Below are 56654 nucleotides of genomic sequence, written 5' to 3' on the forward strand. Positions count from 1 at the left end.
CTCGGTGGCCTCGGCGTCGCGATCCTGTCCACCTCCTCGGGTCTCTTGACAGACCGTCAGGCGAGCAAGAAGGGCGTGGGTGGGGAAGTCCTCGCCTACGTGTGGTAACCGACAATGTCACGTATCGGACGTCTTCCCATCGACATCCCTGCCGGCGTCACCGTCACCATCGACGGCCAGCAGGTTGCAGTCAAGGGCCCCAAGGGTGAGCTCGCGCTCGCCATCAAGGCCCCCATCGCGGCCACGGTCGAGGAGAACCAGGTTCTCGTCACCCGTCCCGACGACGAGCGCGAGTCGCGTTCGCTCCACGGCCTCACCCGTACCCTGATCGCGAACCAGATCATCGGCGTCACCACCGGCTACTCCAAGAGCCTCGAGGTCGTCGGAACCGGTTACCGTGTCGCTGCCAAGGGCAGCGGCGTGGAGTTCGCCCTCGGGTACTCGCACCCCATCTCGGTCGAGCCGCCCGCGGGCATCTCGTTCACCGTGGAGGGCAACAACAAGCTCACGGTCAACGGCATCGACAAGCAGGCCGTCGGTGAGGTTGCCGCCAACATTCGCAAGCTGCGCAAGCCCGAGCCCTACAAGGGCAAGGGTGTGCGGTACGCCGGCGAGGTCGTTCGCCGCAAGGCCGGAAAGAGTGGTAAGTAGACCATGGCTACTGGAATCAGAGGAAAGTCGAAGTCCGCAGCCCGCGATCGCCGGCACCTGCGCCTTCGCAAGAAGGTCGAGGGCACCGAAGCGCGTCCTCGCCTCGTCGTCACCCGTTCGGCACGTCACGTGTTCGTCCAGGTCGTCGACGACAGCAAGGGTCACACCCTCGCGTCGGCATCGACGCTCGAGTCCGACCTGCGCACCTTCGACGGTGACAAGACCGCGAAGGCCAAGAAGGTCGGTGAGCTGGTCGCCGAGCGCGCCAAGCTCGCCGGTGTCGAGGCCGTCGTGTTCGACCGTGGAGGTAACCGCTACGCCGGTCGCGTCGCCGCGATCGCCGATGGAGCACGAGAGGGAGGTCTGGACCTGTGAGCACCGAAACCAACAAGGAGCCGGACGTGGCAGCAATCGCTGAGGCACCGGTCGAGACGGCCGCGTCGAGCGGTCAGAACGCGACCGAGCCCCGCGAGGCCCGCCGGGGTGGGCGCGAGCGCAACCCCAACCGCGGTGACCGCGGCAGCCGCGACTCCGACAAGAGCAACTTCCTCGAGCGCGTCGTCACCATCAACCGCGTCTCCAAGGTCGTCAAGGGTGGTCGTCGCTTCAGCTTCACCGCTCTGGTGGTCGTCGGTGACGGCAACGGTCTGGTGGGCGTCGGCTACGGCAAGGCCCGCGAGGTCCCGACCGCCATCTCCAAGGGCGTCGAGGAGGCGAAGAAGAACTTCTTCCGCGTCCCCCGCGTCGGCAACACCATCCCCCACCCCGTCCAGGGTGAGGCCGCAGCCGGTGTGGTGCTCCTGCGCCCGGCCGCTGCCGGTACCGGTGTCATCGCCGGTGGTCCGGTTCGCGCCGTGCTCGAGTGCGCCGGCATCCACGACATCCTGTCGAAGTCGCTCGGCTCGTCGAACACGATCAACATCGTGCACGCGACCGTCGAGGCGCTTCAGCAGCTCGAGGAGCCCCGTGCCGTGGCCGCTCGTCGTGGCCTCCCCTTCGACGACGTCGCTCCGGCCCGCCTCGTGCGCGCCGAGCAGGACGCTCTAGCTGCGAAGGCAGGTGCATGATGGCGACGAGCCTGAAGGTGACCCAGATCAAGTCCAAGATCAGCGAGAAGCAGAACCAGCGGGACACGCTGCGCAGCCTCGGACTGAAGCGCATCGGCGATGTCGTCGTGCGCGAAGACAACGCCCAGAACCGGGGTTACGTGCGCACCGTCGCACACCTGGTGAAGGTCGAGGAGATTGACTAATGGCTGAAGAAGAAGCCAAGGAGACCGCGAAGGCGGCTCCGAAGAAGGCTGCGGCCCCCAAGGCCGCTCCCAAGGAGAAGGCTGCTCCCAAGGCCGCCGCTGCCGACAAGGCCGAGAAGGCGCCGGCCAAGGCCGCCGCCCCCAAGAAGGCGGCAGCCCCGAAGGCTGCTGCCGCCAAGGCCGACGCCGCCGACGCGAAGGCTCCGGCCGCCGCGAAGGCGCCCGCCGCTGCCAAGGCGTCTGCGGCCAAGTCCGCTCCGAAGGCCGACGAGACCGCTGCTCCCCGCGAGCACGTGCTCAAGGTGCACCACCTCCGTCCGGCTCCGGGCTCCAAGAAGGAGCGCACCCGCGTCGGTCGTGGTGAGGGCTCGAAGGGCAAGACCGCCGGTCGTGGCACCAAGGGCACCAAGGCCCGCTACACCGTGCGCATCGGCTTCGAGGGTGGCCAGATGCCGCTGCACATGCGCACCCCGAAGCTGCGCGGGTTCAAGAACCCGTTCCGCGTCGAGTACCAGGTCGTGAACCTGGAGAAGCTCGCGGAGCTCTACCCGGCCGGGGGAGACGTCACCGTCTCCGACCTGGTCGCCAAGGGCGCGGTTCGCAAGAACGAGAAGGTCAAGGTTCTCGGCGATGGCGACATCGCTGTGAAGCTGACCGTCGCGGTCGACAAGGTCTCCGGCTCGGCCGAGCAGAAGATCGTCGCCGCGGGTGGTTCCGTCAAGTAGCTGAACCCCTGACCGGTGACCCGATTCCCGGCCCTCACACAGATGCCTCCTCAGAATGAGGTAGCCTGTCGAGGCCACGAATCGGGTCACCGGCATTCTTGGCACTGAGCCACACGAACGCAGGAGGCCCTTTTTGTTCAAAGCCGTCGCGAGGATCTTCCGTACGCCGGATCTCCGCAGAAAGATTGGCTTCACGCTCGGCATCGTCGCGCTGTTCCGTCTGGGATCGTTCATCCCCGCGCCGTTCGTCGACTTCGGCAACGTGCAGACGTGTCTCGCGGCCAACCAGGGCACCTCGGGCCTCTACGAGCTCGTCAACCTGTTCTCGGGTGGCGCGCTCCTCCAGCTCTCCATCTTCGCGCTGGGCATCATGCCGTACATCACGGCATCGATCATCGTCCAGCTGCTGCGCGTGGTCATCCCGCACTTCGAGACCCTCCACAAAGAGGGCGCCTCGGGCCAGAGCCGTCTGACGCAGTACACCCGCTACCTCACCATCGCGCTCGGTGTGCTCCAGTCCACGACGCTGATCACCGTGGCCCGCTCCGGCGCCCTGTTCGGCACCTCGACGGTCGCCGAGTGCGGCCAGCTGATCACCAACGACGCCTGGTACGCCATCCTCCTCATGGTCATCACCATGACCGCCGGCACCGGCGTCATCATGTGGATGGGTGAGCTCGTCACCGAGCGCGGCGTCGGCAACGGCATGTCGCTGCTGATCTTCACCTCCATCGCCTCGACCTTCCCGTCGTCGCTGTGGCTGATCGCCCAGACCCAGGGCTTCGAGACCTTCCTCGCCGTGCTGGCGGTCGGTGTCGCGGTGGTCTTCGGTGTGGTCTTCGTCGAGCTCTCGCAGCGCCGCATCCCGGTGCAGTACGCCAAGCGCGTGGTGGGCCGGCGCACCTACGGCGGCAACAACACCTACATCCCGATCAAGGTCAACATGGCGGGCGTGGTGCCGGTCATCTTCGCCTCGTCGCTGCTCTACCTGCCGGCCCTGATCGCCCAGTTCAACCAGCCCGCCGCCGGCCAGGCCCCGGCCGGCTGGGTCACCTGGATCAACAACTACCTGGTGCGCGGCGACCACCCGCTGTACATGCTGATGTACTTCCTGCTCATCGTCGGCTTCACCTACTTCTACGTCGCGATCACCTTCAACCCCGAAGAGGTCGCCGACAACATGAAGAAGTTCGGTGGGTTCATCCCCGGCATCCGTGCGGGCCGCCCGACGGCCGAGTACCTCGACTACGTGCTCACCCGCATCACGCTGCCCGGCTCGATCTACCTGGGTGTGATCGCGCTCCTGCCGCTGATCGCCCTGGTCGCGGTCGGCGCGAACCAGAACTTCCCGTTCGGTGGCGCGTCGATCCTGATCATCGTCGGTGTCGGCCTCGAGACCGTCAAGCAGATCGACTCGCAGCTGCAGCAGCGTCACTACGAGGGGCTGCTCCGATGACCGACGCAGGAGCGAGTCCGGCGTCGCCCGCACTCCGCCTGCTGCTCATCGGTCCGCCCGGCGCGGGCAAAGGCACCCAGGCCGCCCGCCTGTCGGCGGCCTACGACATCCCCGCGGTGTCGACCGGTGACATCTTCCGCGAGAACGTCAAGAACGGCACCGAGCTCGGAGTGAAGGCCAAGACCTTCATGGACGCCGGTCAGTACGTTCCGGATGCACTGACCAACGACCTGGTGCGCGACCGCCTCCAGCAGCCCGACGCGGCCGACGGCTTCCTGCTCGACGGCTACCCGCGCACTCTGCAGCAGGTCGAGGAGCTCGACGACATCCTCGGCGTCTCCGGCACCGAGCTCGACGCGGTCATCGTGCTCGAGGCCGACACCGACGAGGTCGTGCGCCGGCTGCTCAAGCGCTCGGAAGAGCAGGGCCGCAGCGACGACACCGAAGAGGTCATCCGCAAGCGCCTCGACGTCTACGCCGAGCAGACCGCTCCGCTGGTCGAGGTCTACGAGAGCCGCGGGCTCGTGGTGACCGTCGACGGCCTCGGCGAGATCGACGAGGTCACCGGCCGCATCATCGCCGCACTCGCCGCTCGCTGACCATGGCCTTCGGCAAGAACAAGGGCATCTACAAGACCCCGGCCGAGCTGCGCCTGATGGTGCGGCCGGGTCTCGTGACCGCCGCCTCGCTGGCCGCGGTGCGTGAGGCGATCCGTCCCGGCATCACGACCCTCGAGCTCGACGCGATCGCCGAGAGCACCATCCGCTCCCTCGGCGGCGTCTCGAACTTCCAGATGGTGCCCGGCTACCGGCACACCGTCTGCACCTCGGTGAACGACGACATCGTGCACGGCATCCCGGGTGGGCGGATGCTCGTGCCCGGCGACATCGTCTCCGTCGACTCGGGTGCCGAGGTCGGCGGCTGGAACGGCGACTCGGCCATCACGGTCGTGCTCGACGACCCCGCCCGCCCCGAGGAGGTCGCCGCGCGGCGCCTGCTCTCGGAGGTGACCGAGCAGTCGATGTGGCACGGGATCGCCCGCCTCGCATCCGCTCGTCATCTGAACGAGGTGGGGGAGGCGATCGAGGAGTTCGTCGAGGAGCACCCGTCGACCCGTCAGGGCGCGGTCTACGGCATCCTCACCGACTACGTCGGCCACGGCATCGGCCGCTCCATGCACGAGGCGCCGCCGGTGTTCAACTACCGGGTGCGCCAGCGCGGGCCCGAGGTGAAGCCCGGCCTCGTCGTCGCGATCGAGCCGATGATCACGGCCGGCACCACCGAGACCTACACCCGCGACGACGAGTGGACCGTGGCCTCGGCCGACGGCAGCATGGCCTCGCACTGGGAGCACTCGGTCGCCGTCCACGCCGACGGCATCTGGGTGCTCACGTCCCCCGACGGCGGCGCCGCCGCCCTGGCCCCCCTCGGCGTCACCCCCGTCCCCATCCCGTAGCTCGACGCGAGAGACGTATCTGAGTATTGTTCAGATATGCGAGTTGTGCGAACGATGGTTACGCTGCTGACCGGAGCTGCGCTGTCACTGGGTCTGACAGGTGCGCTGCCGCTCTCCGTGGGTTCTTCCACTGCGGCAGACGACTTCTACGAGACCCCCGCCAATCAGGAGCTGAAGGTCCGCGGCCCTGGCCTTCTCGCGAACGATACGGCGTCCCCGACCTCGATCGTCACCTTCGGTGGCGACGGTCCCCACCATGGCGGTCTGAGCTGGCACGTGGGGATGCGAGAGGGGGAGTTCGACTACACGCCGTTGCCGGGCTACGTAGGATTCGACACCTTCACTTACTGTCTCGTGAGCAGACAACCCAGCCCGTGTGAGTCCGCCGTCGCCACCGTGATCATCAGGGTCGGCGACCCTGTCGTGTCCCGATTGGCGGGTGCGGACCGATTCGAAGGGGCAGCCGCCGTTGCTCGAAGCACGAACCCCGTTCGCTCTGGATTCGTGTTCATAGCTTCTGGGGAGAATTTTCCGGATGCACTGGGTGCCGCTCCAGCCGCGGGGAAGTTCGGGTTCGCGTTGTTGCTGGTGACCAAAGCCGGGGTGCCTGATGCGACGAGGGCGGAACTCGAACGATTGAAGCCGGGCGAAGCCATCGTCGTCGGCGGCCCGGCCGCGGTTTCCGAGTCAGTTCTCGGCGAGCTTCGCGACATCCTGCCGTCGGGTGCCAGTGTCTCGAGGATCGGCGGTCGTGATCGGTACGAAGTCAGCCGGGTGCTGGCTGAGCAACTCTACGGAGAAGCCCCTCATTCGTTCACCGTGACCGGTGCGAACTTCGCCGATGCCTTGTCGGCGGGGTCAGCAGCGGGAGCGGCTCACGAGCCGGTCGTGCTGCTCGACGGTCGAGCCGATGTCGCCGATGGTGAGACCCAGGCCGCGTTCTTGAACCTGAGCACTTCGTCGATCACGATCGTCGGTGGCACGGAGGCGGTGTCGTCTGGCGTCGAGTCGACCCTGCAGACGATTGCAACAGTCGACCGTCTCGCAGGATCAGACCGGTACGAGGCTGCGGTTGGTGTGGCGCGGAAGAACGTCATGACCTCGGCCACCGCTGTCATAGCAACCGGCACGAATTATCCCGATGCGCTGGTCGGAGCGAACCTGGCGGCACAACGCGGCGCGCCGCTCTACCTGTCGCCGGGCTCTTGTGTTCCCACCGCGGTGCTGGCCGATTTGGCGCGGGTGGGGGCGAGCGAAATCGTGCTGCTCGGCGGGGAGCGGGCGCTCAGCCCGGAGGTCGCGGCGCTGAAGCACTGCTGACGCGCGGAGGGCGGCGGGTCAGGTGTCCATGACGTGGACGAGTTCGTCGATGAAGGACGCGAAGTCGGTGGCGCGACGCACGATGCGCTGCACGTCGTCGCGGTCGGAGAAGACCTCGACGAGCTGGTCGAAGACCGTCTGGAAGGCGCGCCGGCCCGAGGAGCTGAAGGCGATCAGCGCGATGACGTTGACGCGGTTCTCGCCCCAGGTCATCGGCGTCTCGTTCACCACGATCGCGATCGCGGTGCGCGACGCGCTCATCGCCATCGCGTGCGGCACCGCGATGGTGTCGGTGAAGGCCGTCGACGACATGCGCTCGCGCTCGATGGCGCCCTCGACGTAGCTCTCGTCGATGATGCCGAGCGCCACCATCGAGTCGCCGAGCGTGCGGATCATGGCCGACTCGTCGCCCGCGTGCAGGTTGCGCCGGAACAGCCGCTCGTCGAAGTACTGCAGCAGCTCGTCCTTGAGCAGCATGCGGCGGCGGTGCCGGCGCACCGTGGTGATCGCGCGGCGCACCGCCTCGATGTCGCCCTTGGTGAGGAAGGGCTGGATGACCACGACGTTGTCGCGCGCGGCCGGCACCGAGATGGTGGTCACGACGATGTCGGAGGACAGCGCCGCCCAGTCGACGTCGGCGCGGGTGATCACGACGTCGACCTGCAGCTCGGAGCCGAGCTCCGCCTCGAGGCGCTGGCGCAGGATGACGTGCATGTCGTAGTAGTTCGGGCAGACGATGGCGCAGGTGACGCGCTCCTCACGGAGGTTCTGCCGCTCCAGGTGCGAGCCGACGTGCAGCGCGATGTAGGCGATCTCGTCGTCGTTGATGACGATTCCCTCGCGCCGCTGGATCTGGCTGGCGATGAACACGGCCAACTCGTAGATCATCGGGAAGGTGCTCTTGATCGAGCGGGTCATCGGGTTGCGGGAGAACGACTTCTCCTGCGCCCGGGCGACCAGGTTCCGGATGTGCAGGCTCAGCCGCACGATGAAGTCCTCGTCGTCGAGGTCGACCAGGTACTCCTCGCTCGCCAGCCGCACGATCCGGCGCATCGCGGCGAGGTCGTCGGGCTCGAGGTAGGAGTCGGCCACCGCCTCGGCCGGCTGGTCGTGGCCCGGGGTCAGCACCCGCGTGGTCAGCAGCACCGAGAGGTAGTCGAGCTCGCGGGGGCTCAGCCCGGCGTCGAAGTGCGCCCGCACGAGCCCGTCGAGCTGCGCCGCGACGTCGCGCACCGTGGCGGAGGCGGGACGTGCATCCTCGTCACCCGGCCCGATGGACTGCTTCTTCGCCACCCGGTCGACCGCGATGGCGATGTGCAGCAGCACGTTGTCGATCGAGTACTCGTTCACGAAGTAGCCGTTGCCGTCGAGCATCTCGATCAGCGCCGACTTGAACGCCGTGAGGTCGCCCGAGAGGAACTCCCGCTGGATGTTCTGCAGGTCGAGGAAGCCCTGGGCGCTCTCGTCGCGGAAGAGGCGGCTGAGCAGCCGCCGCCGGTTCAGCTCGCTGCCCGTGAGCGCGACGACGCTGCCTCGACGGGTGAGGCCGAGGCCGGCGTCCTCGACGAGGAGCTTGGCCTTCCGCAGGTCGGCCTCGACGGTCGACTCGCTGACGTACATGGTCGCCGCGAGGTCGTAGACGTCGAGCCCGTCGGGGGCGTCGCCGAGACCGCGGATGATCGCGTGCACCCGGTCGCGCGGACTGCCGGGCTCCGCATCCCGCACCCGCAGCCCGGCGAGGAAGCTCGCGTACGCCTCGCGGTTCAGTCGGTAGCCGCTGGTCGAGGACGCGATCACCTCGAGGGGCTTCGCGGCCGTCTTGACGCTGGTGACGTAGCTGCGGACGCTCCGGGTGGTGACGCCGAGCCGGTCCGCCAGTTCGCCGGCCGTGACCCAGTCGGTGGTCTCGGCCAGATACTCCAGCAGGCGCTCGTACTTCGCAGTCATCACTGTCACCCTAAGCGCTCCGGCGGAGCAGGGCTTCCTAGGGGCCGGAAGCAAGCCTGCTGGATACGTCTGCATGAGTTGGCGATGATCGTAGGAGATCGGATCAGGACGCGAGGAGGCGTGCGTGGACAGAGTGCTCATCGTCTGCGGTGCAGGAGCATCGAGCACCTTCCTCGCCGTGAGACTGCGCCGGATCATCCGGGACCGCGATCTCGACCTGGTCGTGGACGCGGGAACGCTGGCCGATCTCGACGACAGGCTCGCGGCGACGCGCATCCTGCTGGTGGGGCCCCATCTCGCCGATCGCTACGCCGGTCTGGCCGAACGGGCCGTGCGGGCCGGGGCGGTGGCGGAGCTCCTCCCCGAGAACGTCTTCGGGCGGGACGGCGCCGAGATCGCGGCCGGCCGGATCGAAGAACTCGCCGGGCTGCGGGCGCCGGCAGACCTGAACGCGGAAACACCAACGAACCGAGGAGACCTCCATGGCTGAACGAACCGTCGAACTGGCATCCAAGCACGGGCTGCACGCCCGCCCGGCCACGCTCTTCACGCAGACCGTCGCGAAGTCGGGACTGCCTGTGCAGATCTCGAAGGACGGCAAGGCCGTCAACGCCGCCAGCATCCTCGGCGTCATCTCGCTCGGCATCGAGTACGGCGACACCGTGACCCTCGTCTCCGACGCCCCCGAGGCCGACGCGCTGCTCGACGAGCTCGCGACGCTCCTGGCCACCGACCTGGACGCCGAGTGATGGCTGACGTCCTCACCGGCACCGGCATCGGCCGCGGCATCGCCGTCGGCGGGGTGCTCCGGATGCCCGACCCCCTGCCCGAGCCCACGGACACGCCCTCGGCGCTCACCCCCGACGCCGAGAAGGAGCGCGCCCGCGCCTCCCTGGCGGCCACCGCCGCGATCATCCGGCACCGGGGCGAGCGCGCCGGCGGCTCGGCCAAGGACGTTCTCGAGGCGCAGGCCTTCATGGCCGAGGACCCGACGCTCATCGACGACATCGGCACCCGCCTCGACTCCGGCAAGACCGCCGAGCGCGCGGTCTTCGAGGCGTTCGCCTCCTTCCGCGACCTGCTCGTGAGCATGGGCGGCTACATGGGGGAGCGCGCCACCGACCTCGACGACGTCTCGCAGCGCGTCGTGGCGCACCTGAGCGGCGTGCCCGCTCCGGGAGTGCCCGACCCCGAGCATCCGTTCGTGCTCGTCGCCCGCGACCTCGCGCCGGCCGACACCGCCCTGCTCGACCTGTCGAAGGTGCTCGCGCTCGTCACGAGCGACGGCGGCCCCACCTCGCACACCGCGATCCTCGCCCGCGAGAAGTCGATCGTCGCCATCGTCGGGGTGACGGATGCGCTCGCCCTCGCCGACGGCACCGAGATCGTCGTCGACGCGGCGACCGGCACCGTGACCGTCGCCCCGAGCGCCGAGGAGCGCGCCGCCGCCGAGGCGAAGGCCGCCGGGATCAAGGCGGCCCGCAGCTCTGCGACGGGCCCCGGAGCCCTGGCCGACGGCACCCTCGTGCCGCTGCTGGCGAACCTCGGCTCGGCCGACGGCGCCGCCGACGCGCTGGAGAAGGGCGCGGAGGGCGTGGGCCTCTTCCGCACCGAGTTCCTCTTCCTCGACTCCTCGAGCGCCCCGACCGTCGAGGAGCAGAAGGCGCAGTACAAGCGCCTGCTCGAGGCCTTCGCCGGCAAGAAGGTGGTCGTGCGCGCCCTCGACGCCGGTGCGGACAAGCCGCTCAGCTTCCTCAACGACGCCCCCGAGGAGAACCCGGCCCTGGGCCTCCGCGGCCTCCGTGCCCTGCGGGCGAACGAGCCGATCCTGCGCGACCAGCTCGCCGCGCTCGCCGCCGCCGAGGCCGAGACCGACGCGGACGTCTGGGTGATGGCCCCGATGGTCTCGACCGTCGAGGAGACCCGCTACTTCACCGCCCTCGCCCGCGAGGTCGGTCTGAAGACCGCCGGAGTCATGGTGGAGGTGCCCTCGTCGGCCCTGCTGGCCGACCGCATCCTCGCCGACGCCGACTTCGCGTCGATCGGCACCAACGACCTGACGCAGTACACGCTCGCGGCCGACCGGCTGCTCGGCTCGGTCGCCTCGTTCCAGGACCCCTGGCACCCGGCCGTGCTGAAGCTCGTCGGGGAGGTCGGCAAGGCCGGCCGTGCGACCGGCAAGCCCGTCGGGATCTGCGGCGAAGCCGCCGCCGACCCCCTTCTCGCCGTGGTGCTCGTGGGCCTCGGCGCGACCACGCTCTCCATGTCGCCGTCGGCTCTCGCCGACGTGCGCGCGGAGCTCTCCCGATTCACGCTCGACGAAGCCCAGCACTTCGCCGAACTGGCCCTCTCGGCGAACAGCGCCGTCGAGGCCCGTGGAGCGGTCACCACCGCAGCAGCATCCAAGTAATCCCAACCCGACAACCACACGAATTGGAGCAGTCGTCATGACAACGACGTCAGAAACCAAGACCGGAGGCGGGGCGCGCGTGCGCGTCCAGCGCTTCGGCACCTTCCTCTCGGGCATGGTCATGCCCAACATCCCGGCGTTCATCGCCTGGGGCCTGATCACCTCGCTGTTCATCGCCACCGGCTGGCTGCCGAACGGCATCCTCGGCGGCTTCGGCAACGCCGACGCGATCGGCTGGTCGGGCGCGGCGACCGCCCTGGCCCAGGCCGACGACGGCACCACCTTCCCGCAGTACCTGGGTCTCGTCGGCCCGATGATCACCTACCTCCTGCCGCTCCTGATCGCGAACACCGGTGGCCGGATGGTCTACGGCGCCCGCGGCGGCGTGATCGGCACCATCGCCACGATGGGTGTGATCGTCGGTGCGAACATCCCGATGTTCATCGGCGCGATGATCATGGGCCCGCTCGCGGCGTACCTGCTGAAGCAGCTCGACAAGCTCTGGGCCGGCAAGGTCAAGCCCGGCTTCGAGATGCTGATCGACAACTTCTCCTCGGGCATCCTGGGCGCGCTGCTCGCGATCGCCGGCTTCTTCGGCATCGCCCCGGTGATCCAGGGCCTGTCCAAGGCGCTGGAGACCGGCGTCGACTGGCTGATCTCGGTCGGCCTGCTGCCGCTCGCCTCGATCCTCGTCGAGCCCGGCAAGGTGCTGTTCCTGAACAACGCCATCAACCACGGCGTCTTCACCCCGCTGGGCGTGCAGCAGGTCGCCGACCAGGGCAAGTCGATCCTGTTCCTGATCGAGGCGAACCCCGGCCCCGGCCTCGGCATCCTGCTCGCCTTCGCGATCTTCGGTGTGGGCCTGGCGAAGGCGAGCGCTCCCGGCGCCGTCATCATCCAGTTCTTCGGCGGCATCCACGAGATCTACTTCCCGTACGTGCTGTCGAAGCCGATGACGATCCTCGCCGCCATCGCCGGTGGCGCGACCGGTGTCGCCGTGAACGTGCTGTTCAACTCCGGCCTGCGCGCCCCGGCCTCGCCCGGCAGCATCATCGCGGTGCTCCTGCAGACCGCGCCCGACAGCTACGTGGGCGTCATCCTCTCGGTGATCGCCGCCGCCGCGGTGTCGTTCCTCGTCACCGCCGTCATCCTCCGGGCGAGCCGCAAGCGCGACCTGGAGAACGAGAACGCGGGCGACCTGTCGGCTGCCATCGCGAAGACGCAGGCCAACAAGGGCAAGGAGTCCAGCGTGCTGGGCACCCTGAGCGCCGAGGGCGTCCCCGCGCGTGACGCCGAGGCCGTCGCCGAGCAGACCTCCCTGCTGACCGACGAGCGTCCGATCGCGAACATCGTGTTCGCCTGCGACGCCGGAATGGGCTCCAGCGCCATGGGCGCGTCGGTGCTCCGCAATAAGATCAAGAAGGCCGGCATCGAGGGTGTGACCGTCGTCAACAAGGCGATCGCGAACCTCGATGACGACGTCGATCTCGTGATCACGCAGCGCGAGCTCACGCCGCGGGCGCAGGAGCGCACCCCGAGCGCCGAGCACGTGTCGGTCGACAACTTCATGAACAGCCCCCGTTACGACGAGGTCGTCGAGAAGCTGAAGAACCAGCACGCCGCCAGCTAGGCGACGCGCACAGACGAAGGAGGAGCCCATGTCCGTCATCGAAGCCTCGCAGATCCGGTTGAGCGGTACCGCGCGCACCAAGGAGGAGGCGATCCGAGAGGCCGCCGACATCCTGGTGGCCGCCGGAGCCGTCGAGTCCGGGTACCTGGACTACATGCTCCAGCGCGAGGCGACGGTCTCGACGTACATGGGCAACCTCCTCGCCATCCCGCACGGCACGAACGAGGGCAAGGACACGATCCTCGACTCCGCGCTCTCGTTCGTGCGGTACGACGAGCCCCTCGACTGGGGCGGCGAGGAGGTGCGCTTCGTCGTCGGCATCGCCGGCAAGGACGGCGGGCACATGGAGATCCTCACCAAGATCGCCATCGTGTTCAGCGATGAGGACGAGGTCGCGAAGCTGCTCGCGGCCGAGAGCTCCGAGGAGATCCTGCAGATCCTCGGCGACGTGAACGACTGACAACCAAGGAGCACCAGATGAAGGCCGTCCACTTCGGCGCAGGCAATATCGGCCGCGGATTCGTGGGGCTGATCCTCCACGACGCGGGCTACGAGCTCGTCTTCGCCGACGTGAACGCCGAGCTCATCGACGCGCTGGCCGCGTCGACGAGCTACGACGTGCATGCGGTGGGCGAGAACTCCTCCTCCCGCACGGTGACGAACTATCGCGCGCTGAACAGCGGCACCGACGAGGATGTGGTGGTCGCCGAGATCGCGACGGCCGACATCGTGACGACGGCGGTGGGCCCGAACATCCTGAAGTTCGTGGCCCCCGTGATCGCCCGGGCGCTTCAGGCGCGCGACGCCTCGCTGCCCCCGCTGACGGTCATGGCCTGCGAGAACGCGATCAACGCCACCGACGTGCTGAAGGGCGAGATCGAGGGCCGGCTCGGCGACGACTCCGCCGGAGCCCTCGGTCGCGCCGTCTTCGCCAACACGGCGGTCGACCGCATCGTGCCGAACCAGGAGCCGGGCCACGGGCTCGACGTCACGGTCGAGGACTTCTTCGAGTGGGCGATCGAGGAGACCCCCTTCGAGGGCGCTCCGCCGGTCATCCCCGCCGCCCACTTCGTGCCCGACCTCGCGCCGTACATCGAGCGCAAGCTCTTCACGGTGAACACCGGCCATGCGACCGTGGCCTACCACGGCTGGGTCGAGGGGGCGACGACGCTCGCCGACGCCCTGTCGGTGCCGAGCGTCTTCGCCGAGGTGAAGGCGGTGCTCGAGGAGACCAAGGCGCTCCTCGTCGCCAAGCACGAGTTCGATCCGGCCACGCAGGAGGCCTACCTCGAGAAGAACCTCGTGCGCTTCGCCAACCCCTACCTCACCGACACCCCCGAGCGCGTCGGGCGCCAGCCGCTGCGCAAGATCTCCCGGCACGAGCGCTTCATCGGCCCGGCGGCCGAGCTCGCCGAACGCGGTCTGCCGACGGATGCGCTGCTGCGCGCCGTGGCGGCAGCCCTCCGTTTCGACGCCCCCGCCGACCCGCAGTCGGCCGAGCTCGCCGGCCTCCTCGACACCCTCACCCCCGAGGAGTTCACCGTGCAGGTGACCGGCATCGAGCCGGGCCACCCGCTGCACGACCGGCTGCTGGCGACCGTGCGCGCCGCGGTTGCATTTCGCACGCCCGAGGAGTAATGGGCTCCTTGCAGAAAGGGCCCTCGTAGCGTAAGCTCGATCCTTGGTGTTTTCGGCCCGTTTTCGTGGGCCGATTTCGCACGACCAGCAGAATCTATTTTTAGCGACAGTGAGGCTATGGCCAAAAAAGACGGTGTTATAGAGATCGAGGGCGCAGTCGTCGAAGCCCTCCCGAACGCGATGTTCCGGGTGGAATTGACGAACGGCCACAAGGTTCTCGCCCACATCTCGGGCAAGATGCGCCAGCACTACATCCGCATCCTCCCTGAGGACCGCGTGATCGTGGAGCTGAGCCCCTACGACCTCACCCGTGGCCGGATCGTCTACCGCTACAAGTAGGCCCCTCCTCGTGAGGAGCGCTGGAAAGTAACGGCCCGACGGCATTCCGACGGGTACGAGGACAGCGAAGAGAGAAATCACAATGAAGGTCAACCCCAGCGTCAAGCCCATCTGCGAGCACTGCCGCATCATCCGCCGCAACGGCCGAGTGATGAACATCTGCAAGAGCAACCCGCGCCACAAGCAGCGCCAGGGCTAAGTAGTACCACCCCTTAATGGCAGTGTCAGAAGCCGCCCGGTGAGAGCCGGGCGGCGGACACCTTCGGTCGGAGGCCGGAGCACATTCACTGTCACAGACCTCCACACATCACCAGGAGATAGCCACAATGGCACGTCTAGCAGGAGTTGACATCCCCCGCGACAAGCGCGTGGAAGTTGCCCTCACGTACATCTACGGGGTCGGCCGCACGCGTGCGCTGAAGACCCTCGCCGACACCGAGATCTCGGGCGACATCCGCGTCAAAGACCTTACCGACGACCAGCTCGTCGCTCTCCGCGACTACATCGAGGGCAACTACAAGGTAGAGGGTGACCTCCGCCGCGAGGTCGCCGCCGACATCCGCCGCAAGGTCGAGATCGGCTCCTACGAGGGTGTCCGTCACCGCAAGGGTCTGCCCGTCCGCGGTCAGCGCACCAAGACCAACGCTCGTACCCGCAAGGGCCCGAAGCGCACCGTCGCCGGCAAGAAGAAGGCCGGCCGCTAAGCGCGCCGACTGACAGGACCAGGAGAGAATTATGGCAACCCCCAAGTCGGCTGCTCGCAAGCCGCGCAAGAAAGAGAAGAAGAACGTCGCCGTGGGCCAGGCCCACATCAAGTCGACCTTCAACAACACCATCGTGTCGATCACCGACACGACCGGTGCCGTCATCAGCTGGGCCTCCTCGGGTGGCGTCGGCTTCAAGGGCTCGCGCAAGTCGACCCCGTTCGCCGCACAGCTCGCCGCCGAGTCGGCCGCCCGCCAGGCGCAGGAGCACGGCATGAAGAAGGTCGACGTCTTCGTCAAGGGCCCCGGCTCCGGCCGCGAGACCGCGATCCGCTCGCTCCAGGCCGCCGGCCTCGAGGTGGGCTCGATCAACGACGTGACCCCCCAGGCGCACAACGGCTGCCGGCCGCCCAAGCGCCGCCGCGTGTAGCCCTTTCGCACTGAATCGCCGGCGGGGCGCCTTCTGGGCGCCCCGTCGGTGAGGTGGTTCTTCACAACTCAATACCTCTGCACATGAGCGTCATATAGCGGACGCTCAGCCGAAAGGAATAACAGTGCTCATTGCACAGCGCCCCACTCTCACCGAAGAGAACATCTCGGAGTTCCGTTCGCGGTTCATCATCGAGCCGCTCGAGCCCGGCTTCGGTTACACCCTCGGCAACTCGCTCCGCCGCACGCTGCTCTCCTCGATCCCCGGCGCTGCCGTGACGAGCATCCGCCTCGACGGCGTGCTGCACGAATTCAGCACGATCCCCGGTGTGAAGGAAGACGTCACCGAGATCATCCTGAACGTGAAGGGCCTCGTCGTCTCGAGCGAGCACGACGAGCCGATCACCGCCTACCTGCGCAAGCACGCGTCGGGCGAGGTCACCGCGGCCGACATCCAGGCCCCGGCCGGTGTCGAGATCCACAACCCCGACCTCGTCATCGCCACCCTGAACGACAAGGCGAAGTTCGAGCTCGAGCTGATCATCGAGCGCGGCCGCGGCTACGTCTCGGCGACCCAGAACCGCAGCGAGTTCTCCGAGGCCGGTCAGATCCCGATCGACTCGATCTACTCGCCCGTGCTCAAGGTCACCTACCGCGTCGAGGCCACCCGTGCCGGTGAGCGCACCGACTTCGACCGCCTCGTGGTCGACGTCGAGACCAAGCCGGCGATCACCCCGCGTGACGCCATCGCCTCGGCCGGCCGCACGCTGACCGAGCTGTTCGGTCTCGCCCGCGAACTGAACACCGCGGCCGAGGGCATCGAGATCGGCCCCGCGCCGGTCGACGCCGTGCTCTCGTCCGAGCTGTCGGTGCCGATCGAGGACCTCGACCTCTCCGTGCGCTCGTACAACTGCCTCAAGCGCGAGGGCATCAACACCGTCTCGGAGCTGGTCGCCCTCTCCGAGACGCAGCTGATGAACATCCGCAACTTCGGACAGAAGTCGGTCGATGAGGTGAAGGACAAGCTCGTCGAGCTCGGTCTCTCGCTGAAGGACACCGTCCCCGGATTCGACGGCGCCCACTTCTACGGCGGCTACGACGACGAGAACGTCTGAGACGCTCGTCCGCCCGCTCCGACTCACCTGAACACCTGACTCACCTCTGGAGATAAGAAATGCCCAAGCCAACCAAGGGACCCCGTCTCGGCGGCGGACCGGCGCACGAGCGCCTGCTCCTCGCCAACCTGGCTGCCGCCCTGTTCACGCACAAGAGCATCAAGACGACCGAGACGAAGGCCAAGCGCCTCCGCCCCGTCGCTGAGCGCCTGATCACCTTCGCGAAGCGTGGAGACCTCCACGCCCGACGTCGCGTTCTCGGCGTCATCGGCGACAAGTCGGTCGTGCACGAGCTCTTCACCGAGATCGCTCCGCTCGTCGCCGAGCGCGACGGCGGCTACACCCGCATCACCAAGCTCGGCTTCCGCAAGGGCGACAACGCCTCGATGGTGCAGATCGAGCTCGTGCTCGAGCCCGTCACCCCGAAGCGCTCGAACAAGCCGGCTGCTGCCGCCGCTCCGGCCGCCGCCGAGCCCGAGGCCGAGGTCGTCGAGGAGGCTCCCGCCGAGGAGACCACCGACGCCGCCGCTGCCGACGAGACCACCGAGGCTCCGGCCGAGGAGTCGACCGAGGCCGCTGCCGACGAGGCACCCGCCGCCGAGGAGAAGGACGCCAGGTAAGGCTTCCACCCCCTCTCGAAGGCCCCGCACCCGCAAGGGTGGCGGGGCCTTCGTCGTAGACTGGCTGCCGTGGATGCGACGGCGGGGGAGTGGCGGCTCCGCCTCGACATCGCCTACGACGGCACCGACTTCTCGGGCTGGGCGCGTCAGCCGGGCCTCCGCACCGTGCAGGGCGTGCTCGAAGAGGTCCTCGCCACCCTGTTCCGGCGCTACCCGCCCTCTCCGCACCTCTGGGTCGCCGGGCGAACGGATGCGGGGGTGCACGCCACCGGGCAGGTGGCGCACCTCGACCTGAACGACGCGCAGCTGCGCAGCCTCCGCCGCCGCGGCGACGACGCCCGCAGCATGGAGCCCTCGGCCCTCGCCGCCCTCCTCGGGCAGCGGATGAACGGCATCCTCGGCGCCGACAGCGACGTGGTGGTGCTGGGGTCGACGGTCGCCCCGTCCGGCTTCGACGCGCGGTTCTCGGCGGTGTGGCGACGGTACGAGTACCGCGTCAGCGATGTGGACGGCCGCCGCGACCCGTTGCTGCGGAGGACGACGGTGCGGCATCCGGTCGCCCTCGACCTCGACGCGATGGACGCTGCTGCGCGGGCGCTGCTGGGCCTCCACGACTACGCGACCTTCTGCAAGCCGCGGGCGGGCTCGACGACGATCCGCACCCTGCAGTCGTTCACCTGGCGGCGCGACCCCGACGGCGTGCTGGTCGCCTCCCTGCAGGCCGATGCGTTCTGCCACAGCATGGTGCGCTCCCTGGTCGGGGGCACGGTGTCGGTCGGCGACGGCTCGCTGACGGGTGAGGAACTGGTCCGGCTGCGCGACGAGCGGATGCGCACCGGCGCGTTCCTCGTGATGCCGGCCAAGGGGCTGGTGCTCACCGAGGTGGGCTATCCGGAGGCCGCCGAGCTGGCCGGGCGGGCCGAACGGACGAGGGCGCGTCGCGAGCTCATTTGACCGGGTGGGTGGTATCGCCTATTCTTGATCTTTGGTGTCTGCGCCTCGTGCCGTTCACCCGAAGTTGAGCCCTCCATCGGCTGCCTTGCGACTGATCCAGTTCGCAAGACCCACCGGAGCGGGATTCACGAACTCCTCACTCGAACAAGAAAGCAGCACTACTGTGACGCGCACTTACACCCCCAAGGCCAGCGAGGTCCAGCGCAGCTGGGTCGTCATCGACGCCACCGACGTCGTGCTCGGCCGTCTGGCCACCCACGCGGCCACCATCCTCCGTGGCAAGAACAAGGCCACCTTCACCCCGCACATGGACATGGGTGACTTCGTCATCATCGTGAACGCCGACAAGGTCGCGCTCACCGGTTCCAAGCTGGCCCAGAAGAAGGCCTACCGCCACTCCGGCTACCCGGGCGGCCTCCGCGCCGTCGGCTACGCCGAGCTGCTCGAGAAGAACCCCGAGCGCGCCGTCGAGAAGGCGATCCGCGGCATGCTGCCGAAGAGCTCGCTCGGTCGCGACCAGTTCCGCAAGCTCAAGGTCTACGCAGGCCCCGAGCACCCCCACGCGGCGCAGCAGCCGACCCCCTTCATCCTCGACCAGGTCGCCCAGTAGCGTCCCGCGTTCGTTCAGCAGACTCAGACAACAAAGGACTCATCAGTACCGTGGCGAAGATCGCAGATCAGATTGACGTGGCTCCCGAGAGCTACTCCACCGAAACCCCGGCCGACGAGGCGCCCCGCGCCCCCCGTGCCGTCCTCAACGTCTCCGGCGCAGCCGTGGGACGTCGCAAGCAGGCCATCGCCCGCGTGCGCCTCGTTCCCGGTGCCGGCACCCTCGTGGTGAACGGCCGCGAGTTCGCGGACTACTTCCCGAACAAGCTGCACCAGCAGCTGATCACCGACCCCTTCAAGGTGCTCGACCTGATCGGCTCCTACGACGTCGTCGCGAAGATCACCGGCGGTGGCCCCTCCGGCCAGGCCGGCGCGCTCCGCCTCGCCATCGCGCGTGCGCTGAACGAGATCGACCGCGAGAACAACCGCGCTCAGCTCAAGAAGTCGGGCTTCCTCACTCGTGACGCCCGCGTCATCGAGCGCAAGAAGGCCGGTCTCAAGAAGGCCCGCAAGGCGTCGCAGTTCTCGAAGCGCTGATCGCTCTTCGGCTCTACGCTTAGCCTATGGCTCGCCTTTTCGGCACCGATGGGGTGCGTGGGCTCGCGAACCAAGACGTCACGGCCGACCTCGCCCTGCGCATCGCGCAGGCAGGCGCCCGTGTCCTTGGTGCCGCGGCCCGAGACGCCGGTCGACGACCGGTCGCCGTGGTCGCCCGCGACCCCCGTCAGTCCGGTGACTTCATCGCGGCCGCCGTCTCGGCGGGGTTCGCGAGCTCCGGCGTCGACGTCCTCGACGCCGGAGTGCTGCCGACCCCGGCCGCCGCGTTCCTGATCGCCGACATCGGCGCCGACTTCGGCGTCGTCATCTCGGCCTCCCACAACCCGGCGCCCGACAACGGCATCAAGTTCTTCGCCGCCGGGGGCAAGAAGCTGGCGGATGACATCGAGATCGCCATCGAGGCGGCGCTCGGGCATCCGCAGCTCACCCCGCTCGGCGGCGACATCGGCCGCATCAGGCGCTTCGCCGATGCGGAGGACCGCTACGTGGTGCACCTGCTGACCACGCTGCCGCACCGGCTCGACGGCCTGCACGTCGTGCTCGACTGCGCCCACGGTGCGGCCGCCGGCGTCTCGCCCGAGGCCTTCAACCAGGCCGGGGCGCGCATCACGGTGATCGGCAACGATCCCGACGGCATGAACATCAACGACGGCGTCGGCTCGACGCACCTCGGCCAGCTCGCCGAGGCGGTCGTGGCCGCGGGGGCCGACGTCGGCATCGCGCACGACGGCGACGCCGACCGCTGCCTCGCGGTCGACGCCGACGGCAACGTCATCGACGGCGACCAGATCATGGCCATCCTCGCGCTGGCGCAGTCCGATCGTGGCCAGCTGCGGGAGAACACGCTCGTGGCGACCGTCATGTCGAACCTCGGCCTCAAGGTCGCCATGGCGCATCACGGCATCACGATGCTCGAGACGCGGGTGGGCGACCGCTACGTGCTCGAGGCCATCAACGAGCGGGGCCTCAGCCTCGGCGGCGAGCAGTCGGGGCACATCATCTTCGCCGACCACGCCACGACCGGCGACGGCATCCTCACCGGCCTGCAGCTAGTCAGCCGGATGGCCGCGACCGGCAAGAGCCTGGCCGAGCTGGCGGCCGTCATGAAGGTCTACCCGCAGACCCTCGTGAACGTGCGCGGCGTCGACCGCGACGGGGTGTCGAACGACGCCGTGCTCGCGAACGCCGTGGCCGAGGCCGAGGCCGATCTCGGTGAGACCGGCCGGGTGCTGCTGCGCCCCTCCGGCACCGAGCCGCTCGTGCGTGTGATGGTCGAGGCCGGAGACCAGGCCACGGCCGACCGCATCGCGGAGTCTCTCGCGGAGGTCGTGCGCCAGCGCCTCTCGACGGGTGTCGAGCGCAGCCTCTGACACCCCTGCAGCTCAGAGCTTGCGGAGGAGGACCTTGCTGACGCGGTGGTCGGCGTCCTTGCGCAGCACGAGGGTGGCGCGCGAGCGCGTCGGCAGCACGTTCTCGAGCAGGTTCGGCAGGTTGATCGAGCGCCAGATCGACCGGGCCGTCTGACGCGCCTCGTCGTCGGACAGGCTCGCGTAGCGGTGGAAGTACGACTTCGGATTCGCGAAGGCGCCGTCTTTCAAGGCCATGAAGCGGGTCTCGTACCAGTCGGCGATGTCGTTCGTGCGGGCATCCACGTAGACCGAGAAGTCGAACAGGTCGCTCACCGCCAGTCGGTTGCTCGCCGGCGGCTGGAGCACGTTCAGTCCCTCGACGATGAGGATGTCGGGCTGGCGCACGACGATCTGCGCCTCGGGCACGATGTCGTAGCTGAGGTGCGAGTAGAAGGGGGCGCGCACCTCGGGGTTGCCGCTCTTCACGGCGGTGACGAAGCGGAGCAGCGCTCGCCGGTCGTACGACTCGGGGAACCCCTTGCGCTGCATCAGCCCACGCCGCTCGAGCTCGGCGTTGGGCAGCAGGAAGCCGTCGGTGGTGACGAGCTCGACCCGGGGCGTGTCCGACCAGCGCGCCAGGAGCTCTCGGAGCAGCCGGGCGGTCGTCGACTTGCCCACGGCCACAGAGCCCGCGATGCCGATGACGAACGGCGTGCTCTTCGACGTCTCTCCGAGGTAGTCGGTGGTCGAGCGGTGCAGCTGCTTCGCGCTGGTGGCGTACAGATTGATCAGGCGCGCCAGCGGCAGGTAGACCTCGTCGACCTCGCGGAGGTTCAGCGGGTTGCTGAGACCCCGGAGCTGCACGATCTCGGTCTCGGAGAGCGGCAGCGGGGTCGACGGCGCCAGAGCCGCCCAGTGCGCCCGGTCGAACTCGGTGAAGGGGCTGAACTGCGCGAGGCCGGTCGAAGCGGAATCGGGCATAGGACTCCTATTGTGCACCGTCCGGAGCCCGGCGGCGGCACCCGCAGCCTCCGCCGGGCGCCGCTGTCAGGGTGGCGTCGGCGGCCTCGGTTACACTCGGACCCATGTGTGGAATCGTGGGTTACGTCGGCAGCAACAGCAGTCTCGAGGTGCTCCTCGGGGGCCTCCGCCGGCTCGAGTACCGCGGCTACGACTCCGCCGGAGTGGCCGTGATCGGCGTCGACGGAACGCTGTCCACGCGCAAGCGCGCCGGCAAGCTGGCCGTGCTCGCCGACGACCTCGAGGCCTCGCCGATGGCCGACGGTCAGACGGGCATCGGGCACACCCGCTGGGCGACGCACGGCGGCCCGACCGACGTCAACGCGCATCCGCATCTCTCGGCCGACGGCCGCATCGCGCTCATCCACAACGGCATCATCGAGAACTTCGCCGGCCTCAAGCAGGAGCTCCTCGACGACGGCTTCGTCTTCGACAGCGAGACCGACACCGAGGTGGCGGCGAAGATGCTCGGCCGCGAGTACGAGGCGGGCGGCGGCCTGGCCGCAGCGCTCGGCCGCGTGGTCTCGCGCCTCGACGGCGCCTTCACCCTGCTCGCCGTGCACCAGGACGAGCCGGGCGTCGTGGTCGGCGCCCGTCGCAACTCGCCGCTCGTGATCGGGCTGGGCGAGGGCGAGAACTTCCTCGGCAGCGACGTCGCGGCGTTCGTCGAGCACACCCACCGCGCCCTCGCCATCGGCCAGGACCAGATCGTGGTCATCACCGCCGACGAGGTCACCGTCACCGACTTCGACGGCGAGCCCGTCGAGACGCACGAGTTCGAGGTGTCGTGGGACGCGTCGGCCGCCGAGAAGGGCGGCTGGTCGAGCTTCATGGCGAAGGAGATCAGCGAGGAGCCGGAGGCCGTGGCCAACACGATCCTCGGCCGGGTGGTCGACGGCCAGGTCGTTCTTCCCGAGCTAGAGGGCCTCGACGAGATGCTTGCCGGCATCGATCGCGTGATCGTGATCGCCTGCGGCACCGCCAGCTACTCCGGGCTCGTCGGCAAGTACGCCATCGAGAAGTGGGCCCGCGTGCCCGTCGAGGTGGAGCTCTCGCACGAGTTCCGCTACCGCGAGCCGGTGCTGAACGAGCGCACCCTCGTGGTGTCGATCAGCCAGTCGGGCGAGACGATGGACACGCTGATGGCCGTCAAGTACGCCATCGCGAACGGCGCCCGCACGCTGTCCATCTGCAACACCCAGGGCGCCACGATCGCCCGCGAGTCCGACGCCGTGGTCTACACGCACGCCGGCCCCGAGGTCGCGGTCGCGTCGACCAAGGCGTTCGTCGCCCAGATCACCGCGCTCTACCTCTTCGGCCTGCACCTCTCGCGGGTGCGCGGCACGCTCGACCCCGAGGTCGCGGCGCACCAGCTCGCCGAGCTGCAGAGCATCCCCGCCAAGATCGAGCAGGTGCTCGGCAACGGCGCCGAGATCACGCAGCTCGCGAAGTGGATGTCCGACAGCCGTGCCGTGCTCTTCCTCGGCCGTCACGTCGGGTACCCGATCGCGCTCGAGGGTGCGCTGAAGCTCAAGGAGCTGGCGTACATCCACGCCGAGGGCTTCGCAGCCGGCGAGCTGAAGCACGGACCGATCGCGCTGATCGAGCCCGGCCAGCCGGTCTTCGTCATCGTGCCGAGCCCGCGCGACCCGAACTCGCTGCACGCCAAGGTCGTGTCGAACATCCAGGAGATCCGCGCCCGCGGCGCCCGCATCCTCGCGATCGCCGAGGAGGGCGACGTGGCCGTGCTGCCGTTCGCCGACGAGGTCATCCGCATCCCGCTCGCGGCGCCGCTGTTCGAGCCGCTGCTCACGGTCATCCCGTTGCAGCTGTTCGCCATGGAGCTCGCGACGGCGAAGGGGCTCGACGTCGACCAGCCGCGCAACCTCGCCAAGTCGGTCACGGTCGAGTAGGCCGTCGTGATCGTCGGAGTCGGAGTCGACCTGGTCGACGTCGCCCGTTTCGAGCGCGCCCTCGAGAAGACACCGCGGCTGCGCGAGCGGCTGTTCACCGAGGGCGAGCGGGGGCTCCCGGTGCGCTCCCTCGCGGCGCGCTTCGCGGCCAAGGAGGCGCTGATCAAGGCCGTCGGGCACTCGACCGAGTTCCGCTGGCACGACATGGAGATCGTCTCGAACGACGACCGCAACCCGGCCTTCGCCGTGGCCGGCGGCGTGGCGGCGGCGCTGGCCGAGCTCGGGGCCGCGCACCTGCACCTGAGCATGACGCACGACGGCGGGAACGCGATGGCGTTCGTGGTGGCCGAGAGCGGTGCCGCGTGAGCGCGGCGGGTCCGGGCGCTGAGGTGGGCGCTGCCGCGGCATCGGGCGGCGCGGCAGCCGGCGGCGCGGTGCCGGCCCTCCGGCGGGCCCACGTCGACGTCGGCGCGCTGCGGCGCAACGTCGAGACGGTGGCACGGGTGGTGGCCCCGGCCGCGGTGATGGCCGTGGTCAAGGCCGACGGCTACGGGCACGGCGCCGAGCGCGCCGCCCGGGCTGCGGTCGCCGGGGGAGCGACGATGCTCGGGGTCGCCGACGTGGCCGAGGCGCTCGCGCTCCGGGCCGCCGGCATCGACACGCCCGTGCTGGCGTGGCTGCACGACGCCGATCCCGACTTCTCGAGCGCCGTCGAGGGTGGCGTGACCCTCGGCATCAGCACGCGACGGCAGCTCGAGCGGGCCGCCGAGGCGGGATCGGTCGGGTCGCCCGCGCTGCTGCACCTCAAGATCGACACGGGGCTCGGCCGGAACGGTGCCGTGCGCGCCGACTGGGCCGGGTTCTTCGAGACGGCACGGGGCTTCGAGGCCGAGGGGCGGGTGCGGGTCGAGGGGCTGTTCAGCCACTTGTCGAACACGGGGCCCGACGACGACCGCGCCCAGCTGGCGGCCTTCGAGGAGGCGACCGCGCTGGCGCGGGCGGCCGGGCTCCAGCCGCGCATCCGTCATCTCGCGTCGACCGCCGGGGCGCTGCGGCTGCCCGAGACGCGGCTCGACCTGGTGCGGCTCGGAATCGGGCTCTACGGGCTGTCGCCCTACGACGACGCCGACTCGGCCGCCCTCGGGCTCGTGCCCGCGATGCGCGTGGAGAGCCGGCTGATCTCGGTGAAGCGGGTGGCCGCCGGCACCGGCGTCTCGTACGGCTACACCTACCGGCCCGCCGCCGACTCGTGGCTCGGCCTGGTGCCGCTCGGCTACGCCGACGGCATCCCGCGCCACGTCTCGAACACGGGCAGCGTCTGGGTCGACGGGCGCGTGCATCCGATCGTGGGCCGCGTGGCGATGGACCAGTTCGTCGTCGACCTCGGCGAGCACGAGGCCGCCGTCGGAGACCGGGTCGTGCTGTTCGGCGACCCGGTGGAGGGCTTCCCCTCGGCCGACGACTGGGCCGAGGCCGCCTCGACCATCAACTACGAGATCGTCACCCGGCTCGGCCGGCGCGTGCAGAGGGTGGAGTCATGAGCGGGCTCTCCGGCGCGGTGCCGGCGCGACGGGCCGTGATCGACCTCGGCGCGTTCCGGCACAACGTGCGCACCCTGTCCGAGCTGGCGAAGCCGGCCGAGACGATGCTGGCGGTCAAGGCCGACGCCTACGGGCACGGCATGGTGCCGCTCGCCCGTGCCGCGCTGGAGTCGGGCGCGAGCTCGCTCGCGGTGCTCGACATCCCGGCCGCTCTGGCGCTGCGCGAGGCCGGCATCACGGCGCCGATCTTCGCCTGGATGCACGATCCGGACGCCCTCTTCGGCGAGGCGGCCGAGGCCGACATCGACCTCGGCATCTCGGCGGTGTGGCAGCTGGACGCCATCGCGGCGGCCCGCGCATCCGTCGCCCCCCGCGTGCACCTCAAGATCGACACCGGGCTCAGCCGCAACGGGGCCACGGAGGCCGACTGGCCGGCACTCGTCACGTCGGCCCTCGAGCACGACCGGGCAGGAGCCGTGAAGCTCTACGCGGCCTGGTCGCACCTCGCCGACGCCTCTCCCGAGGACGACGGTGTCGCGCTCGGCAAGCTCCGCCGCGCGGTCGAGGTCGCCGAGGGTTTGGGCGCCCGCTTCGAGAAGCTGCACCTCGCGGCGAGCTCGGCGGGCATCCGGATGCCCGAGGCGCGGCTCGACATGGTGCGGTTCGGCATCGCGGCCTACGGGGTGTCGCCGTTCGACGACCAGAGCGCGCGCGACCTCGGGCTCCGCCCCGTGATGACGTTGACCGCTCCGGTGGCGTCGGTGAAGCGCGTTCCCGCGGGGCACGGCGTCTCGTACGGCTTCGCCTACCGCACCGAGGGCGAGACGACGCTGGCGCTCGTGCCGCTGGGCTACGCCGACGGCATTCCGCGCATCGCGAGCGGGCGCGCCTCGGTGTGGATCGACGGGCGGCGGCACCCCATCGCCGGGCGCATCGCGATGGACCAGTTCGTCGTCGACGTGGGCGACCACCAGGTCGAGCCGGGCGACGAGGTCGTCGTCTTCGGCGAGGGCGACCGCGGCGAGCCGACGGCCGAGGAGTGGGCGGGCTTCGCCGACACCATCGGCGACGAGATCGTGGCGCGCATCGGCGCCCGCGTCGAGCGGGTGCACGTGGAGGGCGCTCCGGGCGGAGCGGGGCGATGAGCGGGGCGGGGCGGTTCGCCGAGCTGGCGGCCGCGGTCGGCGCGTCGGGTTCTGCGGGTTCCGGCCCGGGTTCGGCCGCCCTCACCGTCGACGATCCCGAGCGGATGCACGCGTTCGGCGTCGAGGTCGGGCGACGCCTCGGCGCGGGCGATCTGGTGCTGCTCACCGGCGACCTCGGGGCGGGCAAGACCACGTTCACGCGCGGTCTCGGCGAGGGGCTCGGCGTGCGCGGACCGGTGACGAGTCCGACGTTCGTGCTCGCGCGCACGCATCCGTCACTCGTCGGAGGGGTGCCGCTGGTGCACGTCGACGCGTACCGGCTCGGCAGCGCGCTCGAGCTCGACGACCTCGACATCGACTTCGAGCACGCGGTGGTCGTCGTGGAGTGGGGCGCCGGGCTGATCGAGGCGCTGGCGGAGTCGTGGCTGTCGATCACGATCGACCGTCCGCACGGCGCGGGGTCGGGTGACGACCCCGAGGTCGAGGAGGGGGCCGAACCCGTCGAGCCCCGGCAGGTGACGCTGGCGGCGGTCGGGCCGAGCTGGGCGTAGTCCGGGGGCAGGTGCCGCCGGGCATCCGGTCGCCGCATCGGCCAGGCGCGTTAGGCTCGGGGGGTGCTTCTCGCCATCGACACCTCTGCCGGCACGTCGGTCGCCGTGGTCGACGGCGACCTGGTGGTCGCCGAGCGGGCGACCGAGGACACGATGCGCCACGCCGAGGTGATCGGCGAGATGATCGCCGGTGTGCTCGACGAGGCCGGCGTGGAGCCCGCGCGGCTCGACGAGGTCGTGGCCGGCATGGGCCCCGGCCCGTTCACCGGCCTTCGGGTCGGCATCGCGGCCGCCCGCGCCTTCGCGCTCGGCATCGGGCGACCGCTGACCCCGGCCGTGAGCCACGACGCGGTGGCGCTCGACGAGTGGTCGGCCGGCACCCGCGGTCCGCTGCTGGTGGTGACGGATGCGCGCCGCCGCGAGCTCTACTGGTCGAGCTACGACCTCGGCTCCGACGGGGCCTCCCGCACCGACGGCCCCGGACTCTGCCGCCCCGACGAGCTGCCCTACCCCGACTTCGAGCGGGTGGACGCCACCCAGGTGTCGGCCGGAGCCCTCGGTCGTGCGGCCCTCATCCGCCGGGCGGCCGGTCTGCCGGTGGAGTACACCGAGCCGCTCTACCTGCGCTCGCCCGACGTGACCGTGCCGGGGGCGCGCAAGCGGGTGACCCGGTGACCGAGGCGCCGCCCGCGCTGCGCCCCGCGACCGAGGACGACCTCGACGCGATCATGGCGCTCGAGGAGTCGTCGTTCACGTCCGACGCCTGGTCGCGCGACTCGATGCGGCGCGAGCTCGCCAGCCCGTTCTGCCACTACCTCGTCGCGGTGCGGGGGAGCGGCGGCCTCGCCGGCTACGCCGGGCTGCTCTGCCCGCCGGGATCCTCCGACGCGGACATCCAGACCATCGCCGTCGACCCCGCCGACCGCGGCCACGGCCTCGGGCGCGCCCTGATGACCGAGCTGATGGCCGAGGCCGGCCGACGCCGCGCCCGCCAGATCTTCCTCGAGGTGCGCGCCGACAACCCCGTCGCCCACGGCCTCTACCGCTCGCTCGGCTTCGACGACATCGCCGTGCGTCCGAACTACTACCAGCCCGACGGCGTCGACGCCGTCGTGATGCGGGCCGAGCTCGGCCGCCCCGCCGGAAGGACCAGCGCATGACCCGCGAGCCCGTGGTGCTCGGCATCGAGACCTCCTGCGACGAGACCGGCATCGGCATCGTGCGCGGGCGCACGCTGCTCGCCAACGTGATCTCCTCCTCGATGGACGAGCACGCCCGCTACGGGGGCGTCGTGCCCGAGGTCGCCGCCCGCGCGCACCTCGAGGCGATCAACCCGGCGCTCGAGGCGGCGCTCGCCGAGGCGGGCGTCGGCTTCGACGAGCTCGACGCTATCGCCGTGACCAGCGGGCCCGGGCTCTCCGGCGCCTTGATGGTGGGCGTCGGGGCGGCCAAGGCGCTCGCCGTCGCGACGGGCAAGCCGCTGTACGCCGTGAACCACCTCGTCGGCCACGTCGGTGCCGACGTGCTCGACGCCGAGCCGCTGGAGTACCCGACGGTCGCGCTGCTCGTCTCGGGCGGGCACACCTCGCTGCTCGTCGTGCGCGACCTGGTCGGCGACGTCGAGTTGCTCGGCGAGACCATCGACGACGCCGCGGGGGAGGCCTTCGACAAGGTCGCGCGCATCCTGGGGCTGCCCTACCCGGGCGGACCGCAGATCGACCGTGCGGCGGTGGGCGGCGACCCGGCGGCGATCCGCTTCCCCCGAGGGCTGATGCTGCCGAAGGACCTGGAGCGGCACCGCTACGACTTCTCGTTCTCCGGCCTCAAGACCGCCGTGGCCCGCTGGGTCGAGAAGGCGCAGGACGCCGGCGAGGAGGTGCCCGTGGCCGACGTCGCCGCGAGCTTCCGCGAGGCGGTCGTCGACGTGCTGCTGACGAAGGCGTTCCGGGCCTGCGCCGATCTCGGCATCCCGCGACTGCTGCTCGGCGGCGGCGTGGTCGCCAATGCGCGCGTGCGGGAGGCGGCCGCCGAACGGGCGGCGGCCCAGGGCGTGCAGCTGCGCATCCCACCGCTGTCGCTCTGCACCGACAACGGCGCCATGATCGCCGCCCTCGGCGCCCAGCTCGTCGCGGCGGGGCACCGGCCGAGCGGCCTCGGTTTCGGGGCGGACTCCACGTTGCCGGTCACCGAGATCCAGGTGGACGAGCGGCCGTCGGCGGGCTGAACGCGCGTCATCCCGCGACACCGAGATTGACAGATTCTCACGGCCACGCCACGATAGTGCCGTCCCTGTCTATCGGCAACCTTGGAGCCCCTCGTGACGAACCCCACCCCTCCCGCCTACGCCGCCGGCCCCGTCGCCGAGCAGAAGTGGAACGTCCTCGCGATCGTCGCCTTCGTGATCTCGCTGCTGTCGTTCAACGTCATCGCCATCGTGCTCGGCGCGATCGCGCTCAGCCAGATCAAGAAGACCGGTGAGAAGGGCCGCGGCCTCGCGCTGGCCGCCATCATCATCGGCGCCGTCACCATCGTGTTCTACATCGTGCTGTTCATCGTGATCTTCGCGGTCGCGGCCAGCCAGGGCACGGTCACCACCTACTGAGTCGTCGGGCGCAGGCGGCTCCCGGCTGCCTGCGCCTACTCTGTTAACGATCCAGGCAGCGCCGCCGGCCTTGCCGCCACACGAAAGGGTCCCTCCGTGAGCGACACCACCCCTCCGGCCGCCGGAGAACCGCCCGTCCCGCCCGTCGCACCTCCCGTGCCGCCCGCCCCGCAGAACCCCCAGGCCCCGCAGGCACCTCAGCCGCCCGTCGGCGGCTACCAGTCGGCCCCGCCGCCGCCGCAGTCGCAGCCGCCCGTGCAGGGCTACGCCCAGAACCAGCCGCCCGCCTACGGCCAGGCGCCCCAGCAGGGCTACGGCCAGCAGACCCCGCCCCCCGGCTACCCGCCCCAGCAGCAGCAGCCGTACTACGGCTACCAGGCTCCGGCGACGCCGCCGATGAACACGCTCGCGATCATCACGATCATCCTGGCGTTCGTGTTCTCGATCGCCGGCATCGTCACCGGCCACATCGCCTTGAAGCAGATCGACCGCACCGGCGAGCAGGGGCGGGGGCTCGCGAAGGCAGGCCTCATCCTGAGCTATGTGTTCACGGGTCTCGGCGTGCTGCTCGTGATCTTCTACATCGTGTTCGTGGTGCTCGCCATCGCGATCGCGGGCACCTCGGGCACCTACTACTAGGCCGCTCGAGCCGCCGAACCGCTCGAGCCGCCGAACCGCTCGAGCCGCTCGAGCCGCCGAGCGAGGCGGCGAGCCCTCAGCCCACCCGGTCGACGAGCAGCGCCTCGTGCGCGCCGTCGACCCGGGTGAGGATGAGGGTCGCCGACTCCGGGCCCTTCAGCGACAGCCGGGTGCGCAGCGCGGCCGGGTCGACGTCGACCCCGCGCTTCTTGATCTCGAGCGTGCCGATCCGCCGCTCGCGCAGCGCCCGCTTGAGCGCCGTCTCGCTCGCCGGCAGCCGCTCGCGCACGCGGAAGGCCGACGCGAAGGGCGTCTCGACCACCGAGTCGGCCGTGAGATACGCGATACCGGCCGAGAGCATGCCGGCATCGAGGCGTTCGGCCAGTGCCCCGATCAGCCGGGCGCGGATGATCGAGCCGTCGGGCTCGTAGACGAACTCCCCGAGCGGCCGCACCTCCGCGTCCACGCTGTCGGCCGCAGCGGTCAGCTCGGCCGATCCGCCCTCGCGCACCACGAGCGCCGAGCGCCGCACTCCGGAACGGGCGAGCGCCCCGAACCAGAGCCCCATCTCGACGAGCTGCCCGTCGACCGAGACCCACTGCGCCTCGGCGGAGCCCGGGATCTGCTCGCGATCGAAGCCCGGTCCGAGCTTGACGCCCACGGGCATCCGCTCGCCCAGCCCGAACGCGAAGCCGACCGAGGGGGAGTAGTCGTCGGGCCGGGTGAGCCGCGAGGTCTCGCCGGTGCCCGCAGTGCGCCGGGCGGGGTCGAGGTAGACCGCGTCGACGCCCTCGAGCGAGACGCTCTCCGCGTCGGCGTGCACCACCTCGACGTCGGGGAAGGCGGCGAGGTTGTAGGCGGCCAGCGCGGCGGTGACCTCGTCGCGTTCGACGGCCAGCACGGGGATGCCGAGGGCGGCGATGGCCAGCGCATCCGCCCCCAGGCCGCAGCCGAGGTCGGCCACCCGCCGCACGCCGGCGTCGCGGAAGCGGCCCGCGTGCAGGGCGGCGACCTTGAGCCGGGTGGCCTGCTCGAGGCCGGCCTGGGTGTAGAGCAGCCGGTCGGCGAAGCCGCCGAACTTCGCCCTGGCCTTCTGCCGCAGGCGCGACTGGGTGAGCGCGGCGGCCACGAGCTCGGGGGAGTGGCCCGCCTTCCGCAGGGCGGCGACCTGCTGCACCGCGCCCTTCGCGGAGTACTCGGGAAGGGAGTCGACGAGCCGGAGCCCCTCCGTGGTCAGCAGCAGCGACAGCTCGGCGGAGTCCATCCGGCCACGCTACCAAGCGTGGGCCGATTGTTGGCACTCGCGTTGCGGGAGTGCCAATGAAGCCTCTAAACTCGATTTAGCACTCTCGGAGTGAGGGTGCTAACCAGACGTTTTTGTAACTGAGAAAGAAGAGGTCAACCGTGTCGGTCTCCATCAAGCCGCTCGAGGATCGCATCGTCATCAAGCAGGTCGAAGCTGAGCAGACCACTGCTTCCGGTCTCGTCATCCCTGACACCGCCAAGGAGAAGCCCCAGGAGGGCGAAGTCGTCGCCGTCGGCCCCGGCCGCATCGACGACAACGGCAACCGCATCCCGCTCGACGTCGCCGTCGGCGACAAGGTCATCTACTCCAAGTACGGCGGAACCGAGGTGAAGTACGGCGGAGAAGACCTGCTCGTGCTCTCGGCCCGCGACGTGCTCGCGGTCGTCGTCCGCTGACGCATCCTTCTTCACGCAGAACCCCGGGTGGCCTGGCCATCCGGGGTTCTGCCGTTCCCGGGCCCGCAGCCGCCTCTGCGGGTCGCGGCGCAGGGGTAGGCTGACGCGGTGCCCGACCGTTCCGCCCCCGCGCTCACCTTCCGCGCCGGTCTGCTCTACGCCGTCGGGGCCTACGTGCTGTGGGGCGTCCTCCCCCTCTACTTCCTCCTCATGCAGCCGGCCGGCGCGTTCGAGATCGTCGCCTGGCGCATCCTGTTCTCGCTGGTGTTCTGCGCACTGCTGCTCACGGTCACGCGCGGCTGGCGGCCCTTCCTGGCTATCGCCCGGCAGCCCCGGCTGCTGTTCCTGATGGCGCTGGCGGGCCTCCTGATCTACATCAACTGGCAGACCTACATCCTCGGCACGCTCTCGGGTCAGGTCGTCGAGACCTCCCTCGGCTACTTCATCAATCCGATCGTCACCGTGCTGCTCAGCGTGCTCGTGCTGCGCGAGAAGCTCAGGATGCTCCAGTGGGCCGCCATCGGGATCAGCCTCGTCGCCGTGCTCGTGCTGGCCGTCGGGCACGGCACGGTGCCGTGGCTCGCCCTCGTGCTGGCGGCCTCCTTCGGCACCTACGGTCTGGTCAAGAAGCACGTCGGCCCCCGGGTGGACGCGGTCAGCGGACTGTCCCTCGAGACCGCCTGGCTCGCCCCGCTCGCGACCGTGCAGCTGATCGTCGTCTCGATGCTGCCGGGCGGCCTGGTGTTCGGCACCGTCAGTCCGGTGCACACGGGCCTGATGCTGCTCTCGGGCGTCGCCACCGCCGTGCCGTTGCTGATGTTCGCCTCGGCGACGCGGCGACTGCCGCTGGCCTACGTGGGCTTCATCCAGTTCGTGGCGCCCATCCTGCAGTTCGCCATCGGGGTCTTCGTGCTGCACGAGCCCATGCCGCCGGAGCGCTGGGCGGGCTTCGCCGTCGTCTGGGTCGCCGTGCTGGTGCTGATCGTCGACATGGCCCGGGCCGCGCGGCGCTGAGAGCGCTCCCCAGGTCACCGCGAGATAACGATTGTCCTGTGTTACACGCCTGTAACACGGGCGTATTGTCCCGGTGCCGATCACCGCATAGCGTGATGGAACGGCCGATTCTTCGAGTCTGCCGAGAAACTGCACACATTCACATAAGGAGCACCATGAGCGTATTTGCGAAGGCCACGGCCTCGCGCTCGAAGCCCCTCTCGATCGTTGCCGGCGTAGCCGCGTTCAGCGCCACGGCCCTGCTGCTGGCCTCGTGCGCGTCGACGCCCGCGAGCGACGGCGGAGAGACCACCGCGGCGGCAGCACTCTGCGGCCCCGACGCTGCGACCGCAGCGGCCGACATCACGCCCGTCGCACCCGAGACGGCGCAGACCCGCGAGACCAAGCTCAAGCTCGGCTCGATCCTGCCGACCACGGGCTCGCTGGCCTACCTCGGCCCGCCCGAGATCGCCGGTGTCGACCTCGCCATCGACGAGATCAACGCGTCCGCGTCGGGCATCCTGGGCGGCAACGCCGAGGTCATCCACCGCGACTCGGGTGACACCACCACCGACATCGCGACCCAGTCGGCCACCGACCTGCTCAGCCAGGGCGTCGCCGGCATCGTCGGCGCCGCGTCGTCGGGTGTCTCGTTCACCTTCATCGACCAGGTGACCGGTGCGCAGGTCGTCCAGGTGTCGCCGGCGAACACCTCGCCCGACTTCTCGACCTACGCCGACGGCGGGTACTACTTCCGCACCGCACCGTCCGACGTTCTGCAGGGCCGCGTGCTCGGCAACCTGATCGTCAACGACGGCGCGACCAACGTCGGCATCATCTACCTGAACGACGCCTACGGCTCGGGCCTGGAGGAGAACGTCTCCAAGGCCGTCGAGGCCGCCGGTGGCACCGTCGTCGCCTCCGAGGCGTTCAACGAGGGTGACAGCCAGTTCAGCGCTCAGATCGACGCCGTCGTGGCCGAAGACCCCGACGCCATCGCGCTGATCGCCTTCGACCAGACCAAGGTCATCATCCCCGAGCTCGTCGGAACCAAGGGCTTCGACGGCAGCAAGGTCTACTTCGTCGACGGCAACCTCGCCGACTACTCGGCCGACTTCGAAGAGGGCGTGCTGAACTGCGCGAAGGGCACCCTGCCCGGCGTGCTGGCCGACGACGCCTTCAAGGCGAAGCTGCTCGGTGTGAACCCCGACCTGAAGGACTTCAGCTACGGCGCAGAGTCCTACGACGCGGTCAACCTGATGGCCCTCGCGGCCGTCGCGGGCGGCTCCGCCACCGGTCCGGTCATCCAGGCGAACATGCAGGCGGTCTCCGAGGGCGGCACGAAGTGCACCAGCTTCTCCGAGTGCGCCGACCTGCTCGCTGCGGGCACCGACGTCGACTACGACGGCGTCTCCGGGCCCATCACCTTCGATGAGAACGGCGACCCGACCGAGGCGTACATCGGCATCTACCAGTACGGCAAGGACAGCACCTACTCGCCGCTGAACGTCGAGTTCGGCTCGCTGGCAGGCTAGTCACACCAGACGGAAGGCCCGGCTCCCCTCAGGGGGCCGGGCCTTTCGGCGTTCCGGGGCGCCTGGTCTCGCTGCCGGGCGGGGCGCGGTCAGCCGGCCAGCTGGGCCCTGAGCGTCTGCACGAGCTCCCAGGTGCCGGGATCGGCGAAGTCGAGCGGCTCGAGGGTGTGCGCGACGACCGTGTCGCCACTGCGCTCGACATGCGTGGTCGGGAGCGCACAGGGCGGTGCCTGCCGGACCCACGAGTGCACAGCTCCCGGTGCGGGCAGCGGCCCGAGGATGAGATACCCCGTCGTCACCTCGCAGCACCGCCGCCCCGGCTGCGTGCGCAGCACGAAGTTGCCCACCTCGAAGCGCCCGCCGCCCCAGGAGCCGCGGAAGCGCCGCAGCGTGCGCTGTTCGTGGCCGAGCTGGAACAGGGCGCCCTGGGCCGGCGCTCCGGGCGCGCTCCGGTCGTAGACGAGCCCGTTCACGGCCGCGAAGGAGCGGAGGCGAGTCTCGCGGCGACCACGGGCCATCAGGGGCGCGACGACGAGCGGGGGAACGAGAAGGGTGGGCACCGACCGAGACTACGTCCGGGTCGGTGCCCACCCTCGTGAGCAGTTATTGCCTAATCGTGTGGGTCAGCGTCAGTGGCCCTGGTCGGCCGCCAGCGTGCCGAGGTAGAGCTCGATGACCTTCGGGTCCTTCATCAGCTCGCGGCCGGTGCCGGTGTACGCGTCCTTGCCCTGGTCGAGCACGTAGGCGCGGTCGCAGATCTGCAGGCAGCGGCGGGCGTTCTGCTCGACCATGATCACCGAGACGCCGGCGCGGTTGATCTGGTGCACCCGCATGAAGGTCTCGTCCTGACGCACGGGGGACAGGCCCGCCGAGGGCTCGTCGAGCAGCAGCACCGACGGCTCCATCATCAGCGCACGGCCCATGGCCACCATCTGCCGCTCACCGCCCGAGAGCGAGCCCGCGCGCTGCTTGCGGCGCTTGCCGAGCTCCGGGAACAGCGTCGTGACGAAGTCGAAGCGCTCCGAGAAGATCGAGGGCTTCTGGAACAGGCCCATCTCGAGGTTCTCCTCGATCGTCAGGCTCGGGAACACGTTGTTGTTCTGCGGCACCATGCCGACGCCCTTGGAGACGAGCTTGTTGGCCTTGAGGCCCGTGATGTCCTCGCCCTTCAGCACCACGCGACCGCCGCGGATCTTGATCTGACCGAAGATCGCCTTCAGCACGGTCGACTTGCCGGCGCCGTTCGGGCCGATGATGCCGATCAGTTCTCCCGGGAACGCCTCGATCGTGCATCCGTTCAGGATGTTCACGCCGGGCAGGTAGCCGCCCACGAGGTCTTCGGTTCGCAGCACGGCCTCGCCACGGTCGGTCGGGGCGAGGGTGTGGGTCGTCGACGATTCCGCCGACAGGGTGCTCTCGGAGTCGTTGTGCTCGTTGGGGCCTAAGTCGCTCATGCCTTGTCCTTCTCGCCGTAGCCGGTCGTCTCGGCCTCAGGATGCGCCTCGTGCGCCTTGCGCTCCGCCTCCAGCACCGGGTTGGGGCCGTCCTCCATGAGGTCGCCGAGGTCGGTGTCGTGGTGGGCGCCGAGGTAGGCGTCGATCACGGCCGGGTCCTTCATGACGGTCTCGGGCGGGCCCTCGGCCACGACGCGGCCCTCGGCCATCACGACCACCCAGTCCGAGATGTGCATGACCATGTGCATGTCGTGCTCGACGAACAGCACCGAGGTGCCGTCCTCCTTGAGGTTCTTGATGTGGCCGAGCAGCGACTGCGTCAGCGCCGGGTTGACACCGGCCATCGGCTCGTCGAGCATGATCAGCTGGGGCTTTGACATCAGCGCACGCGCCATCTCGAGCAGCTTGCGCTGACCGCCCGACAGGGAGGCCGCGTAGTCCTCGCGCTTCGCGTCGAGCTTGAAGCGGGCGAGGAGGTCGTCGGCACGCGCCGTGTTCTCCTCCTCCTGCTTCTTCCAGATCGGGCGGATGAGCGAGGCGAACAGCTTCTCGCCCTTCTGGCCGGTGGCGCCGAGCAGCATGTTCTGCAGCACGCTCAGCCGACCGAGCGACTTCGTCAGCTGGAAGGTGCGCACCATGCCGGAGCGCGCCACCTTGAAGGCCGGAACGCCCGCGAGCGACTTGCCGTCGAACTCCCACGTGCCCGTGTTCGGCTTGTCGAAGCCGGTCAGCAGGTTGAACATGGTCGTCTTGCCGGCACCGTTCGGGCCGATCAGGGCGGTGATCTTGCCGCGCGGGATCTCGAGGTGATCGACGTCGACCGCCTTGAGGCCGCCGAACTGCCGCGTCACGCTGTCGGCGATGACGATGGGGTCGACCTTCGCGCATCCGGGACCCACCTCGCCCTTGACGAGCGGGTGCGTGGTCGGGATGCCGGAGACCGGCGCGGTGGAGGCGGGGAGATTAGACACTGAAGGACAGCTCCTTCTTGTTTCCGAAGATACCTTGCGGTCTGAAGATGACGAGCAGCATCAGGGCGACACCCACGAGGATGAATCGCACCTGGCCCGCCTGGGTGGTCGAGAGGAAGCCGATGGCCCCCGACTCGATCGCGCCGTACAGGATGCCCTGAGTCAGCGACAGCACGACCCAGAAGATCATCGAGCCGATGATCGGGCCGAAGATGGTGGCCGCACCACCGAGGAGCATGATCGTCCAGATGAAGAACGTCAGGCCCGTGGTGTAGTTCGCGGGCTGCACGGCGCGAGGCAGGATGAAGATGATTCCCGCGACCGAGCCGAGCACGCCACCGAGCACTAGCGACTGCATCTTGTAGGAGTAGACGTTCTTGCCGAGGCTGCGCACCGCATCCTCGTCCTCACGGATGCCCTTGACGACGCGGCCCCAGGGGCTGCGCATGAGCAGGAAGACGAGCACGCTGGCGAGGATGACGATCACCCAGCCGACGATGCGCACCCACCAGTCGTAGGCCGAGTAGGTGAACGGCCCGAACCCGTAGGTGCCCTGCGGGATCGGGTTGATCGCCGCGAAGGTGCCCTTGAAGCCCGAGAGTCCGTTCGCCGCACCAGTGAAGTCGGTCAGGCCCGTGGTCGTGACCACGTATCTCACGACTTCTGCGGCCGCGATCGTGACGATCGCCAGGTAGTCGGCCCTCAGTCTCAGCGTCGGTATGCCCAGGATGAACGCGAAGATCACCGAGCAGAGGATCGCGCAGATCACCGCCACCACGAGCGGGGCGCCCGCGAGGGTCGGGATCGCGAAGCCGTAGGCCCCGATCAGGAGGAACGCCGCCTGACCGAAGTTCAGGAGGCCCGTGTAGCCGAAGTGGATGCCCAGGCCGATGGCCGCCAGCGCGTAGGCGGCGGTCGTCGGGCTGATCAGCTCGCCGACGGCGTTGCCGAAGATGTTTCCCCAGTCCATGAGTCTCTCCTTCCTTAACCGATTCGTTCTTTGCGTCCGAGGATGCCCTGTGGTCGCACGAGCAGCACGACGATGAGCACCACCAGGGCGGCGGCGTACTTGAGGTCCGGCGGGATGAACAGCGTCGACAGCTCGACGAACAGCCCGACGACGATGGAGCCGACGAGGGCGCCGTAGGCGGAGCCGAGCCCGCCGAGGGTGACCGCGGCGAACATCAGCAGCAGCACCTGGAAGCCCATGTCCCACGAGACCTGGCGGTAGAGGGCCAGCATCACGCCGGCGAGGGCCGCGAGGGCTCCGGCGATCACCCAGACGATGCGGATGATGCGGTCGACGTCGATCCCGGATGCGGCGGCCAGCGACGGGTTGTCCGAGACGGCCCGGGTCGCCTTGCCGATACGGGTGCGGGTGAGGAAGAGGCCGACGAGCAGCAGCACCACGACCGAGATCACCATGCTGAGCAGCGAGCCGGTGGTGATGCGCACCGGGCCGAGCACCACCGCATCCGACAGCCCGACGCTCATGGTCTTCGTGTCGCCGCCGATGTTCATGAGGTAGAGGTAGCGCAGGGCGATGGCGAGACCGATCGAGACGATCATCGCCTGGACGAGCTTCACGCCCTTCCGCCGGAGTGGCCGCCAGAGCAGCCAGTCGTTGAGGTAGCCGAAGACACCGCCGAGCACCAGCGCGATGACCATCGCGACGAAGATGTTGAGGCCGAGCAGCACCGCGAAGATCCAGGCGACGATGGCCCCGAAGGTCACCATCTCGCCGTGCGCGAAGTTGTTCAGGCCGGTGGTGCCGAAGATCAGCGTGATGCCGATGGCCGCGAGGGCGATCAGCAGGCCGAAGTTCAGGCCGGCCGCGAGACGCTGCAGGAACTGCTCGAAGAAGCCCGTCGTCTGCCGGGTGTCCGCGCCCAGCGGGAACGAGCGGGTGAGCGTGTTCGTCAGCCACTCGTCGGCGGCGACGGTGGACGTCGCCTTGTCGGGGTCGCGCAGCTCGACGCCGTCGGGCAGCGTGTCGGGGTCGAGCGTGACGGTGTACTCGCCCTTCTCCGGCACGACGACGGCCCAGCGGCCCGTGTCGTCGGTGGTGGCGGTCTCCTCGAAACCGGCCGCTCCCGCGACGGTGATCTCGGCCCCCTCGACGAGGGTGTCGCCGTCACGCAGCACACCGTTGATGGTGAGCGTGTTCGTGAAGTCGCTCGTGGGGGTCGGGGTCGGAGCGGGGGTCTCGGTCGCCGACGCCGACAGGGCTCCCGAGCCCAGCACGATGCCGAGACAGAGGGAGACCACCGCCAACAGCATCGTGACGAGACGTACCCCGTGTCCGGTACGGATTCCTGCGATCAAGACAGCACCTCCTGAGGGAGAACCCCATGTGCAGTGGTGGATTCTCCGCGCCTATGGTCGTAGCGACTCTGCTAGACCATACAGACGATTTGTGTCCACGGTGTTTCAGGTGGACATTCCGTCGTGCCCGTCATTTCTACACGGAATATCGGTGCGTGCCTAACGGTTACGATTGACCTACACTGCGCGCGAGGGAGAACGATGGACCAGCCGGATCCGTTCGGATTTGTCGGATTGACGTACGACGACGTGATGCTGCTGCCGGGTCATACCGACGTCATCCCGAGCGAGGCCGACACCTCCTCCCGGCTGACGAAGCGCATCGAGGTCGCCACCCCGCTGCTGTCGGCGGCGATGGACACCGTGACGGAGTCGCGCATGGCGGTGGCCATGGCGCGGCAGGGCGGACTGGGCATCCTGCACCGCAACCTGTCGATCATCGACCAGGCCGAGCAGGTCGACCGCGTGAAGCGCAGCGAGTCGGGCATGGTGACCGACCCGGTCACGACGACTCCGGATGCGACGGTCGCCGAGGTCGATGCCCTCTGCGGCATGTACCGGGTGAGCGGGCTCCCCGTGGTCGACGGCCAGGGCGTGCTCGTCGGCATCGTCACCAACCGCGACATGCGCTTCGTCTCGCCGTTCGAGAAGCAGACCACGTTCGTGCGCGACGTGATGACGAAGATGCCGCTGATCACCGCGCGCGTCGGGGTCGACCCCGACGACGCCGTCGCGATCTTCGCGCAGCACAAGATCGAGAAGCTCCCCATCGTCGACGACGCGGGCCGGCTCTCGGGCCTGATCACGGTGAAGGACTTCGACAAGAGCGAGAAGTACCCCAACGCCACCAAGGACTCGGCCGGCCGGCTGCGCGTCGGCGCCGCCATCGGCTTCTTCGGCGACGCCTGGCAGCGCGCCACCAACCTGCTCGACGCGGGCGTCGACGTGATCGTGGTCGACACGGCCAACGGCGACAGCGCGGGCGTGCTCGACATCATCCGCCGGCTGAAGAGCGATTCGGCGTTCGCCGACGTCGACGTCATCGGCGGCAACGTGGCCACCCGCTCGGGGGCGCAGGCGCTCGTCGACGCGGGTGCCGACGCGATCAAGGTCGGCGTCGGTCCGGGCTCGATCTGCACCACGCGCGTCGTCGCCGGTGTGGGTGTGCCCCAGGTGACCGCGGTCTACGAGGCGTCGCTCGCGGCGCGCGAGGCCGGCGTGCCGGTGATCGCCGACGGCGGTCTGCAGTACTCGGGCGACATCGCGAAGGCCCTCGTGGCCGGCGCCGACACCGTCATGCTCGGGTCGCTCCTCGCGGGCTGCGACGAGAGCCCGGGCGACCTGGTGTTCGTCAACGGCAAGCAGTTCAAGAACTACCGGGGCATGGGCTCGCTGGGCGCGCTGCAGACCCGGGGCGAGAAGACCTCGTACTCGAAGGACCGCTACTTCCAGTCCGACGTGCCCTCCGACGACAAGCTGATCGCCGAGGGCATCGAGGGCCAGGTGCCCTACCGCGGCCCGCTCGCGAACGTGGCCTACCAGCTGGCCGGCGGCCTGCGCCAGTCGATGTTCTACGTCGGCGCGCGCACCATCGGCGAGCTGAAGCAGAAGGGCAAGTTCGTGCGCATCACGGCGGCCGGCCTCAAGGAGTCGCACCCGCACGACGTGCAGATGGTCGTCGAGGCCCCCAACTACCGCCGCTGACCCTCCCGACGCCTCTCCGGCGCCGCCTCACCGGTGGTGTCGGAGGGGTATCGATAGGATGGGGTGTGATGGAAATTGAGATTGGGCGCGCCAAGCGCGGGCGCCGCGTGTACTCGTTCGACGACATCGCGGTGGTGCCGTCGCGGCGCACGCGCGATCCCGAGGACGTGTCGACGACGTGGTCGATCGACGCGTACCACTTCGACATCCCGGTGCTCGCCGCACCGATGGACTCGGTGGTCTCGCCCCAGACCGCCATCATGATCGGTCAGCTCGGCGGCGTCGGCGTGCTCGACCTCGAGGGCGTCTGGACGCGGTACGAGAACCCCGAGCCGCTGCTCGAGGAGATCCGCAACCTGCCCGAGGGCGGGTCCACCGAGCGCATGCAGGAGATCTACGCCGAGCCGATCAAGCCCGAGCTCGTCACCGCACGACTGGCGGAGATCCGCGCATCCGGAGTCACCGTCGCCGGCGCCCTGTCGCCGCAGCGCACCCAGGAGCTGTACGAGACGGTGGTCGCCGCCGGTGTCGACCTGTTCGTCATCCGTGGCACGACCGTCTCCGCCGAGCACGTCTCGAAGAACTCCGAGCCGCTGAACCTGAAGAAGTTCATCTACGAGCTCGACGTGCCCGTGATCGTGGGCGGCGCCGCCACCTACACCGCGGCGCTCCACCTCATGCGCACCGGTGCGGCCGGCGTGCTCGTCGGCTTCGGCGGCGGCGCGGCCTCCACCACCCGTGCGACGCTCGGCATCCACGCCCCGATGGCCACGGCCGTCGCCGACGTGGCCGGCGCCCGCCGCGACTACATGGACGAGTCGGGCGGCCGCTACGTGCACGTCATCGCCGACGGCGGCCTCGGCACGAGCGGCGACATCGTCAAGGCCATCTCGGTCGGCGCCGACGCCGTCATGCTGGGCAGTGCGCTCGCCCGCGCATCCGACGCCCCCGGAGCCGGCTGGCACTGGGGAGCCGAGGCGCACCACGCGCAGCTGCCCCGCGGCCAGCGCGTGCACGTGGGGCAGGTCGCCCCGCTCGAGCAGATCCTGTACGGCCCGTCGCCGGTCTCCGACGGCACGGCGAACCTGATGGGCGCCCTGCGGCGCTCGATGGCGACCACCGGCTACAGCGACCTCAAGGAATTCCAGCGGGTCGAAGTGGTTGTCGCCCCGTACCGGGTTGACTAGCGTGAAGAGGGACGCTAAGAGCGACTAGCTCGGCACCAAGGAGAGTCCCATGGCCACGACGACGTCGGTATCGCACTCCACGAAGATCGGGCCCGACGAACGTCGGGACGCGATCGCCTCGCTGAAGGACAAAGAGCTCGACATCCTCGTGGTCGGCGGTGGCATCGTCGGGACGGGTGCTGCGCTGGATGCCGTGACCCGCGGGCTGCGCACCGGGATGGTCGAGGCGCGGGACTGGGCATCCGGAACCTCGAGCCGGTCGTCGAAGCTCGTGCACGGCGGCATCCGCTACCTCGAGCAGCTCGACTTCCGTCTGGTGCGTGAGGCGCTGATCGAGCGCGGGCTGCTGCTGCAGCGCATCGCGCCGCACCTCGTGAAGCCCGTGCGCTTCCTCTACCCCCTGAACAAGCGCGTGATCGAGCGGGCCTACATCGGCGCCGGCATGCTGCTCTACGACATCTTCAGCTACTCCGGCGGCCGCCCGCCCGGGGTGCCGCATCACCGCCACCTCTCGCGCAAGCAGGTGCAGGAGCTGATGCCGAGCCTCGCGAAGGACGCGCTGATCGGCGGCATCACCTACTACGACGCTCAGGTCGACGACGCCCGCTACGTCTCGAGCCTCGCCCGCACGGCCGCCTCCTACGGCGCCCACGTGGCCAGCCGGGTGCAGGTCGAGGGCTTCATCAAGGTGGGCGAGCGGGTCGTCGGCGTGCACGCGCATGATCTCGAGACGGGTGAGAAGTTCGACATCCGCGCCAAGCAGGTCGTGAACGCGACCGGCGTCTGGACCGACGAGACCCAGGCGATGGTGGGGGAGCGCGGGCAGTTCAAGGTGCGGGCCTCCAAGGGCATCCACCTCGTGGTGCCGCGCGACCGTTTCCAGGGCCAGTCGGGGCTGCTGCTGCGCACCGAGAAGAGCGTGCTGTTCGTCATCCCGTGGGGCCGGCACTGGCTGATCGGCACCACCGACACCGACTGGACCCTCGACAAGGCGCACCCGGCCGCGACCGCCGCCGACATCGACTACCTGCTCGAGCACGTGAACAAGGTGCTCGCCGTGCCGCTGACCCGGGAGGACGTGGAGGGCGTGTTCGCCGGCCTCCGCCCGCTGCTCGCCGGCGAGAGCGACCAGACCTCGAAGCTGTCGCGCGAGCACCTCGTCGCGCACTCGGTGCCAGGCCTCGTGGTGATCGCGGGGGGCAAGTGGACGACCTACCGCGTGATGGCGAAGGACGCCATCGACGCGGCCGTCTCCGCGCTCGACGGGAAGATCTCGCCGTCGGTCACGCAGGACATCGCGCTGCTCGGCGCCGAGGGGTACAAGGCGGCCTGGAACAAGCGCGACAAGATCGCCCGCCGGTTCGGCGTGCATCCGGTGCGAATCGAGCACCTGCTGAACCGCTACGGCACGCTGACGGATGAGCTGCTGGGCCTGATCGCCGAGGATCCGTCGCTCGCCGAGCCGCTGCCCGGCGCCGACGACTACATCGCGGCCGAGGTCGTCTACGCGGCCTCGCACGAGAGCGCGCTGCACCTCGACGACGTGCTCGCCCGGCGCACCCGCATCTCGATCGAGGCGTGGGACCGCGGGGTCTCGGCCGCACCGGTCGCCGCCCGCCTGATGGCCGGCGTGCTCGGCTGGAGCGACGAGCAGGTCGAGAAGGAGATCGCGGTCTACCTCGAGCGGGTCGAGGCCGAGCGGGCCAGCCAGCTGCAGCCCGACGACGAGTCGGCCGAGCGGGTGCGGCTCGAGGCACCCGACATCGTGAAGACCGACTGAGGGCCGGGGCCTGAGGGCCCGACGCGCTCCGGGTGCCTCGGGCCGTCTTCTCCTGCACGGATGCGCCCTGTGCGAACAGTGTCCCCAGGCGACGGGCTCCGGATGCCCCTCCACTAAACTGGGAGCACCGACGGGCGCGTGCCCGCGGTGAGCCCAGGAGGAGACGGCCATGGTCGACGTGAAGCGAGTGAAGCTTCCCGGAGTCGGAGTGCTGCACACCTTCGTGACGAGCGACGGCGGCAAGGTCGGCGTCATCGCGCACCGCTCGGGCCACAGCGACCTGATCAGCTTCAGCGACGACGAGGACGGCGACGCCACGAAGGTGTCCCTCCGCCTCTCCGACGACGAGGCCCACACCCTCGCCGAGCTGCTCGGCGGCACCCAGATCACCGAGTCGCTGACGGCGCTCGACCAGATCCCGGGCCTCAGCATCGACTGGTTCACGGTCGACTACGAGGACCACATCGCCGGCCAGCCCCTCGGCAGCCCGGCCGATCGCGGCATCGCCGGCCTCACGGTCGTCGCCGTCGTGCGCGGAGACTCCGCGAACCCCGCCCCCGCCCCCGACTTCAAGGTCTTCCCCGGCGACACGCTCGTGGTCGCCGGCTCCCCGGAGAAGGTCGCCAAGGCGTTCGCCTTCTTCCGCACCGGTGAGCTGAAGGCGAAAGCAGGAGTCGTCGACGGTCCGCCCGGAAGCTGAGCGGCCCCGTGCATCTCGGCCCCGACCTCCTCGTCCTCGGCGTCCTCTTCGTCCTCGCCTACGTCCTCGGGCGGCTCGGCAAGCAGATCGGCCTGCCCGCCATCCCGATCTACATGGTCGTGGGGCTCTTGGCGAGCCCGTACTTCGGCTGGTTCCCGATCGACTTCGTGCACGGGGAGTACATCGAGCTGATCGCGGTCTTCGGGCTGATCCTGCTGCTGTTCAACCTGGGGCTCGAGTTCGACCTCGACGAGTTCGTCGGCAACGCGGGCAAGCTGATCATCTCGGGCGGCTCGTACATCGCCATCAACATGGTGGTGGGCTTCGCGTTCGGTTTCCTCGTGGGCTGGGGCACGCGTGAGGCGCTGATCATCGCGGGCATCACGGCGACCTCCTCGAGCGCCATCGTCACGAAGCTCCTGATCGAGCTGAACCGGCTGGCGAACCGAGAGACGCCGATGATCCTGGGTGTCACCGTCGTCGAGGACGTGTTCATCGCGATCTACCTCGCCATCGTGTCGGTCGTGCTCTCCGGCGAGACGGAGATCTGGCCGGTGGTCGGCAAGCTCGGCATCTCGTTCCTCTTCCTCGTCGTGATGTTCACGGCCGCCCGCTGGGGCGGGCGGTTCGTCTCGCGCATCTTCCGCACGAAGGACGACGAGCTCTTCACGATCCTGTTCTTCGGGCTCGCCATCATGTTCGGCGGCCTGGGCGAGATCCTCGGGGTGACGGATGCGATCGGCGCGTTCCTGATCGGGCTCGTGCTGGGCGCGACCCGCTACCGCAACCGCATCGAGCACATCGCCATCCCGTTGCGCGACGTGTTCGGCGCCTTCTTCTTCCTCAACTTCGGGCTGGGGCTCGACCCCTCGAAGTTCCCCGAGGTGATCGTGCCGGTGCTCGCGGCGGTCGGCATGACGGTGGCGCTCAACATCGTGGCCGGGCAGTTCGTGGCCTGGCTGAACGGGCTCGGGCCGCAGGCGGGCATCAACACCACCGCGATCCTGCAGAACCGGGGGGAGTTCGCGCTCATCCTGGCGACACTCGCCCTCGGAGCGGGGCTCGACGAGCGCATCCAGCCGTTCGCCGGTCTGTACGTGCTGATCATGGCGATCATGGGGCCGATCCTCGCGGTGAACTCCGAGCGGATCGGGTCGGTGGTTCTGGGCACGAAGCGCAAGAAGGCGCGGGCGGCGGCTGCGGCTGCAGCCTCGCTCGGCGCGCCGCCGGCGGGTGGGTCCGGGTCGTCGGTCGCCGGCGCGGCGCGCGCGACGCGCCCGACGGGTGACCTCGAACGCGACGAGGCCATCGCCCTGATGGAGGCGGCGACGGCCGGAGCGGGTGGCGTCGCCGCGGCGGGTGGCGCGGGCCGCGCATCCGGAACCACCGTCGAGTCGGCGGGCGACGAGCAGTTCGACGACGACCGGGCGGCCGCGAACGCCCTCGACAGCGACTACGACGACTACGACACCTCGCTCCGGCCCGGTCGCGGCGACGACGACGCCTACGGCTCGTCGGGCGACCCGGGGATCGACCGGCTGATCGAGCAGGCGATGCTGCAGTCCGACGACGAGAGCCCCCGAGCGAGAGACAGCGAGTATTGAGCACCACCGGCACCCCGGCCAGCACCGGAACCCCCGCCCGCCCGACCCTCGGCGGCGTCATGCGGCGTCCGCGCTGGATCGCGACGCTGCTGCTGGCCCTCGCGGTCGCGGCCGGCTTCGCAGCCCTCGGGCAGTGGCAGCTCGACCGCGCGGTGTCCACCGGCACCTCGGTGAACGACGCCACCGAGACGGTGCTGCCGCTCGCGCAGATCGCGACCCCCCAGCAGGCCGTGATCGAGAAGCAGGCCGCCCAGCGCGCCGAGGTGACCGGTGTGTTCGTGCCGTCGGGCTTCGACTACATCGCCGACCGGCTGAACGACGGAGCGCCGGGCTACTGGGTGATCGGGCAGGTGCAGGTCGCCGACGAGCCCGACACCTATCTGGCGGTGGCCCTCGGCTGGACCGAGTCGGAAGACGAGGCGAGGGCGACCGCCACGGCGCTGGCCGAGTCGGGCTCGACGACGCCCGAGCAGATCGTCGGCCGTTACCTGCCGACCGAGGGGCCGGTCGCCCCGCAGCCGTCGGCCGGAACCTCGCTCGACGGCGGCCCGCTCTCCACCACGATGTCGGTCTCCGAGCTGATCAACCGGTGGTCGCAGTTCGACGAGGCGGCCGAGGTCTACGGCGGCTACCTCGTGCTCGACACGGCCCCCCAGCCGCTCGCCCTGATCGACTCCCCGGAGCCCGACCGCTCGGTGCAGCTGAACTGGCTGAACATCTTCTACGCGGCCGAGTGGGTGGTGTTCGCGGGCTTCGCCATCTACCTCTGGTACCGGCTCGTGCGCGACGCCCTGGAGCGCGAGCTGGAAGAGCTCGACGAGTCGCTCGCCCCGGACGGGCGCGGGTAGGCTGGATCCATGGCACTCGCACCCAAACCGAAGGACTTCCCCCGCATCCGCGGTGCGCTGAAGTTCTACCAGGTCGCCTCGATCATCACCGGTGTGCTGCTGCTCCTGCTCTGCATCGAGATGCTGCTGAAGTACTCCCCGCTGGGCCTCGAGGTCGAGCTCGGCGGGCGCAACGGGCTGCTCGCCCTGGTACCCGACGGCACGGTCACCGCGGTGAACCTGAGCACGGGCATCCTGATCGTGCACGGCTGGTTCTACGTCGTCTACCTCTTCTCCGACTTCCGTCTGTGGAGCCTCATGCGCTGGCCGTTCCTGCGGTTCGTGCTGATCGCGCTCGGAGGCGTCATCCCCTTCCTCTCCTTCTTCCTCGAGGGGCGCATCGCCCGCGAGGTGAAGACCTACCTCGCCACCCGTGAAGCGGAGCTGGCGAAAAACGACATCGTGGAGGCATCCCATTAGCGGAGCAGAGACCGGCGCAGCCGAATCCGGCACAGCAGAGACCCCCGACCACGACGAGCTGACCCGCCCGGTGCTCGTCGTCGACTTCGGCGCGCAGTACGCCCAGCTCATCGCACGCCGCGTGCGCGAGGCGAGCGTCTACTCCGAGATCGTGCCGCACACCATCACCGCCGCGGAGGTCGCCGCGAAGAACCCGTCCGGCATCGTGCTGAGCGGCGGACCGTCGAGCGTCTACGAGGAGGGCGCCCCGGCGTTCGACTCCGCGATCTTCGACCTCGGTGTGCCGACCATGGGCATCTGCTACGGGTTCCAGGTGATGGCCAAGGCCCTCGGCGGCGAGGTCGCGAAGACCGGCGCCCGCGAGTACGGCTCCACCGACATGGCCGTCGACGACCTGGGCGGCGGCGAGCTCCTCGCCGAGCAGCCCGACGCGCAGACGGTGTGGATGAGCCACGGCGACTCCGTCGTGAAGGCCCCCGAGGGCTTCGAGGTGCTCGCGCGCACCTCGTCCACCCCGGTCGCCGCCTTCGCCAACAAGGAGCGCGGTCTCTACGGCGTGCAGTGGCACCCCGAGGTCAAGCACACCCAGTACGGGCAGGACGTCATCGTCAACTTCCTGCACCGGGCCGCCGGCATCCCGGCCGACTGGAACCCGGGCAACGTCATCGCCGACCAGGTCGCCGCCATCCAGGCGCAGGTCGGCTCGGGCCGGGTCATCTGCGGTCTCTCCGGCGGCGTCGACTCCGCGGTGGCCGCGGCCCTCGTGCACAAGGCCGTCGGCGACCAGCTGGTCTGCGTCTTCGTCGACCACGGTCTGCTGCGCCAGGACGAGCGGCGGCAGGTCGAGGAGGACTACGTCAAGTCCACCGGCGTGCGCCTGGTCACGGTGGATGCGCGGGAGCAGTTCATCTCGGCGCTCGCCGGCGTCAGCGACCCCGAGCAGAAGCGCAAGATCATCGGGCGCGAGTTCATCCGCACCTTCGAGCAGGCGCAGGCCGACCTGATCGCCGAGGCGGCGGCCGACGGCGACCCGATCCGCTTCCTCGTGCAGGGCACGCTCTACCCCGACGTAGTCGAGTCGGGCGGCGGCAGCGGCACCGCGAACATCAAGAGCCACCACAACGTCGGCGGCCTGCCGGAGGACCTGCAGTTCGAACTCGTCGAGCCGCTGCGGGCCCTGTTCAAGGACGAGGTGCGCGCCATCGGCCGCCAGCTCGGTCTGCCCGATGAGATCGTCTCGCGCCAGCCGTTCCCCGGCCCCGGGCTCGGCATCCGCATCGTCGGCGAGGTCACGGCCGAGCGGCTCGAGCTGCTCCGCCAGGCCGACGCCATCGTGCGCGCCGAGCTCACCGCCGCCGGACTCGACGCCGAGATCTGGCAGTGCCCGGTCGTGCTGCTGGCCGACGTGCGGTCGGTCGGCGTGCAGGGTGACGGGCGCACCTACGGGCATCCGATCGTGCTGCGTCCCGTCTCGAGCGAAGACGCGATGACCGCCGACTGGACACGGCTGCCCTACGACGTGCTGGCCCGCATCTCGAACCGCATCACCAACGAGGTGAGCGGCGTGAACCGAGTGGTGCTCGACGTGACGTCGAAGCCGCCGGGAACCATCGAGTGGGAGTGATCCCACCGGGAGCCTGCGAGCCGGAGTGATCCGATTCGCACGAGAGCCCCTCCGGACGACCCGTCGAGCCACTCAGGCTCCGGCCTGGTCGCCGGAGGGGCTCTTCCGTCGTCGGGGCCACGGGCGGTGCGTGGTCAGGCGGCTGAAGACCCACTCCAGCGGCCCCTGCGTGAAGACGAGCTTCCACGCGCAGGCCAGCACCAGCGACGGGATGGCGAACACGAAGAACAGCGGCACCGACTGCCAGCCGAGCCACTCCTCGTGCGGCACGAGCTCCACGGCGACGGCGATCCCGATGATCTGCGCCGTGTAGATCGTGAGCGGCATCGAGCCGACGGCCCGGAGCGGCCAGAGCACGCCCCGCGAGACGAGCCGGACGCGAGCGGCCGCCGAGTCGGTCAGCCAGACGAGCAGCCCGATCAGCGCGACCGCGAGCCCGCCCGAGGCGATCACCTCGGCGGTGGTGTCGTCGTGCGCGAGCACCGGCGCGCCGAGCGCCTCGGGGACGGTGTAGCCGAGCACCGCCGCCAGCCCGCCCGCGGCGACGAGCACGTACTGGGTGCGGCGGCTCCGCAGATCCGAGCGGGCGATCAGGATGCCGACGGCCAGGTAGGCGAGCCAGACGGGTGCCGGGTACGCGTCGATCAGCCAGCGCACCGGGAAGTAGGCCCAGGGGCTCTCGAACGCGGTCGCGGTCGCGCCCGTCGTGCCCTCGATGGCCGTGCCGATCGTCTCGACCAGCCACGGGCCGCCCAGCGCTGCGGCTGCGGCGACGACCGCCACCAACCAGCGCGGGGCGTAGAGCAGCGGCAGCGCCACGACGAACAGGAAGCCGTAGGTGTCGAGGATGATCGCGATCGGCGTCTGCAGGAACGTCAGCAGCACGCCGAGCACGATCAGCAGCAGGCCGCGCAGCAGCACGACGCGGGCGACGCGGCCACGGGCATCCGGAGCCGGCCGCCGGGAACCGCCGGACATCAGGCCGAGGGAGACGCCCGCGATGGTGGCGAAGAGGATGGAGGAGCGGCCGTCCCAGACGAAGTCGCCGTCGCCCTCGGGCACGGTGTGCGCGGCGAGCATGCCGAGGAGGGCGAGGCCGCGGGCGGCGTCGAGGCCGGTGAGGCGGCCGGCGGCGGTGCGGAGGCGCCTGACGGCCCCCCGGGAACGGCGAACGGGGCCGCCCTCTCGGACGACCCCGTTCGTTTCGCTGATGACCGGCTCCGGTTCTTCGCGGGAGAAGGCTAGTTGCGGAAGATGGCGATCATGCGGAGCAGCTCCAGGTACAGCCAGACGATGGTGGTCATCAGGCCGAACGCGCCGGTCCACCCGTACTTGCGGGGGGCGCCCGACTTCACGCCGCGCTGGATCATGTCGAAGTCGAGCACCAGCGAGTAGGCCGCCATGATGACGACGACGACGCCGATGACGAGGCCGATCCAACCGCTGCGGAGACCGAACGGGTCGGTGACCACGCCGGTGAGCATGAGCACGAGGTTCAGCAGCGAGAAGACGCCGTAGCCGACCATCGCGATCAGGAAGACCTTGGTGGCGCGCTTCGAGGCGCGGATCTTGCCGCTCGCGAACAGGGCGAGGGTGACGCCGAAGACGGCGACGGTGGCGAGCACGGCCTGGATGACGATGCCCGACCACTGGTACTCGAAGAAGCTCGAGATGGCGCCGATCGCGAGGCCCTCGAAGGCCGCGTAGGCGAGGATCAGCGGAACGGACGGCTCGCGCTTGAAGGCGTTGACGAGGCCGAGCACGAAGCCGACGAGCACGCCGACGATCATGAGGCCGAGGCCCAGAACGGTGGGGACGGGCCAGTTGGCGAGGAAGCCGATGACGCCGGTGACCAGGAAGATCGCGAACAGGCCCGCGGTCTTCATGATGACGTCGTCGTAGCTCATGCGGTCGGTCTCGGCGGGGCCGGCGGCCGGGCGCTCGTAGAGCTGCTGGAGACCGTCTGCGGTCATCGTGGGGGTCTGTGCCACCGCCTTGCCGTTGAACACCGGATTCCGGGCGAAGGCGGGGTTGCTGGAGGACGCTGCCATGTCGTTCTCAATCTGTGCTGTGAGGGTGATCGTGGTTGCTACAAACGTAGTGCACCGTTTACAGGAAATGCCTGGACATGGGCCCGATGTGTGCCCTGAACGGGGATGTTCGCCGAGGGCGCAGGGGCGGGCTGCCGGTGGCGGGGCGTAGCGTGTGGGGCGTGATCAGAGAAGCGGATGCGCGTCCCCTCGTCATCGGGCACCGAGGCGCCAGCGGGTACCGGCCGGAGCACACGGCGTCCGCGTACGAGCTGGCGTTCGCGCTCGGGGCCGACGCGGTGGAGCCCGACGTGGTGCTGACGCGCGACGGGGTCGCGGTCGTGCGGCACGAGAACGAGATCTCGGGGACGACCGATGTCGCCGCGCATCCGGAGTTCGCCGACCGCCGCACCACCAAGCACATCGACGGGCACGAGCTGACGGGGTGGTTCACCGAGGACTTCACCTGGGCCGAGCTGCAGACGCTGCGGGCACGGGAGCGGCTGCCCGAGGTGCGGCCGGCGAGCCGGAGCTTCGACGGGCGGTTCGGGATACTTCGGCTGGCGGACGTGCTGCGGATCGTGGACGAGGCGTCTTCGTCTTCGTCTTCGTCTTCTTCTTCGCGGCTGCGGCGGGCTGTGGTCGAGCTGAAGCACGTGGCGTTCTACGACTCGATCGGGATGCCCTATGCCGAGATCGTGGCGGGGGAGCTCGCGTCGGCGGGGTGGGATGCGCGGCCGTCGCAGCTCGTGGTCGAGTCGTTCGAGAAGACGGCGCTCGCCGGGCTGCGTGCGCGCGGGGTGGCGGCGGAGTGGATCTTCCTGCTCGAGGATTCGGGATCGCCCGCCGATCTGGTGGCGGCGCAGGGGGCCGGGGCGCCGGACTACGCGTCGTTCCTCACGCCTGCGGGGCTGGCCGCGCTGGCCGGCGAGGTCGACGGGATCAGCCTCGACAAGGCGACGATCATGCCGCGGGATCTGAAGGGATCGGCACACGGGGTGAGCGACGTGGTGCCGCGGGCGCACGCCGCCGGACTGTCGGTGTTCACGTGGACGCTGCGGGCGGAGAACCGCTTCCTGCCGCGGAACTTCCGGCTGGGGCGGGACAAGGCGGCGTTCGGGGCGTGGGAGGACGAGTTCGCGGCGATCCTGTCGTCGGGGGTCGACGGGGTGTTCGCGGATCAGCCGGATCTGGCGGTGCGGGCGCGGGAGCTGGTGGCGCTCCGCGGATGAGCGTCGGTGGTGCGACCTAGACTTGGAGGAGCATGAGCGACACCACCACTCCCCGTCTTCAGCCTGTCGTCGTCGACCCTTCGGGCGGGTCCGCCGGCGGTGCTCCGGAGGGTGACGAGCTGCTCGCCGGGCTCAACCCCGAGCAGCGCGAGGCGGTCGTCTACCGCGGGCAGGCGCTGCTGATCGTCGCGGGCGCCGGCAGTGGAAAGACCCGGGTGCTGACGCACCGCATCGCCGGGCTGATCAAGAGCGGTGAGGCGTGGCCGAGCCAGATCCTCGCGATCACGTTCACCAACAAGGCCGCCGCCGAGATGCGCGAGCGCGTCGGGCACCTGCTGGGGCAGGTCGCCGAGGGCATGTGGATCTCGACGTTCCACTCGGCCTGCGTGCGCATCCTGCGTCGGGAGGCCGAGAACTTCGGCTTCACCAAGAGCTTCACCATCTACGACTCGGCCGACTCGCGAGCGCTGGTCAAGCGCATCATCAAAGACCTGCAGGCCGACACCTTCGGCTTCACCGTCTCGCAGGTCACCGCGAAGATCTCCAAGCTCAAGAACGAGCTCGCCGACGCCGACAGCTACGCACGCACGGCGAACTTCAACGACCCGCAGGAGGCGATGTTCGTCGAGTGCTTCCGGGCCTACAGCCGGGCGCTCCGTGAGGCGAACGCCTTCGACTTCGACGACCTGATCAGCCAGACGGTGTTCCTGTTCCGGGCGTTCCCGCAGGTGGCCGAGAAGTACCAGCGGCGGTTCCGGCACATCCTCGTCGACGAGTACCAGGACACGAACCACGCGCAGTACTCGCTCATCCGCGAGCTCACCAAGGCGCCCGAGTCGAATGAGCTGTCCGGGCTCGCGTCGTTCGGCGGGGGCGGGGCGTCGCTGACGGTCGTCGGCGACTCCGACCAGTCGATCTATGCGTTCCGCGGGGCCGACATCCGCAACATCGTCGAGTTCGAGCGCGACTTCCCGGGCGCTCGCGTCGTTCTGCTCGAGCAGAACTACCGGTCGACCCAGAACATCCTCTCGGCCGCCAACGCGGTCATCTCGAACAACTTCGACCGCAAGGACAAGAAGCTCTGGACGGCCGTCGGCGACGGCGAGAAGATCATCGGCTTCACGGGGTACTCGGGGCACGACGAGGCCCAGTTCGTGGCCGACGAGATCGCGAAGCTGCACGAGGGGGGCATGGCGTACAACGACATCGCCGTGTTCTACCGCACCAACTCGCAGACGCGAGCGCTGGAGGAGATCTTCATCCGCTCGGCGCTGCCGTACCGGGTGCTCGGGGGCACCAAGTTCTACGAGCGGGCCGAGATCAAGGACGCGATGGCCTACCTCTCGGCCGTCGCGAACCCCTTCGACGGTCTGGCGCTGCGGCGCATCCTGAACACCCCGAAGCGCGGCATCGGGCCGGCGACCGAGACGGCGCTCGCCGGGTTCGCCGAGCGCAACGAGATCAGCTACCGCGAGGCGATGCGCCGGGCGAAGGAGCTGAGCCTCGGGCCGAAGGTGACCGGGGCGATCCTGCAGCTCGCGGGGCTGCTCGACGAGGCGAGCGAGCTCGTCGACCCGTCGCGGGTCGGGGGCGAGGCCCCTGTCAGCGAGGTGCTGCAGGTGCTGATGGAGCGGAGCGCCTACGTGGCCACGCTGCGCGCCAGCCGCGACCCGCAGGACGAGGCGCGGGCCGAGAACGTCGAGGAACTGCTCGCAGTGACCAAGGAGTTCAACCGCAACAACCCCGACGGCACGTTGCTGGACTTCCTGACCGAGGTGTCGCTCGTGGCCGCGGTCGACGACCTCGACGACTCCAGCGGAACGGTGTCGCTGATGACGCTGCACACCGCCAAGGGGCTCGAGTACGACGCCGTGTTCCTCACCGGGGTCGAGGAGGACCTGCTGCCGCACCGCATGTCGGCCGGCGAGCCGGGCGGGCCCGCGGAGGAGCGCCGGCTGTTCTACGTGGGCATCACGCGCGCGCGGAAGCGGCTGTTCATCTCGCTGGCCATGACGCGAGCGCAGTTCGGCGAGACCGCGGTGGCGATGCCGAGCCGGTACCTGCAGGAGATCCCGGCGGAGCTGGTGGAGTGGATCCAGTCGCCGGGCATGGCGTCGCGCGGCGGCAGCGAGACGCGGGCGCTGAACGGGTCGCGGGGCGGCAGCTACGGCGGCGTCAGCTATGGGTCGCGTTCGGGCTCGGGTTCGTCGTCGGGCTCGGGCTCGCCGCGCTTCGGAGCCGACGGCGGCTACGGGCTGCCGCCGGGGCCACCCCGGCCGAAGACCGAGTGGGCGAACCGCGTGACGGGGCAGGTGCGGGACAACGGCGACCTGACGCTCGTTCCCGGCGACCGCATCAAGCACGCCGACTTCGGCGAGGGCCGCGTCAACCAGGTCACGGGCGAGGGCGCCAAGCGCGTGGCGCACGTCACCTTCGAGGCGGTCGGCGCCAAGAAGCTCCTGATCAAGATCGCCCCCATCGAGAAACTCTGAGCTGCGGCGGACCGGTGGTCGCCTACCCGCTGCTGTCTGCCCATCGCGGCTGACGCCGTCTCATCCACGGTCGACCGCTCCGCGTGCGCCGGCCCCGCAGCGTCACCGGGCGGTGAGCGGCCGAGGTGGTGGCGGGCCCGATCCGACGGGAGCGTCGGTGGGCGTCACCCCCGGCGTCGCCGGGTGGGCATCGTGGCGCCTGCGAGGCCGGCCAGCGCGAGGCCGAGGATGAGTGCCCCGACTGCCGTGGCAGTGGCCATCGCTGTGGGGCCGGCCGGTGCGCCGGTGAGCGGGAGCCGGCCGGTCGCGTCCGGTGGAGCCGGGGAGGTCGGGACGGCGGGCGGCGGGGTCGTCGCCGGGGGAGCCATCGGCGGCGCGGTGAGGGAGATGGCTTCTGAGGCATGGACGCGGTGGTCGGCGAACGCCGGGACCAGCGATGCTTCGACGGACTCACCATCGACGCTCTCACCCGTCGGCTCGGCGGTGACATCGGGCAGCGCGGCGGGGGTGGAGCCGTCGGACTCGGTGACGAAGTAGTAGTGACCGGGCCTCGTCACGGGGAGGCAGGCGGAGGGGTGATCGCCGTCCGCGGAGACGGAGGTCGTGGTGCGGCCGGCGACCGGGAAGTCGCGCCAGTCGTCCGGGGTCGACTCGAGCTCGGGCAGCGCCGGGAGCGGGCCCAGGAGGGTCGAGCGAACCTCGATCGGGTCGATCCCGGCGGGCAGGCCCTCGAGGTGAAGGGTGTCGGCGACGCAGGCTGGTGCGAGCAGGGACAGGACCGGCACGGTCCCGTCGTCGCCTGCAGCGGCGGAGGACGCCGTGGTGGCGAGGGCCTGAGGTGCGTCCAGGTCATGGGGGCCGGGATGGGGCGGCGGCGTCGTGGATGTGGAGTCGGGGAGAGGGGTAGCCGTGGTGGTGAGAGTGGGGGCCGCGGGCGCGAGGGTGGTCTCGGTGGCGGCGCCGAAGGGGGAGGCCCAGGGGCGGAGGCGGGTGCCGCCCTGGGAGGGTGGGGTGCGGGCGGGGTCGATGGAGTCGGTCCAGACGTAGAAGCCGGGGGACGGGACGGTGCAGGGCGGGGAGTCGTAGCGGCGCGGTCCGGCTGCCGCGAGGGTCTCGACCGTGCACACGACGGGGCCTCCGGCGGGTGGGGCTTCAGCCTGCACAGGGGCTGCAGGAAAGGGGCCGTGGAGGATGCTCGTGATCACGACGGGGATGGGAGCCAGGGTGCCGTCGGGGGTCGTGTAGACGCCCCAGCCGGGGCCCGCGGGCGAGGACGGGTGGACCGAGAGGTGGAGAGCGTCGGTCAGGGCGTCGCCGGGCTGGACGACCGCGGCACTGGTCCGGGTCTGCACGCGGGGAGCGAAGGGCAGCTCGCTGGGGGCGGTGGCGCGGTCGGTCGCGCGGGCGTCGCGGGGGTAGGGGTGGTCGACGAGCAGGCTCTG

General features: G+C 69.8%; 60 protein-coding genes (2 of these 60 running past the window's edge). 49 read left to right on the forward strand and 11 right to left on the reverse strand.

The window, feature by feature from the left end:
• The 10 genes from rpsH to BJ984_RS07325 form a co-directional block, all read left to right on the forward strand.
• Positions 1–108: the 3' portion of a 30S ribosomal protein S8 gene (gene rpsH, locus BJ984_RS07280; protein ID WP_173183345.1), read on the forward strand. The gene continues 291 nt to the left of window position 1, outside the view; 108 of the gene's 399 nt are visible here — the last part of the coding sequence; its start codon lies off the left edge, out of view; its stop codon occupies positions 106–108.
• 6 nt (positions 109–114) lie between these two features.
• Positions 115–651, forward strand: a complete 537-nt coding sequence (gene rplF / locus BJ984_RS07285) for a 50S ribosomal protein L6 (protein ID WP_173183346.1) — start codon at positions 115–117, stop codon at positions 649–651.
• A gap of 3 nt (positions 652–654) precedes the next feature.
• Positions 655–1026 (forward strand): 50S ribosomal protein L18, encoded by a 372-nt coding sequence (rplR, locus tag BJ984_RS07290; protein WP_173183347.1) that lies wholly within the window; start codon positions 655–657, stop codon positions 1024–1026.
• 35 nt (positions 1027–1061) lie between these two features.
• Positions 1062–1718 carry a 30S ribosomal protein S5 gene (gene rpsE, locus BJ984_RS07295; RefSeq protein ID WP_259486479.1) on the forward strand — a complete coding sequence of 219 codons (657 nt, stop codon included), beginning with the start codon at positions 1062–1064 and terminating at the stop codon, positions 1716–1718.
• On the forward strand, positions 1718–1903 hold the full coding sequence (rpmD, locus tag BJ984_RS07300; RefSeq protein ID WP_022897975.1) for a 50S ribosomal protein L30: 186 nt from the start codon (positions 1718–1720) through the stop codon (positions 1901–1903). Before rpsE ends, rpmD begins: the two co-directional genes overlap by 1 nt.
• Positions 1903–2628: a 50S ribosomal protein L15 gene (gene rplO, locus BJ984_RS07305; RefSeq protein WP_179547452.1), complete on the forward strand. Its 726-nt coding sequence runs from the start codon at positions 1903–1905 to the stop codon at positions 2626–2628. Before rpmD ends, rplO begins: the two co-directional genes overlap by 1 nt.
• Before the next feature lie 133 nt (positions 2629–2761).
• Positions 2762–4084, forward strand: a complete 1323-nt coding sequence (gene secY, locus BJ984_RS07310) for a preprotein translocase subunit SecY (RefSeq protein ID WP_173183349.1) — start codon at positions 2762–2764, stop codon at positions 4082–4084.
• Positions 4081–4683, forward strand: a complete 603-nt coding sequence (locus BJ984_RS07315) for an adenylate kinase (RefSeq protein WP_179547453.1) — start codon at positions 4081–4083, stop codon at positions 4681–4683. The genes secY and BJ984_RS07315 overlap by 4 nt, the downstream gene beginning before the upstream one ends.
• A gap of 2 nt (positions 4684–4685) precedes the next feature.
• A complete protein-coding gene (map, locus tag BJ984_RS07320) occupies positions 4686–5540 on the forward strand; it encodes a type I methionyl aminopeptidase (RefSeq protein ID WP_179547454.1) in 855 nt (284 codons plus the stop codon).
• A 54-nt stretch (positions 5541–5594) separates the two neighbouring features.
• Positions 5595–6860 carry a cell wall-binding repeat-containing protein gene (locus BJ984_RS07325; protein WP_179547455.1) on the forward strand — a complete coding sequence of 422 codons (1266 nt, stop codon included), beginning with the start codon at positions 5595–5597 and terminating at the stop codon, positions 6858–6860.
• An 18-nt stretch (positions 6861–6878) separates the two neighbouring features.
• Here the strand turns inward: BJ984_RS07325 and BJ984_RS07330 are convergent, their stop codons facing one another.
• Positions 6879–8807: a BglG family transcription antiterminator gene (locus BJ984_RS07330; RefSeq protein ID WP_179547456.1), complete on the reverse strand. Its 1929-nt coding sequence runs from the start codon at positions 8805–8807 to the stop codon at positions 6879–6881.
• Positions 8808–8931: 124 nt separating this feature from the next.
• On the opposite strand from BJ984_RS07330, the gene BJ984_RS07335 reads away from it, so the two are divergent.
• From BJ984_RS07335 to glmM, 16 genes are all read left to right on the forward strand, one after another.
• Positions 8932–9297: a PTS sugar transporter subunit IIABC gene (locus tag BJ984_RS07335; protein WP_179547457.1), complete on the forward strand. Its 366-nt coding sequence runs from the start codon at positions 8932–8934 to the stop codon at positions 9295–9297.
• Positions 9290–9556: an HPr family phosphocarrier protein gene (locus tag BJ984_RS07340; RefSeq protein ID WP_179547458.1), complete on the forward strand. Its 267-nt coding sequence runs from the start codon at positions 9290–9292 to the stop codon at positions 9554–9556. Before BJ984_RS07335 ends, BJ984_RS07340 begins: the two co-directional genes overlap by 8 nt.
• A gap of 62 nt (positions 9557–9618) precedes the next feature.
• Entirely contained in the window at positions 9619–11217 is a 1599-nt protein-coding gene (gene ptsP / locus BJ984_RS07345; protein ID WP_373877412.1) for a phosphoenolpyruvate--protein phosphotransferase, read from the forward strand.
• A 37-nt stretch (positions 11218–11254) separates the two neighbouring features.
• On the forward strand, positions 11255–12847 hold the full coding sequence (locus BJ984_RS07350) for a PTS mannitol transporter subunit IIBC (protein ID WP_173183356.1): 1593 nt from the start codon (positions 11255–11257) through the stop codon (positions 12845–12847).
• A 28-nt stretch (positions 12848–12875) separates the two neighbouring features.
• Entirely contained in the window at positions 12876–13307 is a 432-nt protein-coding gene (locus tag BJ984_RS07355) for a PTS mannitol transporter subunit IIA (RefSeq protein WP_179547460.1), read from the forward strand.
• Positions 13308–13324: 17 nt separating this feature from the next.
• Complete coding sequence (locus tag BJ984_RS07360) at positions 13325–14485, forward strand: mannitol-1-phosphate 5-dehydrogenase (RefSeq protein WP_179547461.1); 1161 nt, start codon at positions 13325–13327, stop codon at positions 14483–14485.
• Between the two features lie 117 nt (positions 14486–14602).
• Positions 14603–14824 (forward strand): translation initiation factor IF-1, encoded by a 222-nt coding sequence (gene infA, locus BJ984_RS07365; RefSeq protein WP_022883252.1) that lies wholly within the window; start codon positions 14603–14605, stop codon positions 14822–14824.
• Between the two features lie 82 nt (positions 14825–14906).
• Positions 14907–15023: a 50S ribosomal protein L36 gene (gene rpmJ / locus BJ984_RS07370; protein WP_066041129.1), complete on the forward strand. Its 117-nt coding sequence runs from the start codon at positions 14907–14909 to the stop codon at positions 15021–15023.
• A gap of 127 nt (positions 15024–15150) precedes the next feature.
• Positions 15151–15528 (forward strand): 30S ribosomal protein S13, encoded by a 378-nt coding sequence (rpsM, locus tag BJ984_RS07375; protein ID WP_171703640.1) that lies wholly within the window; start codon positions 15151–15153, stop codon positions 15526–15528.
• 31 nt (positions 15529–15559) lie between these two features.
• Positions 15560–15958 carry a 30S ribosomal protein S11 gene (rpsK, locus tag BJ984_RS07380; protein ID WP_173183359.1) on the forward strand — a complete coding sequence of 133 codons (399 nt, stop codon included), beginning with the start codon at positions 15560–15562 and terminating at the stop codon, positions 15956–15958.
• Positions 15959–16082: 124 nt separating this feature from the next.
• Positions 16083–17072 (forward strand): DNA-directed RNA polymerase subunit alpha, encoded by a 990-nt coding sequence (locus BJ984_RS07385; RefSeq protein WP_179547462.1) that lies wholly within the window; start codon positions 16083–16085, stop codon positions 17070–17072.
• A gap of 59 nt (positions 17073–17131) precedes the next feature.
• Positions 17132–17692, forward strand: a complete 561-nt coding sequence (gene rplQ / locus BJ984_RS07390; RefSeq protein WP_179547463.1) for a 50S ribosomal protein L17 — start codon at positions 17132–17134, stop codon at positions 17690–17692.
• Between the two features lie 69 nt (positions 17693–17761).
• Positions 17762–18646: a tRNA pseudouridine synthase A gene (locus BJ984_RS07395; RefSeq protein ID WP_271206440.1), complete on the forward strand. Its 885-nt coding sequence runs from the start codon at positions 17762–17764 to the stop codon at positions 18644–18646.
• 163 nt (positions 18647–18809) lie between these two features.
• On the forward strand, positions 18810–19256 hold the full coding sequence (gene rplM / locus BJ984_RS07400) for a 50S ribosomal protein L13 (protein ID WP_173183363.1): 447 nt from the start codon (positions 18810–18812) through the stop codon (positions 19254–19256).
• Positions 19257–19306: 50 nt separating this feature from the next.
• Positions 19307–19792, forward strand: coding sequence for a 30S ribosomal protein S9 (rpsI, locus tag BJ984_RS07405; RefSeq protein ID WP_173183364.1), 486 nt, complete (start codon positions 19307–19309; stop codon positions 19790–19792).
• Positions 19793–19818: 26 nt separating this feature from the next.
• Positions 19819–21183, forward strand: a complete 1365-nt coding sequence (gene glmM, locus BJ984_RS07410; RefSeq protein WP_179547464.1) for a phosphoglucosamine mutase — start codon at positions 19819–19821, stop codon at positions 21181–21183.
• Positions 21184–21195: 12 nt separating this feature from the next.
• On the opposite strand, the gene coaA is transcribed toward glmM, so the two are convergent.
• Entirely contained in the window at positions 21196–22143 is a 948-nt protein-coding gene (coaA, locus tag BJ984_RS07415) for a type I pantothenate kinase (protein ID WP_179547465.1), read from the reverse strand.
• Positions 22144–22247: 104 nt separating this feature from the next.
• On the opposite strand from coaA, the gene glmS reads away from it, so the two are divergent.
• From glmS to BJ984_RS19055, 10 genes are all read left to right on the forward strand, one after another.
• Positions 22248–24095: a glutamine--fructose-6-phosphate transaminase (isomerizing) gene (glmS, locus tag BJ984_RS07420; RefSeq protein ID WP_173183367.1), complete on the forward strand. Its 1848-nt coding sequence runs from the start codon at positions 22248–22250 to the stop codon at positions 24093–24095.
• A 6-nt stretch (positions 24096–24101) separates the two neighbouring features.
• On the forward strand, positions 24102–24461 hold the full coding sequence (locus tag BJ984_RS07425) for a holo-ACP synthase (protein ID WP_173183368.1): 360 nt from the start codon (positions 24102–24104) through the stop codon (positions 24459–24461).
• A gap of 68 nt (positions 24462–24529) precedes the next feature.
• A complete protein-coding gene (gene alr / locus BJ984_RS07430) occupies positions 24530–25636 on the forward strand; it encodes an alanine racemase (RefSeq protein WP_179549374.1) in 1107 nt (368 codons plus the stop codon).
• Positions 25633–26781, forward strand: coding sequence for an alanine racemase (gene alr / locus BJ984_RS07435; protein ID WP_179547466.1), 1149 nt, complete (start codon positions 25633–25635; stop codon positions 26779–26781). Before alr (BJ984_RS07430) ends, alr (BJ984_RS07435) begins: the two co-directional genes overlap by 4 nt.
• Positions 26782–26885: 104 nt before the next feature.
• Positions 26886–27332 carry a tRNA (adenosine(37)-N6)-threonylcarbamoyltransferase complex ATPase subunit type 1 TsaE gene (tsaE, locus tag BJ984_RS07440; protein WP_218870299.1) on the forward strand — a complete coding sequence of 149 codons (447 nt, stop codon included), beginning with the start codon at positions 26886–26888 and terminating at the stop codon, positions 27330–27332.
• A gap of 63 nt (positions 27333–27395) precedes the next feature.
• Positions 27396–28007 (forward strand): tRNA (adenosine(37)-N6)-threonylcarbamoyltransferase complex dimerization subunit type 1 TsaB, encoded by a 612-nt coding sequence (gene tsaB, locus BJ984_RS07445; protein WP_179547468.1) that lies wholly within the window; start codon positions 27396–27398, stop codon positions 28005–28007.
• On the forward strand, positions 28004–28492 hold the full coding sequence (rimI, locus tag BJ984_RS07450; protein ID WP_271206441.1) for a ribosomal protein S18-alanine N-acetyltransferase: 489 nt from the start codon (positions 28004–28006) through the stop codon (positions 28490–28492). Before tsaB ends, rimI begins: the two co-directional genes overlap by 4 nt.
• Entirely contained in the window at positions 28489–29556 is a 1068-nt protein-coding gene (tsaD, locus tag BJ984_RS07455) for a tRNA (adenosine(37)-N6)-threonylcarbamoyltransferase complex transferase subunit TsaD (RefSeq protein ID WP_179547469.1), read from the forward strand. Before rimI ends, tsaD begins: the two co-directional genes overlap by 4 nt.
• A 93-nt stretch (positions 29557–29649) precedes the next feature.
• The gene (locus BJ984_RS07460; protein ID WP_173183373.1) at positions 29650–29934 is read left to right on the forward strand and encodes a DUF4190 domain-containing protein; all 285 of its coding nucleotides are present in this window, start codon (positions 29650–29652) and stop codon (positions 29932–29934) included.
• Between the two features lie 96 nt (positions 29935–30030).
• Positions 30031–30573, forward strand: a complete 543-nt coding sequence (locus BJ984_RS19055) for a DUF4190 domain-containing protein (protein ID WP_179547470.1) — start codon at positions 30031–30033, stop codon at positions 30571–30573.
• A 76-nt stretch (positions 30574–30649) separates the two neighbouring features.
• On the opposite strand, the gene BJ984_RS07470 is transcribed toward BJ984_RS19055, so the two are convergent.
• The gene (locus BJ984_RS07470; protein WP_179547471.1) at positions 30650–31837 is read right to left on the reverse strand and encodes a class I SAM-dependent methyltransferase; all 1188 of its coding nucleotides are present in this window, start codon (positions 31835–31837) and stop codon (positions 30650–30652) included.
• A gap of 140 nt (positions 31838–31977) precedes the next feature.
• Between BJ984_RS07470 and groES the strand changes: the two genes are divergently transcribed.
• The 3 genes from groES (at position 31978) to BJ984_RS07485 (ending at position 34802) form a co-directional block, all read left to right on the forward strand.
• Positions 31978–32274, forward strand: coding sequence for a co-chaperone GroES (groES, locus tag BJ984_RS07475; RefSeq protein ID WP_173183376.1), 297 nt, complete (start codon positions 31978–31980; stop codon positions 32272–32274).
• A 108-nt stretch (positions 32275–32382) separates the two neighbouring features.
• Positions 32383–33288, forward strand: coding sequence for an EamA family transporter RarD (gene rarD, locus BJ984_RS07480; protein WP_179547472.1), 906 nt, complete (start codon positions 32383–32385; stop codon positions 33286–33288).
• Positions 33289–33443: 155 nt separating this feature from the next.
• Positions 33444–34802, forward strand: coding sequence for an ABC transporter substrate-binding protein (locus BJ984_RS07485; RefSeq protein ID WP_179547473.1), 1359 nt, complete (start codon positions 33444–33446; stop codon positions 34800–34802).
• An 89-nt stretch (positions 34803–34891) separates the two neighbouring features.
• Here BJ984_RS07485 and BJ984_RS07490 read toward each other — a convergent pair whose 3' ends face one another.
• From BJ984_RS07490 to BJ984_RS07510, 5 genes are all read right to left on the reverse strand, one after another.
• Positions 34892–35362, reverse strand: coding sequence for a hypothetical protein (locus tag BJ984_RS07490; RefSeq protein ID WP_179547474.1), 471 nt, complete (start codon positions 35360–35362; stop codon positions 34892–34894).
• Positions 35363–35431: 69 nt separating this feature from the next.
• Entirely contained in the window at positions 35432–36256 is an 825-nt protein-coding gene (locus BJ984_RS07495; RefSeq protein ID WP_179547475.1) for an ABC transporter ATP-binding protein, read from the reverse strand.
• Entirely contained in the window at positions 36253–37227 is a 975-nt protein-coding gene (locus tag BJ984_RS07500) for an ABC transporter ATP-binding protein (protein WP_373877392.1), read from the reverse strand. The genes BJ984_RS07495 and BJ984_RS07500 overlap by 4 nt, the downstream gene beginning before the upstream one ends.
• Positions 37220–38197, reverse strand: a complete 978-nt coding sequence (locus BJ984_RS07505; RefSeq protein ID WP_173183381.1) for a branched-chain amino acid ABC transporter permease — start codon at positions 38195–38197, stop codon at positions 37220–37222. Before BJ984_RS07505 ends, BJ984_RS07500 begins: the two co-directional genes overlap by 8 nt.
• Before the next feature lie 14 nt (positions 38198–38211).
• Positions 38212–39495 carry a branched-chain amino acid ABC transporter permease gene (locus tag BJ984_RS07510; RefSeq protein WP_271206442.1) on the reverse strand — a complete coding sequence of 428 codons (1284 nt, stop codon included), beginning with the start codon at positions 39493–39495 and terminating at the stop codon, positions 38212–38214.
• A gap of 258 nt (positions 39496–39753) precedes the next feature.
• On the opposite strand from BJ984_RS07510, the gene guaB reads away from it, so the two are divergent.
• The 8 genes from guaB (at position 39754) to guaA (ending at position 49458) form a co-directional block, all read left to right on the forward strand.
• Positions 39754–41256 (forward strand): IMP dehydrogenase, encoded by a 1503-nt coding sequence (gene guaB, locus BJ984_RS07515; RefSeq protein ID WP_179547476.1) that lies wholly within the window; start codon positions 39754–39756, stop codon positions 41254–41256.
• Between the two features lie 68 nt (positions 41257–41324).
• Positions 41325–42443 carry a GuaB3 family IMP dehydrogenase-related protein gene (locus tag BJ984_RS07520; RefSeq protein WP_173183384.1) on the forward strand — a complete coding sequence of 373 codons (1119 nt, stop codon included), beginning with the start codon at positions 41325–41327 and terminating at the stop codon, positions 42441–42443.
• A 49-nt stretch (positions 42444–42492) separates the two neighbouring features.
• A complete protein-coding gene (locus BJ984_RS07525) occupies positions 42493–44223 on the forward strand; it encodes a glycerol-3-phosphate dehydrogenase/oxidase (protein WP_179547477.1) in 1731 nt (576 codons plus the stop codon).
• 169 nt (positions 44224–44392) lie between these two features.
• Positions 44393–44923, forward strand: a complete 531-nt coding sequence (locus BJ984_RS07530; protein WP_173183386.1) for a cation:proton antiporter regulatory subunit — start codon at positions 44393–44395, stop codon at positions 44921–44923.
• Positions 44924–44931: 8 nt separating this feature from the next.
• A complete protein-coding gene (locus BJ984_RS07535; protein WP_179547478.1) occupies positions 44932–46527 on the forward strand; it encodes a cation:proton antiporter in 1596 nt (531 codons plus the stop codon).
• The gene (locus tag BJ984_RS07540) at positions 46524–47375 is read left to right on the forward strand and encodes an SURF1 family cytochrome oxidase biogenesis protein (protein ID WP_179547479.1); all 852 of its coding nucleotides are present in this window, start codon (positions 46524–46526) and stop codon (positions 47373–47375) included. The genes BJ984_RS07535 and BJ984_RS07540 overlap by 4 nt, the downstream gene beginning before the upstream one ends.
• Before the next feature lie 9 nt (positions 47376–47384).
• Positions 47385–47834 (forward strand): DUF3817 domain-containing protein, encoded by a 450-nt coding sequence (locus tag BJ984_RS07545; protein WP_179547480.1) that lies wholly within the window; start codon positions 47385–47387, stop codon positions 47832–47834.
• A 58-nt stretch (positions 47835–47892) separates the two neighbouring features.
• Positions 47893–49458, forward strand: a complete 1566-nt coding sequence (gene guaA / locus BJ984_RS07550) for a glutamine-hydrolyzing GMP synthase (protein WP_179549376.1) — start codon at positions 47893–47895, stop codon at positions 49456–49458.
• 72 nt (positions 49459–49530) lie between these two features.
• On the opposite strand, the gene BJ984_RS07555 is transcribed toward guaA, so the two are convergent.
• Positions 49531–50538: a DUF418 domain-containing protein gene (locus tag BJ984_RS07555; protein ID WP_179547481.1), complete on the reverse strand. Its 1008-nt coding sequence runs from the start codon at positions 50536–50538 to the stop codon at positions 49531–49533.
• Between the two features lie 161 nt (positions 50539–50699).
• Complete coding sequence (locus BJ984_RS07560; RefSeq protein ID WP_179547482.1) at positions 50700–51509, reverse strand: Bax inhibitor-1/YccA family protein; 810 nt, start codon at positions 51507–51509, stop codon at positions 50700–50702.
• Between the two features lie 152 nt (positions 51510–51661).
• Between BJ984_RS07560 and BJ984_RS07565 the strand changes: the two genes are divergently transcribed.
• Positions 51662–52720: a glycerophosphodiester phosphodiesterase family protein gene (locus tag BJ984_RS07565; protein WP_373877413.1), complete on the forward strand. Its 1059-nt coding sequence runs from the start codon at positions 51662–51664 to the stop codon at positions 52718–52720.
• A 32-nt stretch (positions 52721–52752) separates the two neighbouring features.
• Positions 52753–55212, forward strand: coding sequence for an ATP-dependent helicase (locus tag BJ984_RS07570; protein WP_179547484.1), 2460 nt, complete (start codon positions 52753–52755; stop codon positions 55210–55212).
• A gap of 164 nt (positions 55213–55376) precedes the next feature.
• On the opposite strand, the gene BJ984_RS07575 is transcribed toward BJ984_RS07570, so the two are convergent.
• A protein-coding gene (locus tag BJ984_RS07575) for a hypothetical protein (RefSeq protein WP_179547485.1) crosses the window boundary here: on the reverse strand, positions 55377–56654 show its 3' portion. It continues 786 nt past the right edge of the window; 1278 of the gene's 2064 nt are visible here — the last part of the coding sequence; its start codon lies beyond the right edge, outside the window; it ends in the stop codon at positions 55377–55379.

It is taken from the genome of Herbiconiux flava, from assembly GCF_013409865.1.
Taxonomy (GTDB): domain Bacteria; phylum Actinomycetota; class Actinomycetes; order Actinomycetales; family Microbacteriaceae; genus Herbiconiux; species Herbiconiux flava.

What these genes read in the sequence shown, in the direction of transcription:
- rpsK (WP_173183359.1), top strand. Translation starts at nt 15,560, where the DNA reads ATGGCAACCCCCAAGTCGGCTGCTCGCAAGCCGCGCAAGAAAGAGAAG.
- BJ984_RS07505 (WP_173183381.1), bottom strand. Translation starts at nt 38,197, where the DNA reads ATGGACTGGGGAAACATCTTCGGCAACGCCGTCGGCGAGCTGATCAGC.
- BJ984_RS07525 (WP_179547477.1), top strand. Translation starts at nt 42,493, where the DNA reads ATGGCCACGACGACGTCGGTATCGCACTCCACGAAGATCGGGCCCGAC.
- tsaE (WP_218870299.1), top strand. Translation starts at nt 26,886, where the DNA reads ATGCACGCGTTCGGCGTCGAGGTCGGGCGACGCCTCGGCGCGGGCGAT.
- BJ984_RS07350 (WP_173183356.1), top strand. Translation starts at nt 11,255, where the DNA reads ATGACAACGACGTCAGAAACCAAGACCGGAGGCGGGGCGCGCGTGCGC.
- rplF (WP_173183346.1), top strand. Translation starts at nt 115, where the DNA reads ATGTCACGTATCGGACGTCTTCCCATCGACATCCCTGCCGGCGTCACC.
- BJ984_RS07355 (WP_179547460.1), top strand. Translation starts at nt 12,876, where the DNA reads ATGTCCGTCATCGAAGCCTCGCAGATCCGGTTGAGCGGTACCGCGCGC.
- rpsM (WP_171703640.1), top strand. Translation starts at nt 15,151, where the DNA reads ATGGCACGTCTAGCAGGAGTTGACATCCCCCGCGACAAGCGCGTGGAA.
- rpmD (WP_022897975.1), top strand. Translation starts at nt 1,718, where the DNA reads ATGGCGACGAGCCTGAAGGTGACCCAGATCAAGTCCAAGATCAGCGAG.
- rplO (WP_179547452.1), top strand. Translation starts at nt 1,903, where the DNA reads ATGGCTGAAGAAGAAGCCAAGGAGACCGCGAAGGCGGCTCCGAAGAAG.
- rpmJ (WP_066041129.1), top strand. Translation starts at nt 14,907, where the DNA reads ATGAAGGTCAACCCCAGCGTCAAGCCCATCTGCGAGCACTGCCGCATC.
- rplQ (WP_179547463.1), top strand. Translation starts at nt 17,132, where the DNA reads ATGCCCAAGCCAACCAAGGGACCCCGTCTCGGCGGCGGACCGGCGCAC.
- BJ984_RS07530 (WP_173183386.1), top strand. Translation starts at nt 44,393, where the DNA reads ATGGTCGACGTGAAGCGAGTGAAGCTTCCCGGAGTCGGAGTGCTGCAC.
- BJ984_RS07360 (WP_179547461.1), top strand. Translation starts at nt 13,325, where the DNA reads ATGAAGGCCGTCCACTTCGGCGCAGGCAATATCGGCCGCGGATTCGTG.
- BJ984_RS07330 (WP_179547456.1), bottom strand. Translation starts at nt 8,807, where the DNA reads ATGACTGCGAAGTACGAGCGCCTGCTGGAGTATCTGGCCGAGACCACC.
- alr (WP_179547466.1), top strand. Translation starts at nt 25,633, where the DNA reads ATGAGCGGGCTCTCCGGCGCGGTGCCGGCGCGACGGGCCGTGATCGAC.
- BJ984_RS07470 (WP_179547471.1), bottom strand. Translation starts at nt 31,837, where the DNA reads ATGGACTCCGCCGAGCTGTCGCTGCTGCTGACCACGGAGGGGCTCCGG.
- ptsP (WP_373877412.1), top strand. Translation starts at nt 9,619, where the DNA reads ATGCCCGACCCCCTGCCCGAGCCCACGGACACGCCCTCGGCGCTCACC.
- BJ984_RS07485 (WP_179547473.1), top strand. Translation starts at nt 33,444, where the DNA reads ATGAGCGTATTTGCGAAGGCCACGGCCTCGCGCTCGAAGCCCCTCTCG.
- tsaD (WP_179547469.1), top strand. Translation starts at nt 28,489, where the DNA reads ATGACCCGCGAGCCCGTGGTGCTCGGCATCGAGACCTCCTGCGACGAG.
- BJ984_RS07570 (WP_179547484.1), top strand. Translation starts at nt 52,753, where the DNA reads ATGAGCGACACCACCACTCCCCGTCTTCAGCCTGTCGTCGTCGACCCT.
- BJ984_RS07315 (WP_179547453.1), top strand. Translation starts at nt 4,081, where the DNA reads ATGACCGACGCAGGAGCGAGTCCGGCGTCGCCCGCACTCCGCCTGCTG.
- map (WP_179547454.1), top strand. Translation starts at nt 4,686, where the DNA reads ATGGCCTTCGGCAAGAACAAGGGCATCTACAAGACCCCGGCCGAGCTG.
- BJ984_RS07340 (WP_179547458.1), top strand. Translation starts at nt 9,290, where the DNA reads ATGGCTGAACGAACCGTCGAACTGGCATCCAAGCACGGGCTGCACGCC.
- glmS (WP_173183367.1), top strand. Translation starts at nt 22,248, where the DNA reads ATGTGTGGAATCGTGGGTTACGTCGGCAGCAACAGCAGTCTCGAGGTG.
- glmM (WP_179547464.1), top strand. Translation starts at nt 19,819, where the DNA reads ATGGCTCGCCTTTTCGGCACCGATGGGGTGCGTGGGCTCGCGAACCAA.
- BJ984_RS07545 (WP_179547480.1), top strand. Translation starts at nt 47,385, where the DNA reads ATGGCACTCGCACCCAAACCGAAGGACTTCCCCCGCATCCGCGGTGCG.
- guaB (WP_179547476.1), top strand. Translation starts at nt 39,754, where the DNA reads ATGGACCAGCCGGATCCGTTCGGATTTGTCGGATTGACGTACGACGAC.
- BJ984_RS07520 (WP_173183384.1), top strand. Translation starts at nt 41,325, where the DNA reads ATGGAAATTGAGATTGGGCGCGCCAAGCGCGGGCGCCGCGTGTACTCG.
- BJ984_RS07495 (WP_179547475.1), bottom strand. Translation starts at nt 36,256, where the DNA reads ATGAGCGACTTAGGCCCCAACGAGCACAACGACTCCGAGAGCACCCTG.
- BJ984_RS07560 (WP_179547482.1), bottom strand. Translation starts at nt 51,509, where the DNA reads ATGGCAGCGTCCTCCAGCAACCCCGCCTTCGCCCGGAATCCGGTGTTC.
- BJ984_RS07325 (WP_179547455.1), top strand. Translation starts at nt 5,595, where the DNA reads ATGGTTACGCTGCTGACCGGAGCTGCGCTGTCACTGGGTCTGACAGGT.
- BJ984_RS07555 (WP_179547481.1), bottom strand. Translation starts at nt 50,538, where the DNA reads ATGCTCGCCGCGCACACCGTGCCCGAGGGCGACGGCGACTTCGTCTGG.
- infA (WP_022883252.1), top strand. Translation starts at nt 14,603, where the DNA reads ATGGCCAAAAAAGACGGTGTTATAGAGATCGAGGGCGCAGTCGTCGAA.
- coaA (WP_179547465.1), bottom strand. Translation starts at nt 22,143, where the DNA reads ATGCCCGATTCCGCTTCGACCGGCCTCGCGCAGTTCAGCCCCTTCACC.
- rplR (WP_173183347.1), top strand. Translation starts at nt 655, where the DNA reads ATGGCTACTGGAATCAGAGGAAAGTCGAAGTCCGCAGCCCGCGATCGC.